Genomic DNA, 57,671 nt, shown 5'->3' on the forward strand with positions numbered 1-57,671 from the left:
GCAGCGCCAATCCCTCCGGGTCGAGTCGCCAGTAGGTATGGCGGAACTGCTTGTGGCCGAGCATCCCGCCCAGTCCGCCGCCGATCAACAGACCCAGCGCCGCGCCGACCAGGACCATGGGCAAGCCGCCCGCCCCGTCGGCGTCGAGCAGGACTGCCCCGAGTTTGGCAAGCAGTGAGCCCCCCAGCGCGCAAGCGAATGCCAGCGGGGGCGCATTGGCGAGCAGGAACAGCAGTCGCGCGCGCGCCGGCAGCGCTTGCCAGTCGAGAAATTGATCCGCGGCAGGGCCGGTCGCGGGAGTGCCAGGCGGATCAGGCGGTGACTGGGTCATGCAACGGGCTCACTGAAGGAATCCTTGCTTCACGGTCGGGGTCTGCTCAGTAGCACTGGGGCCAATAGGGGTTGTCCTCGCCGCTGCCGGGCGGGCGCAGCGAGTAACGCTTGTAGGTCCACTGGTACTGCGACGGATCGCGCCGGGCGATGCGCCCCACCGCCGCGTTGAGCGCCGTCACCGCGACGGTCGGGTCCGGATCGGCCACGTCGTCGGGCGCCGCCTCGATGTGCACGGCAAACCCGGGCCCGGCCGGGTGGCTGTCGATGCGCTCGCAGTACGCCATCAGCACGGTGGCGCCGCTGCGCGCGGCCAACCGGCCGAGCAGGCTCATGGTGAGCGCCGGGGTGCCGAAGAACTCCCCGAACGCGCCGTCGCCCTGCTTGGGTTGCTGGTCGGGCAGGATGCCGAGCACCCCGCCCGTGGCCAGCTGCTTGAACAACTGGCGCACCCCCGCGGCTTCGGCGCGGATCTGGGTGACGCGCGGCGGCTGGTCGACATCGCCGCTGTCATCGGCGCGTACCCGTTTGAGGAATTCCTCGCCGACCTGGGAGTCGGGCGGCGCGTACAGGATGGCCACCGGGGTGCGCAGCGCCAGCCACTGGTTCAGCAGCTCCCAGTTGCCGTAGTGCGGTGCGGCGATGATCACTCCGCGGCCGGCGGTGATCGCCGCGTCCAGGAGATCGGTGCCGTGCTCCTCGCGGATCAGGGCCATGTTCTCCGCATGCGGCCGGGTCCACAGACGCAGCGTCTCCATCAGCTGGCGCGCGGTGGTGCGCAGCACTTCCTGGCGCAGCTCCTCGCGCTGCGCGGGGTGCATGTCCGGGTAGGCGATTGCCAGGTTGCACGCGGTGACCCGGCTCTCGCGGCTGGACGGGCGCAGCACCACTTTCGCCAGCACGTCCGCGATCCCGTACAGGCCGCGCCATGGCAGGCGCGCCACCAGCGCGGCAAAGATATACAGGGCGTGGGCGAGGAAGCGGCTCATCGCTGGCAGTGTAGCCGCCGGATCGCGCCGATTCCGCGCGGAGGCGGAGCATCGCGCACGACCGTGGCGCCGCGCGCGACGCTCGGCTACTGTGCGCCGATGCTTGCCCTTATCCAACGTGTCAGCCACGCCAGCGTGCGCGTCGACGACGAGCTGCTGGGCGGCATCGGCCCGGGCCTGCTGGCGCTGGTCGGTGTCGAGCCGGAGGACGGCGAGGCGCAGGTCGAGCGCATGGCGCAGCGTTTGCTCGGCTACCGGGTGTTTGCCGATGCGCAGGGGCGGATGAACCTGGGCCTGGCCGACAGCGGCGGGCAGTTGCTGCTGGTCAGCCAGTTCACCCTGGTCGCCGACACCGCCAGCGGCATGCGTCCGGGCTTCAGTACCGCCGCCGCACCTGAACAGGCTGAACCGTTATTCAACCAATTGCTCGACTCCTGCAGGCGATTGTTGCCGGCAGGGGTGGAAACCGGGCGCTTTGGTGCCCATATGGTAGTGAGCCTGGCCAATGATGGTCCGGTCACCTTCCTTCTGCGGGCCTGATGCCGCAGAGGCCATACCGCCGTATGCGCGCAGCAGAAGTGCGCAGCAGTGGTATAATACAAGGTTCCCCAGCCCCAAATAATATGGTAGCGCAGCCGCATGGCAAACGAGAGTCCGGCTCCCAAGTCCGATATCAAATCGCTGATCAGTAAGGGCCTGGAGCAAGGCTACCTGACGTATGCGGAAGTCAACGATCACCTGCCGGCCGACATGGTCGAGGCGGAGCAGATCGAGGACGTCATCGCCCTGATCAATGGCATGGGCATCGAAGTGCACGAAGTCGCGCCCGATGCCGACACCCTGTCGATCGGCGACACCAGCTCCAGCGGGCGTGAGGTTGATGAGACCACCGCCGAGGAAGCCGCTGCCGCCCTGACCGGCCTGGATGCCGAGGGTGGCCGCACGACCGACCCGGTGCGCATGTACATGCGCGAGATGGGCACGGTCGACCTGCTGACCCGCGAAGGCGAGATCGAGATCGCCAAGCGCATCGAGGACGGCCTCAACCAGGTCCAGGCATCCATCGCGCTGTTCCCCAGCACCATCCAGCTGATCCTGGAAGACTACGAACTGCACAAGGCCGGCAAGAAGCGCCTGGCTGAGCTGCTGGTCGGCTTCCTTGACCAGCTTGAAGACCCGACCGTGGCGCCGCCGCCGGCCGAGGCCATGTCGGCCGTGCCCGAGCCGGTCAAGGAAGAGGACGAAGTCGACGAGGACGCCGAGGAGGACGACGACGAGGAAGTCGTCGACGAGGGCCCGACCGGTCCCGATCCGGCCGAGGTGACCGCACGCTTCGAGCACCTCAGCGACCTCTACACGCAGTTCGAGAAGGCCTATGCCAAGCACGGCCCCAGCCACAAGTCGGTGGTCAAGCTGCGCGAGGAGATGGCCGAGGTGTTCGTCACCCTGAAGCTGCCGCTGCCGCTGACCGACGTGCTGGTGCAGAACATGCGCAGCACCCAGGCCGAACTGCGCCGCCAGGAGCGCCGCATCCTCGAGCTGGCGACCCGTGTGGCGAAAATGCCGCGCAAGGACTTCATCCGCTCGTGGGACGGCAACCAGACCAACCTGGAGTGGGTCGATGACCTGCTCAAGCGCAAGCAGAAGTGGGCCTCGGGCCTGCGCGAAGTGAAGGACCAGATCATCGCCGAGCAGGAGGCGACCATCGCCACCGAGACCGCGATGCGGATCACCCTGGCCGACCTGCGCGAGATCAGCCGCACCATGGCCTACGGCGAGACCCGCGCGCGCAAGGCCAAGCGCGAGATGATCGAGGCCAACCTGCGCCTGGTGATCTCGATCGCCAAGAAATACACCAACCGCGGCCTGCAGTTCCTGGACCTGATCCAGGAGGGCAACATCGGCCTGATGAAGGCGGTCGACAAGTTCGAGCACCGCCGCGGCTTCAAGTTCTCGACCTACGCCACGTGGTGGATCCGCCAGGCGATCACCCGCTCGATCGCCGACCAGGCGCGCACCATCCGCATCCCGGTGCACATGATCGAGACGATCAACAAGCTCAACCGCATCTCGCGCCAGATGCTGCAGCAGTACGGCCGTGAAGCCACGCCCGAAGAGCTGGCCAAGGAAATGGAGATGCCCGAGGACAAGGTCCGCAAGGTGATGAAGATCGCCAAGGAACCGATCTCCATGGAAACCCCGATCGGCGACGACGAGGACTCCCACCTGGGCGATTTCATCGAGGACACCAACGTGGAGTCCCCGGTGGATGCGACGGTCAACATCAACCTGATGGAAACCGTGCGCGACGTGCTGGCCGGACTGACTCCGCGCGAGGCCAAGGTGCTGCGCATGCGCTTCGGCATCGACATGAACACCGACCACACCCTTGAGGAAGTCGGCAAGCAGTTCGACGTCACCCGCGAGCGGATTCGCCAGATAGAGGCCAAGGCGCTGCGAAAGCTGCGTCACCCGAGCCGCTCGGAGCAACTGCGCAGCTTCCTCGAGATCGAGTAAGCCGCACGCGGCAACCTCGCACGTACCAACGCGCCACGGCGCACCGGAGCCCCGCCATGCGCGGGGCTTCGCCGTATCCGGCAGGCTATAATTGGCGGCCGCGACGCGGGCCTATAGCTCAATGGTTAGAGCAGCGAACTCATAATTCGTTGGTTCCAGGTTCGAGTCCTGGTGGGCCCACCACGGAGGTCGGTTGCGCGGATCATCGGAGTCGAGGTCTTATGGCGACGCACCTGCGCTGAAGGTTTTGCAAGCGCGATCTTCGCCGCTCTGCATCCGATAGAGTCGGCACATCACGCCAAGCGAAAGACCTTCATGTCGTCCGATAAAGCCACCACCTCCAGCCAGATCCTCGACCGCGTTATCGCGCAGGCGCGACGCGATGCCGAGCAGCGCGACAAGGGCTATCGCGAGCGGGCGTTGAAGATGTACCCGTGGATCTGCGGGCGCTGCGCACGTGAGTTCACCCGCGCCAACCTGCGCGAACTTACGGTGCACCACCGCAATCACGACCACGACTTCAATCCACCCGACGGCAGCAACTGGGAGTTGCTGTGCGTGTACTGCCACGACAACGAGCACTCGCGCTACGTGGACTACACCGGCGGCAGCGCGCTGGATGCCGAGGACCGGCCGGCCGCGGCAACGGGCAATCCGTTCGCCAATCTGAAATCGTTGCTGAAAAAGGACTGAGCGTGGCGGAGGCGGTGGACTTGTCCGCCTCCTGTACCGCTCGGCTGAATCACTCCGACGTCGCTGGCAGGGCGTAGGCGATGACCGAGTCGCCCGTTTTGGTGCCCAGCGAGCCGTGCCCGCCGGCGGCGACCACCACGTACTGGCGACCATCCTCACCGAGGTAGCTCATCGGCGTGGCCTGGCCGCCGGCAGGGAGCCGGCTCTGCCACAACAGCGCGCCGGTGGAGACGTCGTAGGCTCGCATGTAGTAATCCAGCGTGCTGGAAAGGAAGGCGACCCCGCCGGCCGTCATGATCGGACCGCCCAGGTTGGGCACGCCCATGCGGAACGGCAGCGGCAAGGGCGAGCTGTCGCGCACGGTGCCGTTCCGGTGCTGCCAGATGCGCTTGCCCGTGGTCAGGTCGGACACCGCCACGAAGCCCCACGGTGGCGCCTGGCACGGCAGCCCGAGCCTGGACACAAACGGTGCCAGCGATATCGCGAACGGGGCACCGAAGTTTTCGTTGAGCGCGGGCAAGGCCTCGCTGCCCGGCGGGGTTTTGCCGTCATTGACGTACAGCTCGGTGGCGTTTTCGCGCGGTATCAAGCGCGAGACGAACGCCAGCCGGGTGGGCGTGGTGAAGGTGATCTGGCGCTCCGGGTCCACCGCGACGCCGCCCCAGTTGAACACGCCGAAGTTGCCCGGATACACCAGCGTGCCCTGGGTGGATGGCGGGGTGTAGCGGCCTTCGTAGCGCAGCTTGCGCAGATCGATGCGGCAGGCCAGCTGGTCGAACAGCGTCGCGCCCCACATGTCGCGTCCGCGCAGCGGCGGCGGATCGTAGGACAGCGCGGACACCGGCTGGGTGGGCGCGGTGTGGTCGCCGGCGGCGGCGCCTTGCGGCACCGCCGTTTCGGTCACCGGCAGGATGGGCTCGCCGGTCCGCCGGTCGAGCACGAAGACCTCGCCCTGCTTGGTCGGCTGTACCAGGGCAGGAATGCGCTGGCCGCCGACGGTCAGGTCGATCAGGCTCGGCTGCGCGGGCACGTCGTAGTCCCACAGGTCGTGATGCACCGTCTGGAACACCCAGCGCTCGCGGCCGGTGGCCAGGTCGAGCGCCACCACCGCCGACGAGTAGCGCTCCACGTTCGCGCTGCGGTTGCCACCCCACTGGTCGGGCGGCTGGTTGCCCATGGGCACGTACACCATGCCCAGCGCTTCATCCACGCTGGACGGCGCCCAGCTGTTGGGCGAGTTGGGCGTGTAGAGCCCCTCCGCCGCGATCGGCGCGGTCTGCTCCGGCTTGGCCGAGTCCCAGTTCCAGACCAGCGCGCCGGTGTGCACGTCGAACGCGCGGATGACGCCGGACGCTTCGGTGGTGGAAACATTGTCCAGCACCGTTCCAGCCACGATGACCAGCGACGCGGTCACCACCACCGGCGAGGTGGAGTAGTAAGAGCCCGGATTGACGTAGGGCATGTTGGCCCACAGGTCGATCTGCCCGTCGCCGCCACCGAAGTCGGCGCAGACCTTGCCGTCGTCGGGGTTGATCGCGATCAGGCGGCCGTCGGCGGTCGGCATGAACAGACGTGACGGGCATTCGGCCGTGGTCGGCAGGTCGATCGCAGCGATGGGCGCGCCGGAGGCGGTTTGCTGCGCTGAGGGCGTTGTGGTCGAAACCGTCGATGTCGTGGCGTTGATCGTTCCGTCGTCGGCGACGGTTGCCGAGACAGCCGCCGATGCGCTCGCATCGTTGTGATACGACAGGCCGCGGCAGGTCAGATGCTGCAGTGCCAGCTCGCCTTGGATCTTCGGGTCCAGCCGCCAGATCTCCTCGCCGGTGGTGGCGTTCAGCGCGATGATCGACTGGTGTGGCGTGCAGAGAAACAGCCGGTTGCCGATCTTCAACGGCGTGACCTCGAAGGTGGTCTCCTCCGGATCGCCGGGCAGGCCGCGCACATCGCCGGTGTGGTAGGTCCAGGCCAGCTCGAGCTGGCCGGCGTTGGCCGGCGTGATCTGCGTCAGGGGTGAGTAGCGTTGGCCGTAGCCGGTGCGTCCGTACGCGTGCCATTCGCCCGGCGGCACGCCCGACGCATCCGCCCCCGTGCTGCCTGCGGTGATCGGCACGGTGCCCTTGATTGCGTGCGGGTCGCTGAACCACGAAGCGACCGAGACCATCGACACCAGCGCCATCGCGACCGTCAGCGCAAGGCTGCCGCGAGCGGAGATGGCTGGGCGACCAGCGGCATCGTGCCGGGCGCTTCCCGCAGGTTCGCCGGCAGCGTGCAGGCCGCGCCGCAGCCAGGGCGTCAGCAGCCAGATGCCGATCACGAATAACACCCCGAGGCGCGCCGCGAGCGGCCACCAGTCCAGTCCGGCTTCCCACAAAGACCACGCCAGCGAAGCCGCCAGCACCACCGCGTAGATCCAGAGTGCCCATCGGCGGCGGAGCACCAGCCCGACTCCCGATGCTGCCAGTCCCAGCGCTGCCAGGGCGTAGTACCAGGAACCACCCAGCGCGATGAGCTGCGCGCCGCCCACGCCCATCAGCAGGGCCATGACGAGCAGCACCGCACCCGTCAGCGGAGGGGCAATGCTGCGTCGACGGTGGGTCATGTGCAGGGTTTCCTGGCTGGATGCTTGATCTGGATAACGCGCGCGGCGTCGACGCGACGTGGAGGGTGTTGTGCGACCCGCTGCGGCACGGGGACATTCACTCCTCCGTGATCCGCCGCTGCGCACCGTAATGACTCCAGCGCGGCTGGCGTAACTTCGCTACCGCGCCTGACACGACTCTCAACGGAAGACCCCATGGATCTGAAAAGCGGCTACCCGTTCTGGGCGGTCAAGAACGGCCTGATGCATGCGTTCCCGCCGCTGCAGAACGACACCCGTTGCGATGTCGCCATCATCGGCGGTGGCATCAGCGGTGCATTGATTGCCGATACGCTTTCTGCCGCCGGCCACGAGGTGGTCGTGGTGGAGCAGCGCGACATCGGCTGGGGCAGCACTGCGGCGAGCACGGCGTTGCTGCAGTACGAGATCGACACCCATCTGGCCGAACTGGCAGAGAGCCTCGGCAAGGACAACGCGGTGCTGGCCTACCGCGCGTGCGTGGACGCGATCGGCATGCTGGAGGAGGTGGCGAACGGACTCGGCGACGTCGGGTTCGAGAAGCGCGACAGCCTGTACTGCGCGAGCCGCAGGCGCGACAAAGGCCCGCTGCAGGAGGAGTTCGAGCTGCGCCGGAAGCACGGCTTCGACGTGTCGTGGCTGGCGTCGGGTGAGGTCAAGGAACGCTTCGGCATCCCCGCGCCAGCGGCGATCCTCAACCGGCCGGCTGCCAGCGTGGATCCCTACCGGCTGACCTACCGATTGCTGACCCGACTGCAGGAGCGTGGCGTGGGTGTGCACGATCGAACCCGCGTCGCCAGGGTCGTCACGCGACCGCGCTCGGTGGATCTCGAGCTGGAAAATGGCGCACGCCTGATCGCCGGCCACGTGATCGTGGCGGCGGGCTACGAGGGCGAGAACTTCCTGCCCAAGAATGTCGCGAGCAACCGCAGCAGCTACGCATTCGTCACCGACCCGATCAGCCGGGACGACCTGGGCGTGCTCGCGACCACGATGATGTGGGAGACCGCGCGGCCCTACCTCTACCTGCGCACCACCTCGGACAACCGGTTGCTCGTGGGCGGCGAGGACGACCGTCTGGACATCCCCAGGCGCCGCGATGCGATGGTCGACCGCAAGGCGCGCTCACTGGCAAAGAAGGCGCAGAAGCTGTTTCCGCATCTCGACATCACGCCGACATTCTCATGGGCCGGGACGTTCGCCGAGACCAGCGACGGCCTGCCGTATTTCGGGCCGCATCCGGCGACCGGCCCGCGGATGCTGTTCGCCATGGCCTACGGCGGCAACGGCATCACCTACTCGATGCTGGGCGCGGGGCTGTTGCAGGCGATGGTGGAGGGCAAACCGCACCGCCTGGCACCGCTGTTCACCTTCGAGCGTTTGAACACCTGACCGATCGCGCCCGTCCAAAAAACGTCGGCGGCGCAAACGGCTCAGCTGTCCAGCAACGCCCGGATCGCCGCCAAGCCCGCCGCCGCGCGCTCCTGCTTGTGCGCCGCGTCGGCAACCGGGTCGGCGCCGTCGCGCTGGATCTCGGCGATGGGCAACTCATCGAGGAAGCGGCTCGGCTTGAGGCGGATCGTGTCGCCCCACTTCTGCGCCTTCTTCGAGTACGACAGCCACAGCCGTTCCTTGGCCCGGGTGATGCCGACGTAGAGCAGCCGGCGTTCCTCCTCCAGACTGCCTTCATCGAGGGCAGCATCGTGCGGCAGGGTGCCGTCCTCGACGCCGACGATGAACACGTAGCGGAATTCCAGGCCCTTCGCGCCGTGCAGGCTCATCAGGCGCACCTGGTTGCCAGCCTCGCCCTTGTCGGCGTGCGAGAGCAGCGCAAGTTGCGCGGCCAGCTCGCCCGGGCCGGCCCCCTTGCCGCCGTCAAACCAGTCGGCGAGTTCCTCCAGGTTGGCCTTGCGGCGCTGGAAGGACGCCTCGTCCTTGCACTGGGCGCGGATCGCCAGCAGCAGGCCGGACCTCTCCGCCAGCACGCGCACCAGCTCGGACGGCGGCAGCTTTCGCGCGTCCTCGCGCAGGCCGCGGACGATGCCGACAAAGGTGTTCAGCGCGTTGCCGGCACGCGGCGGCAGCTGCTGCAGCGCGCCGACCGACTCGGCGGCGCGTGACATCGGCATGCCCGCACGCTGGGCCAGTTCGGCCAGTCGCGCCAACGTGGTCGCGCCGACCTCGCGCTTGGGTGAGGTCACCGCACGGAGAAAGGCCGCATCGTCGTCGGGGTTGGCGATCAGGCGCAGCCAGGACATCGCGTCCTTGACCTCGCCGCGCTCCAGGAAGGCCGTGCCGCCGGTCAGGTGGTAGGGCACGCCGACCTGCTGCAGCGCCTTCTCCAGCGCGCGCGACTGGAAATTGCCGCGGAACAGGATGCAGAAATCGCTCCACGGCGCCTGCCGGGCGGTCGCGGTGAACTGGATCTCGGCGGCGACCTTTTCCGCCTCGTGGGCGCTGTCGCGGCATTCCCAGATGCGGATGCGCTCGCCGTCGGCCTGCTCGCTCCACAGCGTCTTGAGGTGGGTGTGCGGGTTGTTGGCGATCAGCGCGTTGGCGGCCCGCAGCACGCGGTTGGAGCAGCGGTAGTTCTGCTCCAGCTTGATCACCCGCAGGCTCGGGTAGTCGGTCTCCAGCGACAGCAGGTTGTCGGGATTCGCGCCGCGCCAGGCGTAGATGGACTGGTCGTCGTCACCCACCACGGTGAACAGCCCGGTCGGCCCGGCCAGCGACTTGAGCAGCCGGTACTGGGCGTCGTTGGTGTCCTGGCACTCGTCCACCAGCAGGTAGCCGATGCGCTCGCGCCAGGCCAGCGCGCACTCCTCGTCGGACTCCAGCAACTGCACCGGCAGGCGGATCAGGTCATCAAAGTCGACCGCATTGAAGGTGGTCAGGCGCGCCTGGTAGAGCGCGTAGACGGTGGCCGCCTCCACTTCGCGCGCGCTGCGGGCCTCGGCCATCGCCTGCTCGGGCGACAGGCCGGCGTTCTTGGCCCGCGAGATCAGGTTGCGCATGCCGTCCAGTACGTCCGGCTTGGTGCCCACGCCCAGCAGGTCCTTGATCTGCGCGGCGCTGTCGTCGCTGTCGAAGATCGAAAAGCCGCGGCGCAGGCCGAGCTTGGCGTGCTCGATCTGCAAAAAGCGCAAACCCAGCGCGTGGAAGGTCGAGATCGTCAGTCCTTCGGCGCCGTCGCCACGGATGCGCTTGGCGACGCGTTCGCGCATCTCCTTGGCCGACTTGTTGGTGAAGGTGATCGCCGCGATGCGCCGGGCCGGCATGCGGCCGGAGGCGATCAGGTGGGCGATCTTCTCCACGATCACGCGGGTCTTGCCGCTGCCGGCACCGGCGAGCACCAGCAGGGGGCCTTCGACGTGTTCGACGGCGGCGCGTTGGGGAGGGTTGAGGCCGTGCATGGGGACTGCAGTCACGCGATGGAGCGGCCGGGCAGTTTACCCCGGCTCCGCCGACGACTACCTTTGTCGGCTCTCTCACCGGCTGTCATGGCTCAAGGATCACGGATGCTCCCTCGGCTGCTGTTGCGCGCACTGCTGGCATCGACACTGTTCGCACTTGCTTTCACCGCCGTTGCGGCGCCGCCGGCGGAGGATCCGCTGGACGATCCGGTGATGCTTTCCGCGGGCTTCCTGGCCGGCCACCCCGACCTGAACTACCGCATCGAGGGCCAGAAGGCGCTCGATGACGGCCGTCTGCAGGACGCGCTGGCGTACTTCCGTCGCGCCAGCCTGTACGCCGACAAGGCCTCGCAGGCGATGGTCGGCGAGATGCTCTGGCAGGGCCGCGGCACCGAGGTGGACCGCCCACTGGCCTACACGTGGATGGACCTGGCCGCCGAGCGCGGCTACCGCGGCTTCCTGCGTTTCCGCGAGCAGTATTGGGAGCAGCTGGACGCGGCCGAGCGCGAGCGCGCGGTGGTCGAGGGCCAGGCTATCTACGCGCGCTACGGCGATGCGGTGGCCCAGCCGCGGATGGCAGCGGTTCTCAGGCGAGCGCGCAGTCGCGTCACCGGCAGCCGCACGGGGTTTGTCGGCTCGCTGAAGATCGTCACCACGGGCCCGGCCGGGGAGTCGATCACCATCGACGGATCCAAGTTCCACGACGAGCGCTACTGGGACCCCAGGCAGTACGCCGCGTGGCAGGACAGCATCTGGATGAACCCGCGCGTGGGCACCGTCAACGTGGGTGAGACCGAGGTCCTGCCCACACGGGAACCCGGGTCGTGATCGCCTAAAATGCCGGCATGGCGAAGCTCTATTTCTACTATTCGGCGATGAACGCCGGCAAGACCACCAACCTGCTGCAGTCGGCGCACAACTACCGCGAGCGCGGCATGCGGGTGTTGATCCTGGCGCCGCAGCTGGACAGCCGCGCCGGCAGCGGCACGGTGGCCTCGCGCATCGGCCTGAGCGCTGCGGCGACCACGTTCACTCCCGCGCAGGACCTGCAGTCGCTGGTCGCGGCCGATGTCGCCGCGAACGGCGAGCTGCACTGCGTGCTGGTGGACGAGGCACAGTTCCTGCACAAGCCGCAGGTCTGGCAGCTGAGCGAGGTGGTGGACGCCTTCGGTATCCCGGTGCTGTGCTACGGCCTGCGCACGGACTTCCGTGGCGAGCTGTTCGAGGGCAGCCAGTACCTGCTGGGCTGGGCCGATGAGATCAGCGAGATCAAGACGATCTGCCACAGTGGCAGCAAGGCGACGATGACCGTGCGCGTGGATACGCAGGGCCGCGCGGTGCGCGACGGCCCCCAGGTCGAGATCGGCGGCAACGAGCGCTACCTGTCGGTATCGCGCGCCGAATACAAGAAGGTGGTCCGCGGCGAGGGTTCGATTGACCCGTTGCAGCCCTCGCTGTCCTTGCCGCCGGGCAAGGACTGACACCGAGGGTCCTGCTGCGCGCCCTGCAGGATCGCCGTCAGCCGTTCCAGGCGTTCGTCGGGCACGCTTGGGGACGCAGCGCCGCCGTCGAGCGACGCGACGCGCTGGAAAAGCGGCTCGGACCGCTGGGTCCGCGCGAGGGCGATCCGGCAACGCGACAGTTGGGCACGGAAGGCCGCGGTGGGCAGCGGGAACGCCAGCGGATGATCGGCGATGCGTGCAAGGGCAGGTTGCATGACTTCGATGCAACCGGAGGGATCGCCGAGCAGTTCGGCCACCCTTCCGCGTTGGGTGATCGCGTCCAGTCCGAGTTGCTCCGGGATCGGGTGCATCGCGCCCAGCAGGAGCGCCTGGCGGTCCAGCAGCTCCTGTGCCTGCAGCGGTTCGTCCAGGCTGATGTGCAGGCCGGCGACTACCCCAAGGACCTCGGCGAGCGCGCCCGGCTGGTCCGCCAGCTCACGTTCGCCCCGCTCCACCGCGGTCGCCAGCAGCGCGCGCATGTCCATTGGCTCACCCTCGCGGGTCCCGCCGGCACTTTCCAGCACGCCGATCATGAACGCCTGGATGGCCTGCGCGCGCGCCGCCTCGGCGACCGCCTGGCGGGATTGCCACAGTCCCATTACCAGCGCGATCACTACGACGGCCGTGGTGAGCGTGCCGGTGGCGAGCTGCCAGCGGTGGCGACCGACGAACTTGCCCATCCGGTAGCGCCAGCTCTGCGCGCGTGCGCGCACCGGCCGACCGCTGGCGTAGCGAAGCAGGTCCTGCGCCAGCGCCTCCACCGACGGGTAGCGCCGCTCGGGCGGTTTGGAAAGAGCCTTCAGGACGATGTTGTCCAAATCCCCCGCGAGAGTCCGTGCGCGCCGGCGCAAGGCATGCGGGTCGTGCGCTTCCCCCCGGGGGGATGCACCACTGGGGTGCAGAACCGCCTGCGAGGGCCGCACCGGATCGTGCAGCAGGATCGACTCCTCCCAGGCGGCATCGCTCCCGCGGTTCGGGCGGTAGGGCTTGGCGTCCACGAGCAGTTCGTACAGCACCACGCCGAGTGAATAGACGTCGGTCATCGTGGTGACCGGTTCGCCGCGGATCTGCTCGGGGGCGGCGTAGTGCAGGGTGAACGCGCGGGTACCGGTACGGGTGCGCTCCGGACCGCTGTCGCTGTCGAGCAGCTTGGCGATGCCGAAATCGAGCAGGCGCACATCGCCCGCCGGGGTCACCAGGATATTGGAGGGTTTCAGGTCGCGATGGACGATCAGGTTGGCGTGGGCATGGCTGACTGCGGCGCAGACCTGCTCGAACATCTGCAGCCGCGTCGCCAGTGGCGTGTCGTGCTCGCGGCAGTAGTCGGTGATGGGAATGCCGTCGATGTATTCCAGGGCGAGGTAGGGCAGGCCCTCGCTGCTGATGCCGGCATCCAGCAGGCGGGCGATGTGCGGGTGGGCGAGTCGGGCGAGGATCTGGCGCTCGCGGGTGAAGCGCAGGCGCAAATTGGTGTCCACCAGGCCCGGCCGCAGCAGCTTCAGACCGACCCGGCGCTGGTAGAGCCCGTCCGCGCGCGAGGCCAGCCAGACCTGTCCCATGCCGCCTTCTCCCAGCAGGTGTTCCAGCCGGTAGGGGCCGACCTGGCGCCCGGGCATGACCAGCTGGCTGGGCTTCAGTGCCGGCTCGGAGAGGAAGCCCTCGTCCTCATCCAGCGCGATCAGCGCGGCCAGCTCCTCGGCCAGCTCCGGGTCCTCCGCACGCACCGCGCGCAGGCGCCGCTCGCGATCGACCGCGTCCAGCCCGAACAACTCGTCGAGCAGGGGGGAGATCCGTTGCCAGCGTGCAGGGTCCATGAGGCTTCCCCAATGCGGTCCGGGCGTGTTGCGCGAGCAGTACCCCGGACGTCAGTCTTGTGGTGCGTCGCGCAGCGAAGCCAGCAGGAACACGCGTGCCTTCTGCCAGTCGCGCCGGATGCTGCGCTCGGAGCGGTCCATCACCGCGGAGATTTCCGGTTCCGAGAGCCCGCCGAAGTAACGCAGTTCCACCAGCTGCGCGAGCTTGGGATCGACCTGGGTGAGGCGGGTCAGGGCGATGTCCAACGCCAGCATCTCGTCGTCCAGCCGGATGCCGCCTTCCAGGTCCTCAGGCAGGTCGGTGACGCGGTGAAGGTCGCCGCCGCGCTTCTGCGCCAGGCGCTGACGCGCGTAGTCCACCACCACCGATCGCATCGCGGTGGCGGCATACGCGAAGAAGTGTGCGCGGTCGTCGAACTGCGCTTCGCGCTTGCCCCACAGCTTCAGATAGGCCTCGTGCACGAGCGCGGTCGCATCGAGGGTCTGGCCGCGCTGCTCGGCCAACTGGCGCCGGGCCATGCCGTGCAGCTCGTGATAAAGGGCCGAGAGCACCTCATCGAGTGCGCCGCGGCCCCCGCCACGGGCTTCCTGCAGGAGCTGGGTAATATCGCCGCTGTCGGCCATGTCCACGTCCCTTCCTTGTAACGTCCAATATAGCGCTTTGTGATGGATGTCACGAAAGGGTGGGGGAAACCCCTACAAGCAGCACCGCGTCAGCGCTGGCAGTGGCTGCACCAGACACTGGTTCTTTGCCCGATCGCCGCCTGCTTGAGCGGCCTGCTGCAGTTTCGGCAGGGCTTGCCGCCGCGGCCGTAGACGGCCAGTTGCTGCACGAAATAGCCGCTGTTACCGTCCGGGCTGACATAGTCGCGCAGCGTCGTTCCGCCCTGCGTGATTGCCGATTCCAGTACCCGGCGGATTTCCGTCACCAGCAGGCGGTAGCGCTCCCTGGAAATCCGCCCCGCGGACCGCAGCGGTGATATCGCGGCCGCGAACAGAGCCTCGGCGGCGTAGATGTTGCCGACTCCGACCACCACGGACTGGTCCATCAGGAAAGCTTTCACGGGTGCGCGGCGTCCGCGGCTCAGCGCATACAGGTAGTCCCCGGTGAACGCATCCGACAGCGGCTCCGGGCCGAGCGCCGCCAACAGGGGATGGACGCTGCCGGGCGCCTGCCAGAGCACGCTGCCAAAACGACGCGGGTCGTGCATCCGCAGCACGCGTTCGTTGTCCAGGAGCAGGTCGACGTGGTCGTGCGGGCGTGCCGGTACGTGCGCCGGGATCACCCGCAGACTGCCCGACATCCCCAGATGCAGCAGCGCGCTGCCCACGCTCGTGTCCAGTAACAGGTATTTGGCACGCCGGCGCACCTCCAGGATGCGCTGGCCCGGCAGCAGGCTGGTGATCTCCGGTGCGATCGGCCAACGCAGCTCGGTTCGGCGCAGGGTTGCGGCAGTGACCGTTCGCCCGGTCAGGTGCGGCGCGAGGGCAGCGCGGGTGGTCTCGACTTCGGGCAGCTCTGGCATGCGCACAGTCTACGGCGCAGCGACCCATGCGCAGTCCAAACCGTCGCGGCGCTGAACGGTTCACGTCGCCGCCTTGCCTGCGCGCTCCGCGTCCGCATTCACATGAATGGTGTCAATGCACAGTTGTGCATTGGCATGTCATCATCGTTGATTCCGCTGGGGCTCTGCCTCGCCGGATGATCCGGGCAAGCGCCCGGTGCCCCCTCCCGGAGTCATGAAATGCCCGCTTCCCTGCTCGACTTTTTCGCCGGTGGCCTGCTGCAGCCCAGTTGGGGCGCGCTCGCCGTCTACCTGTTGGTCGCCACCCAGCTGACCATCTTTGCCGTCACCCTCTACCTGCACCGCTCGATGACCCATCGCGGCGTCGAATTCCACCCGGTGATCAACCACTTCTTCCGTTTCTGGACCTGGCTGACCACGTCCATGATCACCCGTGAGTGGGTGGCGATCCATCGCAAGCACCACGCCACCTGTGAGACCGAGGAAGATCCGCACAGCCCGCTGACCAAGGGCATCGGCAACGTGTTCTGGCGCGGCGTGGAGCTCTACCGCGAGGCTCGCAGCGACCGCGCGTCGATCGAGAAGTACGGCAAGGGCTGCCCGGACGACTGGATCGAGCGCCACCTGTATACCCCGCACGCGACTCTCGGCCCGACCCTGCTGCTGTTCATCAACTTCGGGTTGTTCGGGTTTGCCGGCGTGGCGGTCTGGGCGATCCAGATGCTGTGGATCCCGTTCTGGGCCGCGGGCGTGGTCAACGGCATCGGACACTGGTGGGGCTACCGTAACTTCGAGACCACCGACAAGGCGACCAACATCACCCCTTGGGCGTTCTGGATCGGCGGTGAGGAGCTGCACAACAACCACCACGCCTTTCCGAGCTCGGCGAAGTTCGCGCTGCGCAAGTTCGAGTTCGATATCGGCTGGACGGTGATCCGGGCGCTGCAGAGCGTCGGCCTGGCCAAGGTGCTCCGGGTCGCGCCGACCCTGGACGTGCGTCCCAACATCAGCATCCCCGACCGCGAGACGCTGAAGGCACTGCTGGCGATCCGCTTCCAGGCAATGACCGACTACTACCGCAAGGTCACCTTGCCGACCCTGCGTGCCAACGACGAGAAGCTGCCGCGCAAGTTGCGCAAGGGGCTGGCCGATGGCGGTCGCTGGCTGGATGACGAGAAACGCGCCCGCCTGCAGGCCTGGCTGGCGGACCGTCCGCACATGGCGACGCTGGCCGAGTATCGCCAGCGCCTGCAGCAAGTCCTGGACGAGCGCTCGCACGATGCGCAGGTCACGCTGCAGAAACTGCACGACTGGTGCGTGGAGGCCGAGGCCACCGGCAACCAGGCGCTGCAGCAGTTCTCTGCGCGCCTGAAGGGCTACACCCTGGTGCCGGCGCAGGCGTGAGCGTCGCGGGCCGTCACCGGCTGCGCGCTTTGGCGGTCCCGTTGCTGGCGACGGGACTGGCCGCGATGGCGTGGCTATCGAGCCCGGCGTCCGCGCAAGCCAGGGTCGAGACCACCGGCGATTACCTGCAACGCATGGACGCCAACGGTGACGGCCGGGTCTCGCTGGAGGAGTACCTGGCCTGGATGAGCTACGCCTTCGATGCCATGGATGCCAACGGCGATGGCGTGCTCGACCCGGCCGAGCAGCCGGGCGGGAAGGGCAAAGCGATCACCCGCAGCGAGCACCTCGCGCGCCTGACCGCGCGTTTCCGCCGGCAGGACGCCAACCGCGACGGTTTCCTCAGCGCCAGAGAGCTGGCCGCACCGCCGCAATAGGCACCGCGACGCCGCGCCCGCAGGCGCCTACTACCAAAGTCGTCTGTCCGCCCCCGCGGGCACCTCCTACATTTTGATGGCAACCGTCCCGACCGGCCTCGCAGCGTCCAATCGCCCGGGTCGATCCGGGGCGCGGCCATTCACTTGGGAGGACGTGCGATGCAGGCGAACAACGTGGTCGAACGGGTGCTCGCTCACCCCAAGTTCCAGGAACTGACGCGCAGGCGCGGCCGCACCAGCCTCTGGTTCTTCCTGCTCATGCTGGTGGTGTATGCCGGCTTCATCCTGACCCTCGCCTACTGGCCGGAAGTGTTCGCCCGGCCCATCGGACCGGGCTACACCATGAGCGTGGGGGTGTTGACGGCGATCATTGTTGCGGTCAGCGCGGTGGTGATGATTTCCGCTTTCGTGCACCTGTCCAACAAGCACTACGACCCGCTGATCGACGCCATCGTGAGGGACGTGAAATGAGGGGCGCCATGGCAGTCCTCGCGGCGGCCCTCGCTGCCCTGCTTCCCCTGCCGGCTTTCGCTGCCACCAAGGGGCAGGCCAACACCTCGGCCATCGTCATGTTCCTGGTGTTCATCGTCGGCACGATGTTCATTACCTGGTGGGCGGCCAAGCGCACCAAGACCACCTCGGATTTCTACACCGCCGGCGGCGGCATCACCGGCTTCCAGAACGGCCTGGCGATCGCGGGCGATTACCTGTCGGCGGCGTCGTTCCTGGGCATCGCCGGCATGGTCTACGTCAGCGGCTTTGACGGCATGATCTACGCGATCGGCTTCCTGTTCGGCTGGCCGGTGGTGATGTTCCTGATCGCCGAGCGGCTGCGCAACCTGGGTCGCTACAACTTCGCCGACGTGACCTCCTACCGGCTGTCGGAAACGCCGCTGCGCGTGCTGGCAGCGAGCGCGTCATTGCTGGTGATCGCGCTCTACCTGATCGCGCAGATGGTTGGCGCCGGCAAGCTCATCGTGCTGCTGTTCGGCATCCGCTACGAGCTGGCGGTGTCCATCGTCGGCGTGCTGATGATCATGTACGTGGCGTTCGGCGGCATGACCGCGACCACCTGGGTGCAGATCATCAAGGCGGTGCTGATGCTGATCGGCGCCACGCTGATGGCGTTCCTGGTGCTGAAGGCCTTCAGCTTCAATCCCGACGCGATGCTGGCCGAGGCGGTGCGCATCCACCCCAACGGCCTGGCAATCATGGCCCCGGGCTCGCAGGTCAGCGCCAACCCGCTCAACGCGCTGTCGCTGGGACTCGCGCTGGCCTTCGGCACCGCCGGGCTGCCGCACATCCTGATGCGCTTCTTCACCGTGCCCAACGCGAAGGAAGCGCGCCGCTCGGTGATCTACGCCAGCTCGTTCATCGGCTACTTCTACCTGCTGACCTTCATCATCGGTTTCGGCGGCATTGCCCTGCTGTACCAGCACCCGGAGTACTTCACCGCCAATCCCGACGGCAGCATCGACATCATCAACGGGCTGGTCGGCGGGACCAACATGGTGGCGGTGCACCTGGCCAACGCGGTCGGAGGCAGCCTGTTGCTGGGCTTCCTGGCGGCGGTAACCTTCGCCACCATCGTGGCGGTGGTGGCCGGGCTGACCCTGGCCGGTGCGGCGGCGATCTCGCATGACCTGTACGCCAACGTGTTTGCCCGCGGCCGGGCGACGGAGAAGCAGCAGATGAAGATCTCGCGCATCTCCACCGTGACCCTGGGCGTGATCGCGATCCTGCTGGGCATCGTGTTCGAGAACCAGAACGTGGCCTTCATGGTTGGCCTGGCCTTCGCGATCGCGGCCAGTGCCAACTTCCCGGTGCTGGTGCTGTCGATCGCCTGGCGCGGCTGTACGACGATGGGTGCGACGATCGGCGGCTTCATCGGGCTGGTGGTGGCGACGGCGTGGGTGACCCTGAGCAAGACCGTGTGGGTGGACGTGTTCCACTTCGCCGAGCCGATCGTGCCGTTTCCCAATCCGGGCATCCTGTCGATCCCGCTGGCGTTCATCGCGATCTGGCTGTTCTCGGTGCTGGACCGCAGCCCGCGGGCCGATCGCGAGCGCGCCGCCTTCGATGCGCTGCGCGTGCGCAGCGAGACCGGTATCGGTGCCTCGTCGGCAAGCGATCACTGACCCGGGGAGCTACCCTCGGTCTACAGACACAGGAGCGATGACGACATGTACAAGCACATATTGATTGCGACCGACGGCTCGGAGCTGGCCGGCAAGGGACTGGAGCAGGGCCTGGAGTTGGCGGCGGCGGTGGGCGCGCAGGTGACCATCGTCACTGCATCCGAGCGCTGGACACCGGCCGACGCCGGCGTGGTGTGGGGGGGCTCGGCGAGCATGCTGGAGGAATACCGGACCCACGTCACCGACCAGGCCAACGAGGTGCTGGCCGCCGCGGGGGCGCGCGCCGACCAGCTTGGGGTACGCCATGAATCGGTGTACGTCGCCGAGCGCTACCCGGCCGACGCCATCCTGGAGACCGCCGCCGGGCGCGGGGCGGACCTGATCGTCATGGCGAGCCACGGCCGCCGCGGCCTGAACCGGCTGCTGATCGGCAGCCAGACCAACGCAGTGATCGCGCACAGCACCATTCCGGTGTTGGTGGTGCGCTGAGGGTCTCGATTTGTTCGATGCGAGTTGGGGGGCCCGCCGCGGCCGGGAGGTCTTCGCCGCTCATGTCCCCCGGCCTCCGCCTGCCGGCGAAGGCCTCCTCCTTTACTTCGCTGCGAAGACCTCCCGACCACGACGAGCGTGTGGGGCCCCGTCGTCCCGCCCGCCGCGGCCGGCAGGTCTTCGCCGCTCATGTCCCCCGGCCTCCGCCTGCCGGCGAAGGCCTCCTCCTTTACTTCGCTACGAAGACCTCCCGGCCACGACGGGGCTCGGTGGGCCGGGTGGGGCGTCTATCCGCTGAAAGTCGGGCTTTCACAAGGGGCCCCCGCGTACCCCCGCAAGACGGGTGGGCTTGCCGTTGAGGGCGAAATAAAGGAGGAGGCGACGGCCGAAGGCTGTCGCCGGGGGACATTCGCCCTCAACGGCAGGCCCACCCGTCCCCGGCATCGCCGCAGTCCGTCGCGACGTTCCGGCTCACTGAAAAACCAGAGCACCAAAAACCGGACCCACGCGTGTGGGCCCGGGGCCGCTCGTGTACTCCAGCAGCTCAGCCGGCAGATTCAGAAGGTGTAGCGGGCCAGAGTGTGCAGGCGCACCAGCTCGCCGTCCGTACCGGATTCCAGCGTGCGCTCCCCCCAGATCGCCTCGATGCCCAGATCGAGCTTGGGCACCGGCGACCAGATCAGGTTGGCGTGCGCCGAATGCACCCGCCGGGTGACCCCCAGGCCGGTCAGGTCGGTCCGGTTGTCCCACTGCGAGCGCGCGTAGTAGAGGTTGCCGCGAAGCTGCGGGCTGAACGCATGGCGCAGACCGGCGTACGCGGCCCAGCCGCCGAGCGCGTCGAGGCTGCCGCTGGCGTCGACCATCGCATCCTGCTGCACGGTGGCCAGGCCGATGTAACGCCCGAAACCTTCGCCGCCGGTCGCCTGGTAACGCAAGTCGGTGCTGTCGCCGAGCTTGACCAGCCCGCTGACGGAGGCGGCGAAGCCGGTGGTGCTCTCGGCGCTGCCGGCGACGGGCTCGTGCTTGAGCTGCCGCGCCATGCCGGCCACGCTGAAGTGGCCCCAGTCGCCCTTGCCGGTGTAGCGGGCGATCAGGTCGGGCACGCTGTTGTCGCCGCTGATCACGCGCGGACCGCCGCCAAAGGGCTGCACCGTGGTTTCCGGGTTTTCCAGCGACACGCTGAAGGGACCGCTGGTGTAGCGGATCTGCGGCTGGCGCACGAACACCACCGCATCGGTGGGGCCGACGAAGTCGACCGAGTCGAGCAGGGCCGCGGTGTCCATGAAGTTGGACCAGGTCTGGCCGACCAGCAGCCGGTTCCAGGTCAGGTAGGCATGGCGGATGGTCGCGCCATAGGTGTTGGTCGCCGCCGTGTTGCCCAGCGAGCCGCCGAAGAAGTCCAGCTCGAAACGCGCGCCCAACGTGTCGCCCGAATCCAGCTCGGTGCTGGCGTCGAACCACAGGCGCGAGAATTTGACGTGGCTGTCGAGGTAGGCGTCGCCGCCATCGCCGCCGACCGGGATCGCGCCAGGCACGTAGAAATCGCGTCCGGCGGTGCTCTTGGCGATCTCGCCGTCGCTGGTGCTGGTCGACATCGCGTCGACGCGGATCATGCCGCCGACGGTGAAGCGGGTGCCGGGGTTGGCCTGCGGGGTGATCGTGCTGGTCTGGATGGGAGCGGTCTGGGCTGGCTTGGCCGGCAGCGCGGCGGCAACCGGTTGGGTCGCCGGTACGGGCGCCGTTCGGAGCCCGGTGGTGCCGGCATCGGCGAGTGGCTGCTGCGCCAGCATCTGCTCGACCAGCCGCTCCAGCTCGGCCACGCGGGCCTCCAGTGCCTGCTCGCGGTCGGTCTGAGCGAGCGCCACGCCGGGCGCGAGCAGCGCAACCAGCAGCGCGGCCGCCAGTGGCCGGCGACGCCATTGCGTCGATGCGCCGGTGGTGCCGGCGCGGTTGGATCGGGGCATGTTTCCCTCCACGGCTTCCGCCAGGTGACGGGTTGCCGACGGGCTGCCGGCCACCTGTTTTGGAGGGTATGCGTAAAACGCGTGCATTCACCCGTGCCTAGACCAAGGTCTAAACCGCGCCGTGACTGGATGCGGCACACTCGACAGGGACGAACCGCTCAGGAGGCCACGCCCATGAACATGCCCCGGGACATCTACCCAGTGCCGGCCGATTTCGCTGCCGACACGCGCGTCAATCGGGAGCAGTACCAGACCCTGTACAAGCAGTCGCTGGACGATCCGGACGGGTTCTGGGCCGGCGTGGCCGAGCGCCTGGAGTGGATGAAGACGCCCACGAAGATCAAGAACACCAGCTTCGACCTGGCCGACTTCCGCATCCGCTGGTACGAGGACGGCGAGCTCAACGTCAGCGTGAACTGCCTGGACCGGCACCTCGAGACCCGCGGCGATAAGACCGCGCTCATCTTCGAGCCCGACAGCCCGGACACGCCGGCCGAGCGCATCAGCTACCGCGAGCTGCACCAGCGCGTGTGCAAGCTGGCCAATGCATTGCGCGCGCTGGGTATCGGCAAGGGCGACCGGGTCACCATCTACCTGCCGATGATCCCCGAGGCGGCGATCGCGATGCTCGCCTGCGCCCGCATCGGCGCGGTGCACATGGTGGTGTTTGGCGGTTTTGCGGCCAACTCGATCGCCGACCGGGTCTCCGACAGCGGCAGCAAGCTGATCATCACCGCCGACGAGGGCCTGCGCGGCGGCCGCAAGGTGAAGCTGAAGGTCAACGTCGATGCGGCGCTCAAGCTGCCAGGCACCAATACCGTGGAGACCGTCCTGGTGGTGCGCCACACCGGCGCTGCGGTCGACATGCAGATGCCGCGCGACCGCTGGTACGACGCGGTGGTTGACGGGCAGCCCGAGTCCTGCGAGCCGGAACGCATGAACGCGGAGGACCCGCTGTTCATCCTCTACACCTCCGGCAGCACCGGCAAGCCCAAGGGCGTGCTGCACACGACCGGCGGCTATCTGGTCTATGTCAGCTACACCCACGAGACCATCTTCGACCTGCGCGAGGACGACGTGTACTGGTGCACCGCCGACGTCGGCTGGGTCACCGGCCACAGCTACATCGTCTACGGCCCGCTGGCCAATGGCGCGACCTCGCTGATCTTCGAGGGCGTGCCCAACTACCCCGACATGTCGCGCTTCTGGCAGGTGGTCGACAAGCACGAGGTGACCACGTTCTACACCGCGCCGACCGCGATCCGCGCGCTGATGCGCGAAGGCGAGGGGCCGGTGAAGGCGACCTCGCGCAAGTCCCTGCGCCTGCTGGGCAGCGTCGGCGAGCCGATCAACCCCGAGGCCTGGCGCTGGTACCACGACGTGGTCGGCGAGGGCCGTTGCCCGATCGTCGATACCTGGTGGCAGACCGAGAACGGCGGCATCCTGATCTCGCCGCTGCCCGGCGCGACCGACCTCAAGCCCGGCTGCGCGACCAACCCGTTCTTTGGCGTCAAGCCCGCGATCGTCGACACCAACGGCAACTTCATCGAAGGCGAGGGCTCGGGCAACCTGGTGATTACCGACTCGTGGCCGAGCCAGTCGCGCAGCATCTACGGCGATCACCAGCGCTTCATCGACACCTATTTCAAGACCTACCCGGGCACCTACTTCACCGGTGACGGCTGCCGGCGCGATGCCGACGGCGACTACTGGATCACCGGCCGCGTGGACGACGTGATCAACGTCAGCGGCCACCGCATCGGCACCGCCGAGGTGGAGAGCGCGCTGGTCTCGCACGACAAGGTTGCCGAGGCCGCGGTGGTCGGTTTCCCGCATGACCTGAAGGGCCAGGGCATCTACGTCTACGTGACCCTGATCGCCGGCGAGGTGGCCAGCGACGAGCTGCGGGTCGAGCTGATCCGCCACGTGCGCGCCGAGATCGGTCCCATCGCCTCCATCGACCACCTGCAGTGGGCGCCCGGCCTGCCCAAGACCCGCTCGGGCAAGATCATGCGGCGGATCCTGCGCAAGATCGCCGAGAACGCGCCCGACCAGCTGGGCGACACCAGCACCCTGGCCGATCCTTCGGTGGTGGATTCGCTGGTCAAGGAGCGTTATATCCCCGAGTGACCCACGGCCATCCGCCTGCCGTCACGACATCCTTTCCCGGCCAGGCCTTTGCGGGCCGGCCGGGAAAGGCGGAGTCCGCCGATGCCCACGCTGCTGATCGCCGATGACCACCCGCTGTTCCGCGAGGCCCTGCGCGGGGTGGTCGCGCGGGTGATGCCGGGCGCGAGCCTGCACGAGGCGGACAGTGTCGACGCGCTCTACACCCTGGTCGATTCGGAACCCGATGCCGACCTGCTGCTGCTGGATCTCAACATGCCCGGCGCGCAGGGTTTCAGCGCACTGGTGCACCTGCGCTCGATCCATCCGCAGCTGCCGGTCGTGGTGGTCTCCGCGCGCGAGGAACCTGCGGTGATGCGCCGTGCGCTGGACCACGGGGCGGTCGGCTTCATCCCCAAGTCCGCCGATGCCGCGACGCTGGCCGAAGCGATCACGGCGGTGCTCGACGGCGATCGCTGGGCGCCGGCGGCCGCGTTCAATGCGCCGGCGGCCAACCCGGAGGAGCGCGATGCCGCCCGCCGCCTGCGCGATCTCACCCCGCAGCAGTTCCGGGTGCTGCAGATGATCGGCTCGGGCCTGCTCAACAAGCAGGTCGGCTACGAGCTGGGCGTCTCGGAGGCGACGATCAAGGCGCACGTCACCGCGATCCTGCGCAAGCTGGGCGCCAACAACCGCACCCAGGCCGTATTGATCGCCGGTCGGCTGGCGCTGGACCCGGGCAGCATCGCGTTGCCGCCCGACGAGGATTAGCGGCCGCGCTTACGGATTGGCGAGGATGCGCGGCTGCGCGGCGAGGAACGCGCGCAAAGAGGCGGGTTTGATCGGCTTGGTCAGCACCAGGCAGCGGTGCGCCCGGGCGGCATGCTTGAGCGCGTCGCTGCCGTCCCCGGTCAGCAGCGCGGCCGGCAGCCCGTCGCCCAGGCGCGCGCGCAGCAGGTCGATGATGCCCAGCCCGTCAAGGCGGTCGTGCAGGTGGTAGTCGACCAGGGCCACGTCCGGGGTGTCGGCAAGGGGCAGCGCATCGAGCAGCGCGATCGCCCCGTCCGCGGATGCGGCGGTCAGGGTGATGACGTTCCAGCGGCTCAGCAGCGCGCGCATGCCGTCGAGGATTTCGCGGTCGTTGTCGATGCACAGCACGCGCAACCCGGCCAGCGAGTCAGCCGCGTCCGCGATCCGCTCGGTGGGCGCATCACTGTTGGCCGTATGGGGCTGGCCCAGCGGCACGGTGATGGAGAACACGCTGCCGCCGCCGACCCGCGCGCGAACGCGCAAGGGATGATCCAGCGTGCGCGCGATGCGCTGGCAGATCGACAGGCCCAGGCCGAGGCCGCGCTCACCGCGGCCGGGATGATCGAAGCGGCGGAACTCGTCGAAGATCTGCTCCAGGTGGTGCGGCGAGATGCCCGGCCCGGTGTCCCAGACTTGCAGCTCCACCGCCCCGTCGCGCATGCGCGCGGCGATCAGCACGCCGCCGGTGCGGGTGTAGCGCAACGCGTTGGCGAGGAAATTCTGCAATGCCCGACGCAGCAGGCGGCGGTCGGTGTGGACCATCAACGGCGCTGCGGGAGCGCGCACCCGCAATTGCAGCCCACGGCTCGCGGCGATGGCCGAGTGCTGGTGGGAGAGTTCGCGCAACAGCTCGTTGACGTCGAAGTCCGCGATCTCCGGGCGCAGCACGCCGGCGTCCAGGCGCGAGATGTCCAGCAAGCCGTCCAGCAGGTCTTCGGCCGCGCGCAGCGAGACATCCACCCGCTCGGCCAGACGCGCCTGCTCGGCCGGCTCCTCGCTTTCGCGCAAGGCCGAGGTGAACAGCCGCGCGGCATTCAGCGGTTGCAGCAGGTCGTGGCTGACCGCGGCCAGGAACCGGGTCCGCGACTGCTGGGCGTCCTCGGCCTCACGCGTGCGCAGCTCGACGCGCTGCTCCAGGGTCTCGTTGGATTCGCGCAGCGCCTGCTCCACGCGTTTGTACTCGGTGATGTCGCTGTAGCTGGTCACGTAACCGCCGCCATCCAGCGGCCGTCCGTGCAGCTCGATCACCTGGCCACTGTCGCGCACGCGCTCGAACACGTGCGGCGCGCCCGCGTTGAGGTGGTCCAGCCGCCGCTGCACCTGCTCGTCCACGTCGCCCGGACCCATCTCGCCGCGCTCGGCGTTCCAGCGCAGCAGGTCGGCGACCGGCCGGCCGACATAGAGCATGCCGTCGGGGTATTCGAACAGCTCCTGGTAGCGCCGGTTCCAGGCCACCAAGCGCATCCGCGCGTCAACCACGCTGACGCCCTGGCTGATGTTCTCCAGGGTCGTGGCGAGTATCTGGCGGTTGAAGCGCAGTTCCTGGTTGGCCTCGTCCAGCAAGGCGACCACCTCGCCCAGCTCCATGCCCGAGCCGCGCAGGGCCGTGGTCAGGGTCAACCGCGCCGACGCCGAGCCGATCGCCGCGGCGAGCAGGCGCTCGGTGAACTGGGCCAATGCCCGGTCCGCGGGTCGATCGGCCTTCCACGGCTGGCCCTGCTGGCGGGCATAGTTCTCGAACGCGCGCCGGGCACGACGCTCGCCGACGATGCGTTCGGCCAGCGCCAGCAGGTCGCCGCCGCGCACGCTGCCGGCCCAGCCGCCGGGGCTGAGCGGCGGCCGCTGCGCGTATGGGTCCAGGAACGGCGCCGCCCGCAACTGCTCGTTCAGGCGCGGCCGGCTGCGCACCGACAGGTAGACGAACGCGCTGACGTTGAACAGCAATGACCAGAACACGCCGTGGGTCAGCGGATCCCAGCCGACCAGGCCGAACAACTGCTCGGGCTGCAGCCAGGCGATCCCGAACGGCCCCACGTCCACCCAGTGCGCATTGATCCAACCGCCGTGGGCGAGGCTGGGCAGCATCAGTGTGTAGATCCACAGCGCCCCGCCCGCACCGATGCCGGCCAGCGCGCCCGCCCGGCTGGCCCCGCGCCAGTACAGGCCGCCGATCAGCGCCGGCGCGAACTGGGCGACCGCGGCAAAGGCGAGCAGGCCGTGTTGCGCCAGCCCGCTGCCGCCGGAACCGCGTGCGTAGGCGTAGGCCATCAGCGCCAAGGCGAGGATCGTCGCCCGACGCACCCACAGCACGCGCTGCTCGATGCCCGGCCCGGTCCGGCGTAGCGCCCCGGTGCGCAGCAATGCCGGGACGATCAGGTCGTTGCTGACCATCGTCGCCAGGGCGACGCTGGTGACGATGACCATCCCGGTCGCCGCCGAGAAGCCGCCGATGTAGACCACCAGCGCCAGCGCACTCTGGTCCAGCGCCAGCGGCAGGGCGAGCACGTAGGTGTCCGGGGAGATCCCGCTGCCACCCAGTACGGCCTGTCCGGCCAGGGTGATGGGCACCACCATCGCGCTGATGATCACCAGGTAGCCGCCGAAGAACCAGCGCGCCATGCGCAGGTCCCCGACGTTCTGGCACTCCACCACGGCGACGTGGAACTGCCGCGGCAGACAGACCAGCGCGGTGAACGCGAGCAGCGTCTGGGCGACGAAGCCGACCGGCAGGCCGGGCCGGGTCACCTGATCTGCGGCCTGGACGATGCGGTCGCCGAAGCCGCCGATGCCGGGCAGGTGCATCAGCGCAAACACACCGATGGCGACGAAAGCGACCAGCTTGACCAGCGATTCCAGCGCGATCGCCAGCACCATCCCGCGGTGGTGCTCGGTGGCGTCGATCTGGCGCGTGCCGAACAGGATCGAGAACACCGCCAGCAACAGCGCGGTGTACAGCGCCGGGTCGGCCAGCAGGTTCGCGTTGGCCGGGACGCCGGCCAACACCTGGATGCTGTCGGCGACCGCCTTGAATTGCAGCGCCACATAAGGAACCGCGGCGATCAGCGCCAGCAGCGAGACCATGGCCGCCAGTCCCGGCGCGCGGCCGTAGCGCGAGGAGAGGAAGTCGGCGATCGAGGTGATCCGTTGCTCGTCGGAGATCAGCACCAGCCGTTCCAGCAGGCGCCAGCCGAACATCAGCAGCAGCAACGGCCCCAGGTAGATCGGCAGGAATCCCAGGCCGGTGCGCGCCGCCGTTCCGACCGCGCCGTAGAACGTCCACGACGAGCAGTAGACCGCCAGCGCGAGGGCATAAACGGCCGGGCGCAGCCACGCCCGGGTCGGCGCGTGCTGCCTGCGGTCGCCGTAGTAGGCGACCAGGAACAGCATGCCCACGTAGGACACCGACACCAGTAACAGGATCCAGCCAGGAATCACCCGAGCGCGCCTCCAGGCCGTTGAACCAGGGCCGTCGAACGCCGAGTGTAGGACGGTGCGCTCGCGCGCGGGTGCAGGTGCAGGTTGGCGATGCGGAGGATGTCTGTCGGGGGACCGACTACCAGCCGGCCATCGCCACGCGCTTGTCCGGCAGCGGCAGGTCGCGCAGCATCCAGTCCAGGTTGGCGCCGCGCATGCCCGTGCCGGCGAGCAATGCATTGCGCGCCGCAGGATCACAGCCGCGGGTATCGGGGCGCAGATAGGGTGCGAGCGTGTCCATCAGGCTGTGCAACTCCAGCTGGGCCTTGATGTCGCCGACCTCGTGGGCGCGCGCGTCGCTTGCGACCAGCCGTGACTGTGCTTCTTCGTTCCTGCCTTCTGCGAATGCCAGCACGACGCTCAGCCGATCGAGCCGGTGGTATTGCTGCCACGCGGCGCTGGGAAGGCGCTCTCGTGCTGATTCCGTCAATCGGCTTGCTTCGCTGAACTGCCCGCGGGCGACGGCAATTTCGGCCAGGCCGATCTGCGCATCGGCGATCAGCCACTCGTAACCCGTGTCCTGCAGCGCCGCAAGGGTCTGGGTAAACAGCGTGTGCGCGGTATCCAGATCTTCGGCCCGCGCCAGCAGGTACGCGGTCCACAGTGCGGCGGTCCACCGCTCCGGCGCTGGCGGCATCGCCTGGATGTCCCTGACCCGCTGCTGCAGGGCGGGCATCGCGTTGCCTGCATCACCGGCCAGCAGGTCGATCATCGCGCCGACGGTCAACGCGTAGCTGCCCAGATACGCCTGCCGGGTGTCGGCACACTGATCGCGCCGCGCCCGGGCGTCCTGCAGACGTCCCAGGGTCAGCAACAGCTCGGCGCGCGCGCAGGCCAGGCGGGCCAGGGCATCGGCCGGCAGCGGTGGCTCGCCCTCTCGTGCGAGGCGGTCCACGGTCTGGTCAAGCGCGTGGCTGGCGGCCGGATAGTCACCGCGGATGCCGAGCACGAATCCTTCGAACTGGTCCAGCCACGTCGCCGTATCGCCGGTGAGCGGACCGGCGCGGATCTGGCGGATGCGCTCGGTGGCCCGCGCGAAGCGTCCCAGCAGCAGGTCTTCGCTGAGCAGATCCACCTGCAGCTCCTGCTGGGCGGAGACGTCGCCCACGCTCTCTGCGATGGCGAGCGCGTCCTTCAGCCGCCGCCGGTATTCGCCCAGGTTGCCCGCGCTGCGCTGCTGGAAGGCGACGCGGCGCAGCAGCTGGATCTCCAGATTGCGGTAGCCGCCGGCGCGCGCGTGCGCCAGAAGGGTGTCCAGCTCCTGGGAGCGTCCCGTGGTGGGCAGCATCAACTCACCGGAGACGCGCGCGTGCATCGCGTCGATTTCCGCGCCGACCGAAGCGAACAGGCGTGCGGCTTCGGCGAAGCCTTCCTGGCCGGCCTCGGGGCCGCGCTGGAAGGAGTGGACACGCGCCTGCAACAGGGTCGCGGCTGCGAGTTCGCGTTCCCAACCCTTGCCCGCGTCGCGCGCCAGCTCGGCTGCGTGCGTGGCGTGTTCGAGTACCGCATCGCTGTCCAGGCGGACCCCTTCGATTTCCGCCAGGGTGAGACGCCACTGCACCTGCACGCCCAGCGGTCGTCGTTGCCATTGCGTTCCCTCCAGCGCCAGCAGCGCCGCTTCGGGGTTTCCGCCGCGCATTTCATGCCATGCCTGCTCAAGGCGGAACGAGATCCGTTGCGGATAGCGGGCGGCGAGTTCGGCGTAAGCGGCGGCTGTTTCGGTGGAGCGTTGCGGGTCCACCGACAGCGCCGCAGCGGCCAGCACGCTTGCCACTTCCGCGGAGACCGGCGTCAGCAGCGAGGCGGCGTGGCCCATATGCTCCATCGCGAATCGCGCCTGGCCAAGGCGGTACTGGGCCATCGCCATCTGCAGGTGGGCCAGGCCAAAATTCGGCGCCTGCTGGAGGACGGCCGCCAGGCCGGAGGCGGCGCCGGCCATGTCGCGCTCACCGTAGGCCCTGTACGCGGCGGCGTAGCTGCGCATCGCCGGCTCACCCATCTCCAGGTCGGGCCAGGGATCGTCACGCCGCGCCGGGATCAGCTCTTCCAGCACCCGACGCGATAGCGTATCGATGAGCTCGGGCATCTGCGCGGCACTGCCACGCAACTCCAGTTGGCGACTCCCGCCGGGAGCGTCGAACCGGGCGCGGATAAAGCGCTCGTCAGGATGGTCTGCGGATCTCCCTGCGCTCAGCAGCACCACCTGCGGGGCGTTCTGGGTCGCATCGGCCGCCAGGTGGGACTCGGTCAGCAGCATGACCTCGGGGATCGCGTTCAACTTCCACTCCAGCCAGGCGTGCAGCACCGTCGCCGGCCAGCGGGCATCGCTGTCTTCGCTGTTACCCACTTCGATCAGGGCAACCGCGACCGGCTGCAGCGTCGGAAGTTGTGGTGGCTGGCCTCCCAGCCGGCCCAGGCCGAGCAGCCCCGCCAGGAGGATCAGCCCGCCCGCGCCGGCTGCGACCAGCCAGGCCAGCTGGATGCGGGGGCGAGGCGGCGCACCGTTGACTGCACTGGTCACAGCAGGGGTCGGATGCACGTCGGGCAGGACGCAGGGCGCCGCGACGGGTGGCGGAGTCATCGAGGATGGGATCGACGCGCCGCCCCGGGCGTGGTCGGCGTGGCCGCCGTGGGGTGGCGGAGAGTGCACACGGCTATCGGTCCCGACAATTTCGATGGCGACGGCGTGCACCGCTCCGGGCGGATCGAACACGTACCCACCCTTCGCGACCGTGCGGATCCACTGTTTCCGCGAGTGACCCAACGCCTTGCGCAGCGTCCATATGCTCTGCGACAGGTTGGCGTCCTCCACGACCACGCCCGACCAGACCTGCTCCAGTAACGCGCTGCGGGAGTGCAGCACGTGCGGCTGGGACAGCAGGATCAACAGCACGTCGAAGACCCGCTGGGGCAGGTCGACCGTTTGTTCCGGCGTGATGACCTGGCGATAGCGCAGGTCAAGCTGCAGGTCGGCGACCTGGAGCATTCCCGTATCGCTGGGCCAAGGCAGGTTGTCCGCCGTGGTCATTGATTCACCCGTCCCGAGATTTGCGTCCCATCAATGCCAAGTAGAGCGTTGGCGACTCCGCATCCGTATCCCCATCCGGATGTCAGGAGCCAAGTTATACACAGCAACATTGGTCAGTTTCTGACCTAAAGTGCGACTTGTTGCCCGTTTTTCGTCTCTGTTGAGAACAAATTGAGATTTACACGCATGTTCGACCGGGTCAAATGACCTACACCTGTCGTGTGCTTTGCCGCATGAGGTGCCAGAAAATCTGGTGCAACACGCAATCCGCGGCGAGCTACGCAGGGCATCGCTGACCTGGAAGCCGCTTCCGCTCGACGCCCGCCGGTCATGACCGCGATGAACAACCGGACACGACCGGATCAGTGGACTTTCCACAACTGCTTGCGACACAACCACCGGGGTAAAAAATCCATGTCCAGAACCACCGATAAGCGCCTGCGCCAAAGCCTCCTCGCAGCCGCAACCGCCGTCGCCCTTTCTTCCGCTGCATTTGCCGCGCCCGCCATTGCAGCCGATGCGGGGGTTGCCAACCTGGCGACCATCCAGGACGGGCAGCCGACCGACCGCTTCATCGTCAAGTATCGCGAGGGCAGTGCGCCGCAGGCAAACATCGCCAAGGTCCAGTCGTCCCTGGACCGCGTCGCCCGCACCGCCCGGAGCGGCAACGCCCTGGGACTTCATCAGGTGCGCCGAATCGCCACCGGCGCGGACGTGATCCGTACCGACCGCAAGCTTGACCGTGTCGAAGCCGCCGCGTTGATGCGCCAGATCGCCGCCGATCCGAACGTCGAGTACGTGGAAGTCGACCAGTTGTTGCAGCCCGCCTTCACGCCCAATGACTCCTATTACGCCAGCAACCAGTGGCACTACTTCGAGGCCGCAGGCGGCATCCGCGCGGACAAGGCCTGGGACGTCAGCACCGGCTCGGGCATCGTGGTCGCCGTACTGGATACCGGCATCACCAACCACAGTGACCTGAACGCGAACGTGGTCGCCGGCTACGACATGGTGTCCGACGCGAGCATGTCCGGCGATGGCGACGGCCGTGACAGCGATCCCACCGATCCGGGCGATTACACCGGCGGCGGCAGCTCCAGCTGGCATGGCACCCACGTCGCCGGCACGATCGCGGCGGTCACCAACAACAACAAGGGCGTGGCCGGCGTCGCCTACAACGCCAGGATCCAGCCGGTACGCGTGCTCGGCCGTGGCGGCGGTTATACCTCCGACATCGCCGACGGCATCATCTGGGCGTCGGGCGGCAGCGTCAGTGGCGTGCCTTCCAACAACAACCCGGCCGAAGTGATCAACATGAGCCTGGGCGGGAGCGGCTCGTGCAGCAGCACGACCCAGAGCGCGATCAGCGGCGCGGTGTCCCGCGGCACCACGGTGGTGGTGGCGGCCGGCAACAGCAACGCCAACACCTCCGGCTCCAACCCGGCCAACTGCAACAACGTCATCGCGGTGGCGTCCACCACCCGCACCGGCGCACGCTCCAGCTTCTCCAACTACGGCCCCCTGATCGACGTGGCGGCACCCGGCAGCGATATCGCCTCCACCGTCAACACCGGCAGCACCACGCCGTCGACCGAGGGTTACTCGCTGATGTCGGGAACCTCGATGGCCGCGCCACACGTGGCCGGCGTGGTTGCACTGATGCAGTCAGCAGCGGCCGCCAACGGCGGAGTCAAGACACCGGCGCAGATCGAGTCGGCATTGAAGTCCACCCTGCGCCCGTTCCCGGTCAGCATCGACAAGGCGATCGGCAACGGCATCGTGGACGCCAAAGCCGCGGTCGACGCGATGGGCGGCGGCGGTGGCAATCCGCCCGATCCGGATCCGGTCGGCGGCACCTTGACCAAGGGCACGCCGGTAACAGGCCTGTCGGCGGCCACCGGGGCGACGGTGAACTACACCTTCCAGGTGCCGGCGGGCGCGACCAACCTGAGCTTCAAGATGTCTGGCGGCAGCGGTGATGCGGATATGTACGTCAAGCGCGGCACGGCCCCGACCGACAGCTCCTACGACTGCCGTCCATGGCTGAGTGGCAACACCGAGACCTGCACCTTCGCCAGCCCCACCGCCGGCACCTACCATGTCCGGCTCAAGGCCTACCAGGCGTTCAGCGGCGTCAGCCTGGTCGCCAACTACGACACCGGCAGCGGCGGCGGCAACGACAATCCACAGACCTACAGCAATACCAACCGGTACAACATCCCCAGCCCGGGCACGATCGACAGCCCGATCACAGTCAGCGGCCGCAGCGGCAATGGCCTTGCAGCGACCAAGGTGACGGTCGACATCCGCCACACCTACCGCGGCGAACTGCAGATCGATCTGGTGGCCCCGGACAACTCCACCTACCGCATCAAGAACTTCAGCGGCAGCGACAGTGCCGACAACGTGATCGGCTACGCCAACGTCAACCTGACCAGCGAAGCCAAGAACGGCACCTGGAAGCTGCGCGTGCGTGATATGTGGTTCGGCGATACCGGTTACATCAGCTCGTGGAGCATCGATTTCTGATCCGCGCCTGTTGAACGCCTGAAAAAAGAAACCCGCCGGAAGGCGGGTTTCTTTTTGCAGCGAACCGACCCACCGGTCGGAACCGCGCCGGAAGGCTTACTTGATCTTGCCTTCCTTGTACATCACATGCTTGCGAACGACGGGATCGTACTTCTTCATCTCCATCTTGTTCGGCGTGTTCTTCTTGTTCTTGTCGGTCGTGTAGAAATGACCGGTATTGGCCGAAGAGATCATGCGGATTTTGTCGCGCTTGGAAGCCATGGTTCAGTCCTCCTCAGATCTTTTCGCCGCGTGCGCGGAGATCGGCCAGAACGGAATCGATCCCGTTCTTGTCGATGGTACGCATCGCGTTGGCGGAAACACGCAGCTTGACCCAGCGGTTCTCACTGGCGACCCAGAAACGGCGCTCGTGAAGGTTGGGCATGAAGCGGCGACGGGTCTTGTTCATGGCATGCGAGACGTTGTTGCCAGTCGTCGTTCGCTTGCCGGTTACTTGGCATACACGGGACATACGCACCTCGAAAGGATGTTGATGCTTCCCTTGGCCAGGGAGGCGGCGGCCCCGCCGGATCCACGGATGTGGTCGGCATGCGATACGGGAAGAAGGCCGCCCGAAGGCGGACGCTGGAACCGGCAGACCGGAATCGCGCTTCCGGATGCTGCCTTGCAAGCCTCACGGGCTGGCCGGACACAGCGAGCCGGGCATTATGCGGCAATCAATGGCTGCCAGCAAGCTGCCGGGACCGGCGATCCCAGCTCTCCACGTCGCGTTGACGCTCTCGCTCGCCGGGAGCCACACCGACGGGCGGTTTTTCTACCAGCCGCCGGAACCCGGGCAAAGGCGCCTGCCGGGTGTCCCGCTCACCAAGCGAATTCAGCCCTTCGCGTCAGCCGCCGCCTTCGACTCCGCGATGAATGCCCGCACCTGGCTCTCCAGCACCGGCAGCGGCACCGAACCCAGCGCCAGCACCATGTCGTGGAACGACTTGATGTCGAACTTCCCGCCCAACTCCCGCTCCGCCTCACCGCGCAGACGCACGATCGCCAACTCGCCCAGCTTGTAGCTCAGCGCCTGGCCCGGCCAGGATATGTACCGATCCACCTCGGTGGTGACCTCGTGCTCGCTCAAGGCCGTGCGATCACGCAGGTACGCCAAGGCCTGATCCCGGGTCCACCCCTGCGCGTGCAAGCCGGTGTCGATCACCAGTCGCGCCGCCCGCCACATCTCGTAGGTCAACCGGCCGAAGTGCTCGTAGGGCGTCTCGTAGATGCCCATCTCCTCGCCGAGCTTTTCCACGTACAGGCCCCAGCCCTCACCGAAGGCCGAGATGTAGGTCTTGCGTCGGAAATCGGGCAGCGTGTCCTGCTCGGCCGCCAGCGCGCCCTGCATCGCGTGGCCGGGAGCGGCTTCGTGCAGGGTCAGGGCCGGCAGGTTGTACAGCGCGCGCGAGGGCAGGTCGTAGGTGTTGACCCAGTAGGTGCCATTGCCGCCACGGCCGCTGGTCCAGTAGGGGGCGATGTCGTCGGGCACCGGAACGATGGTGAAGCGCCCGCGCGGCAGCGTGCCGATGAAGTTGCCGAGCTGCGCGTCGATGCGCTTGGCGATCCAGGCTGCCCGCCACAGAAGCTCCTCCGGGGTTTTGGCGTAGAACTGCTCGTCGGTGCGCAGGAACTGCAGGAATTCGGCGAAGCTGCCCTTGAACCCGACCTGCTGGATGATCGCGTCCATCTCGCCCTGGATGCGCTCCACCTCGTCCAGGCCGATCCGGTGGATCTGCGCGGGAGTGAGGTCCAGGGTCGTGTATTCACGGATCTGCTGGCGATAGAACGCATCGCCGCCGGGCATCTCCGACGCGCCCAGGGTGGTGCGCGCCCCGGGCACGTACTCGTCGTGGAAGAACGTCAGCAGGGTCCTGTAGGCGGGAATCACCTGCTGGCTGATCGCTTCCCGGGCCGCCGCGCGGAGCTTGGCCTGCTCTTCGGCCGGGATGGACGCGGGCAGTTTGCGCAGCGGGTCGTAGAACGTCGACTTCTCTGGATCGGTGAGATCGGCGACCGCGGCGATCGACACATCTCGCCCGTCCAGTACCGCCCGCGGCACGGTGAAGCCGCGCTCCAGGCCGGCGCGCATGTTGGTGATCTGCTGGTCGAAATGGCGCGGGACATCGGCCAGACGCTGGATGTAGCGGCGGTAGTCGGCGGCCGAGTGCATCGGCCGGCGGGTCATGAAGCCCAGGTTGGACCAGAACGATGAGTCGGAATTGAACGGCATCTCGTAGGTGCGGAAGCGGACCTGGGCGGCGAGGGTTTCCACCTGCGGCCGGTAGATCGCCAGGTTGATCCGGTTCTCCGCCGACAGCGCGGCCGGGTCGATGGTGTCCAGTTCGGCCAGCACATCTTCCCAGTAGGCCAAGCGAGTGGCCTGGCTCGCCGCGTCGACAGACGGCAGGCGGCCGGGCGCGGACCCGCTGTCGCCATCCTCGTCGGAGCCACCGCCGGTCTGCTCCTGGCGCCAGGTCCACTCGCGCTCATAGATCGCCTCGAAGCGCTTGTCGGCGGTCGATTCGGTTGCGGCAGCGGTCCTGGCAGCCGCGGTGTCGGCAGCGGCGGTATCGGCCGTGGCCGCGACGGCTGGTGTGCCGGCCAGGGCGAGATGCGCGGCGAACAGCGCGGGCAGCAGACTCAGGGAAAGGGGCTTCACGGCATCCACAGGCAGAAGGATCAAGCCCGATCTTCGCACCGTGGCGCCGGCGATCCTACCGGCCGAAAGTACCGGTCGCCGGACGCCAGCGACGCAACGATTGCCGTCTCAGGTCACGACTGCGGCGAGCGCAGCTTCTCCAGCACGCCGTCCAGCGAATCCAGGTCGCTGTAGTGGATCACCAGCTTGCCCTTGCCGCCGCGCCCGTGGAGGACGTTGACGCGGGTGTTAAGCGACTCTGACAGCTCGCGCTCCAGGCTGACGATGTCGGCCTGCGGGCGCGGCTTTGCCGGGCGTGCACGCTTACCGGCCGGAACCCGGCCCAGCGCGAACTGCTGCGCGCGGTGCTCGACCTCGCGCACCGACCAGCCGTGCTCGGCGGCATCGCTCGCCAGCTTGCTGGCCAGATCCGGCGCCAGGGTCAGCAGCGCGCGCGCATGGCCCATCTCCAGCCGGCGCGCCTCCACCAGCGCGCGGATCGCCGGGGGCAGCTCCAGCAGGCGCAGCAGGTTGGACACCGCCGCCCGGGATCGCCCGACCGCGCCCGCTGCCTGAGCGTGGGTGAGGTCGAACTCGTCGATCAGCCGCTGCAGCGCGGACGCCTCTTCCAGCGGGTTGAGGTCTTCGCGCTGGATGTTCTCGATCAGCGCCATCGCGATGACGGTGCGGTCGTCGACGGATCGCACGACCACGGGGATCTCGGTCAGACCCGCGCGCTGGGACGCACGCCATCGGCGCTCGCCGGCGATGATTTCCCAGGTCTTGCCGCCGTGTTCGCGCGATTCACGCACGACAATGGGCTGGATCACGCCCTGCGCGCGGATCGACTCGGCCAGCTCGTCGAGCTTCTCGTCATCCCAGTGCTTGCGCGGCTGGTACTTGCCCGGGGCAAGCGAATCCACCGGCAGGTGGCGCAGGGTGTCGCTGCTGGTGGCTTCCAGCTCGGGGACATCCGCCTTGGGGCCCAGCAGCGCTTCCAGGCCGCGGCCCAGCCCACGCTTCTTGGCGGCCGCCCTGGTGGCCGGCGGGCTGGCGGTGTCACCCTTTGCAGCACTCATGTGGTCGTCTCCGGATTGGGGGGCTTCGCGGCGGTCTGCGCGCGGCTGGCGGCCTGATCGCGTTCGCGCTGGCGGCGCAGGACCTCGCCCGCCAGGCCCAGGTAGGCGATTCCGCCGCGGCTGTTGCGGTCGTAGCCGACGATACTCTGGCCGTGGCTGGGCGCCTCGGCCAGGCGTACGTTGCGCGGGACGATGGTACGGAACACGCGGTCGCCGAAGTGCTCGATCAGCTCGGCCGACACCGCGTTCGCCAGGTTGTTGCGCACATCGAACATGGTCCGCAGCACGCCCTCGATCTCCAGGCGCGGATTGAGGTTCGCGCGGATCGCCTCGATCGTGTCCATCAGCGCGCTGATGCCTTCCAGCGCGTAGTACTCGCACTGCATCGGCACGATCACCGAGTCGGCCGCGGTCAGCGCATTCAGGGTCAGCAGCGACAGCGCCGGCGGGCAGTCGATGAGGATGAAGTCGTAGTTGGCCGCGATCGGCGCCAGCACCAGCTTGAGCTGCTGTTCGCGCGCCTCGGCCGACATCAAACGCAGCTCCGCAGCGGTCAGGTCGATGTTGCCGGGCACCAGGTCGTAGTCCTCCTGGGTGCGCACGATCACATCGGCAACGTCGTCCTCGCCCAGCAGGACCTCGCAGATCGAACTGTCCAGCTCGCGCTTGTTGACGCCGCTGCCGGTGGTCGCGTTGCCCTGCGGGTCCAGGTCGACCAGCAGGATTTTTTTCGGCGTGCGGGCGAGCGCGGCGGCCAGATTGACGGCCGTGGTGGTCTTGCCAACCCCGCCTTTCTGGTTGGCGACGGCGATGATGCGGGCGATGCGGCTCGTCCCCTGGGTCACGGTTGCGGATTTCCCGGTTGCGAAGGTTGCGGCGAAGGTGGCGGCCATGCGTGCTGCGATGGGTGCTGCGAAAAGACCGCGCGCGGCGCCGCCCGACAGACGATTATGCCCGCCATGGCCGGCGCCTGCCGAACCGCGCGGCTGTGACGGGCGTCGCGATTGTGGCGCTGAACGCCGGCGCTGGCTGCGCGCTCTGGATGCAGCGGCGTTGAGCCGCGAGCGTTACGGATCGGCGCTTTGCCCAGGAGCCTCGCGCTGGATAACTACGAGGTGCCGCTCCGCATCGAGCCCTGGCACCCGCAGCACGTGCGCCTGCGCGACCGTCCACTGAGGCGGCAGTGCCGCGATTTCGGCGTCTGGATGGACCCCCTTCATCGCCAGGAGCTGGCCGCCGGGTTTGAGCAGGTGTCCGCCCAGTTGGAGGATCAGCGGCAGCGTCGCCAGCGCGCGCGCGGTGATCGCATCAAACGCGCCGGGATGGTCGAACGCCTCGATCCGCGACTCCACCACCTCCACGTCGGCCAAGGCCAGCTTGCGCACCACTTCGCGCAGGAACCGGATCTTCTTGCCGTTGCTCTCCACCAGTGTCACCCGCAGGCCCGGCTTGGCGATGGCCAGTGGAATGCCCGGCAGCCCGGCGCCCGTGCCCAGGTCGGCGAGCGTGCCGCCGGCGCTGGCGATCGCATCCACGTGCGGATGCATCGCCAGCGAATCGAGCAGGTGCTTGTCGACCATGTCCAGCGGCTCGCGCACCGCGGTCAGGTTGTAGGCCCGGTTCCAGCGCAGCAGCAGCGCCAGATACTCCAGCAGCGGCGCGGCGATCGCCGGGTCCAGGCCAAGGCTGGCCAGGCCGGCGTCGAGTCGTTCGCGGGCAGCGGTGGGAATGGGGATCGTCATGGGCGGGGATTATGACGGCTGCGTTGCAGCGGGGCACTCGGGTGAGCGGATCGCGGTACGCGCGCGCTCACTCCGGACGCCAGGCCATTGCGCCGACATAGCCCGGCTGCGGCCCCAGTTCGCGCAAGGACCACTGCGCCGGATCACCCAGCGCGGCGTCACAGCGAACCAGGCAGATACCCGTGTCGCTGATCTCGAACTCGAATTTGTCCAGGCCGAACGCCAGTCCGCGGCCGTGCGCCTTGAGCACGGCTTCCTTGGCGCACCACAGTCGCAGGAAGGCCGGTTCCCGTTGTGCGGGCGGCAGGTTGGCAATCGCATCGGCTTCGGACGCGGTGAAGAAGCGCCGCGCCAGCTCCATCGCCCGCGGTCGTGGCCGGACCCATTCCAGATCAATGCCGAGGCGCACGTCGCGGCCCAGCGCGACCAGCAGACCTGCGCCGCTGTGGCTCCAGTTGCCGTCCCAGCGGGCGAACCGGCCTCCCAGCTGCGGCCGGCCATGGTCGTCGCGCGGCAGCGACAGCTCCTCGGGCGGACAGCCCAGCCGCTCGCCCAGCCAGCGGCGGGCAAGCGGTTCGGCGACCTCGCCGCGCGGCAACGGCAGCCAGGTCCAGCAGGGCGGATAGGGCTCGGGCACAGGCATCGCGATGTTGGTGGCAATGGCGTTGCTCAGCGTAAGCTAAGCATTGGGGAGCGGCAGTGCCGCAGTATTGAGCTTATGTCAGCCGTCTTTGATAACACTGCCAGGAACGTCGCTGCCGGCGACCCATCGCCGCTTGCCATTGGCCCGCCGGGAAGAGCGATCGTCTTCGATGCGCACGGTGCCGTTCCGCTGTCCCGGTTCCTGGACGAGGTGCGCGGTGTCGCGGCCGGTTTGCCGACCGCCGCGTACGTGCTCAACCTGTGCGAGGACCGGTACCGCTTCCTGGTGGCGTTCTGTGCCGCCGCCATGCGGGGCCAGACGACGCTGCTGCCGGCCTCGAGGGCCGAGGCCACCGTGGCCCAGGTGCGCGGCCAGTATCCGGACAGCTACTGCATCGTCGAGATGGACGCCACGAAAGACCCTGGCGCCGACTACCACGTGCTTCCTCATGAACTTCCACGACGCACCGGTGACATCCCCCTGATTGACGCGGATGCACTGGTCGCGATCGGATTCACGTCCGGCAGTACCGGTCAGCCAACCGCCACGCCCAAGCGCTGGCGCGCGTTCCGCGCGGGGACCTGCCAGAACCTGGCCGCCCTGACCGGATTGCTGGGCACCGGCGACGCCGGGTTCACCACGCCCGTGCTGGCAACGGTGCCCTCGCAGCACATGTACGGGATGGAGATGTCCGTCCTGTTGCCGTTGCTGGGCCCCGTGGCCGTGCATGGCAGCCGCCCGTTCTTTCCCGCCGATATTGCGCTCGCGGCGCACGATGCCGCGACGCCGCCCCTGCTGGTGACCAGCCCGGTGCACCTGCGTGCGCTGTTGCACTCCGGCGTGGCGATGCCGCCGCTGGCCGGTATCGTCTGCTCCACCGCGCCGTTGCCTCCCGAACTGGCCGCCGAGGCCGAACAGCGTTTCCACTGCCACGTCCGCGAGCTCTTCGGATCCACGGAAACCTGTGTCATCGCCCGGCGACGCACAGCGGTGGAATCGGCGTGGACTCCGTTGCCCGGCGTCTGCTTGACGCCACAGCCCGACGGTACCCGGGTGTCGGCAGCCCATCTCGAACATCCGGTGGTGCTGGCCGATGTGGTGGAGCTGCAAGCCGACGGCCGGTTTCTCCTGCGTGGTCGACACGCCGACCTGTTGGAGATCGCCGGTAAACGCGCATCGCTGGGGGACCTGACCCGCGTGCTGCTGGGGGTGCCAGGGGTCGAGGATGGGGTGATCGTGCAACTCGAAGCGGAGAAAGGCGGCGTGCGCCGGATTGCCGCAGTCGTGGTGGCACCGGGCATGGATGAGCCGTCATTGATGCAACTCCTGCGCGGTCGCTGTGACCCGGTATTCCTGCCGCGCCGGATCCGTTTTGTTGCCCGTCTGCCGCGCAACGCCACCGGCAAGATCCCCCGCCAGAGCCTGCTGGACATTTTTTCCGCGTAGGAAAACCGCTACGTCGTCGTCACGCTCCCCTGTACAGACTGCAAGCGCCCCCACTCAGGGGAGCACTTACAAACCTCTGATGGAACTAAGGAGAAATACGTATGGGCATTATTATCTGGTTGATTATGGGCGGCATCATTGGCTGGATCGCCAGCATGATCATGAAGACCGACGGCCAGCAGGGCATCATCCTGAACGTCGTGGTCGGCATTATCGGTGCGTTTATCGGCGGCTGGCTTGCTGGCATGCTGGGCATTGCCGGCGGCAGCATCAACGATGCCGGCATCAGTATCCCGAGCATCCTGGTTTCGCTGGTTGGCGCGATCGTGCTGCTGGCAATCGTCAATCTGTTCCGTCGCGGTCGTCCGCGCTGAGTCCAGGTTGAAGTGACATTGGCGCATTGATGCGTCGAGATGGAAATGGCCCGGCATTGCCGGGCCATTTTTTTGCCTGCCCGATTACCCGTGCGGCGCTGGCTCAGCGCAACTGCACCCAGGCAGGCGTGTGGTCACTCGGGCGCTCCCACGTGCGCGGCTCGCGGTCGATGCCCGCATCGACGCACCGCGTCTTGAGCGCATCGGATATCAGGGTCAGATCGATGCGCAGTCCCATGTCGCGCCGGAACGCCGCCTGGCGGTAGTCCCACCAGCTGAAGATGCCGCCATCCTCGTGGTGCAAGCGGAAAGCATCGTGCAGGCCGAGGTCGAGCAGACCCTGTAATGCCGCGCGCTCGGCGGTGGAAGTCAGGATGTGCTGGTCGTTCCACACCTCGGGGTCGTGGACGTCGCGATCGTCGGGAGCGATGTTGAAATCGCCCATGACGACCAGATCCGGATGCGCCTGCAGTTCCGATGCGATCCAGCCGTGCACCGCTTCCAGCCAGCGCAGTTTGTAGGCGTATTTGTCGGTGCCGACGTCCTGGCCGTTGACCACGTAGAGATTGATGATGCGCACGCCCTCGACCGTCGCGGCGATCACTCGCTGCTGCTCGTCGGCGAATCCGGGAATGCCGATCTGGACGTCGGTGGCGGGTGACCGGGAAACGATGGCCACGCCGTTGTACGTTTTCTGGCCACTGAAGACGCTGCGATAACCCAACTCGGCGAGCGCCGTATCGGGGAAGCGGTCGTCTTCGAGCTTGGTTTCCTGCAGGCCGACCACGGCGGGCGCGAACGACTCCAGCCACTGTTGCAGGTGCGGGAGGCGGACATTCAGCGAATTGACGTTCCAGCTGGCGATTTTCATGGGCCCAGTCTAGCCGGGAGCAGGCGCTGACTCATCCATGGGCCTGGCGTTTCCGCTCAGTCCGAATCCACCGGATCGGCGACGTCGAGCATCTCTTCCATCCTCGCCAGCGTGTCATCGTCCTTGATCACCCGCTTCAGCCACACGTGCAGTGGCATCTCGCCCCAGCGCGCGGCCTTGTCGGCCAGGTAGGCAACCGGGCTGTGCGGCTCGGTACGGCGGAAGAACTCGGCGACCCGGCGCAACTGCGCGATCGCCTCCTTACGGGAAGCGACGGCCTCGTTGCCGATCGCCGACGCGCGCGGCGCGGGATTTCCGGGCGCCGGAACGGTCGTGTCGACTTCCTCCAGTTCTGGATCATCGCCCGCGACCAGCACGCCGGCGTCGCGGGCAAAGCGCTGCGTGGTGGCTTGCAGGTGCTCAAGCTGGTCGCGCAGGGCGGTGAAGCTGGGGCCGTCATGGCCAAGGCACTCGTCGATCGCGCGCTCCAGTTCGGCCAGCGCGGTCAGGCAGTCAGGGGCGAGTTCGGCGAGGCGGACGTAGAACTCGTGCGGCGTGTTGCGACGCGCGGATTCCAGCGTCTCCGGCGACGGCCGGTCGTCGTCATCGCTGCGCGGCAGGCGTGCGGATTCAAAGTCGGCCAGGCAGAAGCGGCCCTGCGGTGCGTGGGTCAGTGGCAGGCCGCGCAGCCATTGGCCGGAGTGGGTGATCAGCCAGCCCAGGTTGCCGATGCGCTGCTCCAGGTCGTCGTCCTCTACCTGCGGGTGGACGTCATCCCAGTAGCGATCGCACAGTCCGGCGACCAGCCGGTAGCCGCGGGCGAGGCCGGCAAACCCGTGGTTGCGGGTCTGCGCCTCCGACCACCAGACCGCCAGGCGGAGGTCCTTGCTGCGCTCGCGCAACAACCTGGCGCACATGCGCTCCACTGCCGCCCAGTCGGCGACCTTCAGATCGGTGATCCACTCGCCTTGTTCCAGCGAGGGATCATCCGCCCGGCGGGCTTCCTGGATGGCGTCGTATTCCAGCGAGAACGAGAGGTCCTCGCCGACGGGATCCGCGCCGGGAATGGGCGCGAGCAGCTCTTCCTGGTCAAACATGTGCAATCCATTGCGTGGCCGTGACGCGGTGATGGTACCCCGATCGCGTCCGTGCGCGCCGGCCCGGTCGGCGGCGGCGCGCACGTTTCTCAGCGTACGGCGGACGGGTCTTTCAGCGTGTCCTCGAACAGTTCCAGGATCCGCCGGTACTCGTCGTACCAGCTGTCGGCGTGGACGAAGCCGTGGCGCTCCAGCGGGTAGGACGCCAGCTCCCACTTGTCCTTGCGCAGTTCGATCAGGCGCTGGGCGAGCATCACCGAGTCCTTGTAGAAGACGTTGTTGTCCATCATCCCGTGGGCAATCAGCAGGTGGTCCTGGAGGCCATCGGCAAACTCGATCGGGGACGACGCGAGATACGCCTCGGGATCCAGCTCCGGGGTGTTGAGGATGTTGGAGGTGTACTCGTGGTTGTACTGCGACCAGTCGGTAACCGGGCGCAGGGCGGCGCCGGCCTTGAAGACGCCGGGCTGCTTGAACAGCGCCATGAAGGTCATGAAGCCGCCGTAGCTGCCGCCGTAGATGCCGGCGCGGTCGACATCGGCCTGCTTGTTGGCGCCCAGCCAGGCCAGGCCGTCCAGGTAATCCTGCAGCTCCGGGGTGCCCATGCGGCGGTAGATGGCGGTGCGCCAGTCGCGGCCGTAGCCCTCCGACCCGCGGTAGTCCAGATCCAGGACGACGTAGCCGCGCTGCACCAGCAGGTTGTGGAACATCTGCTCGCGGAAGTAGACCGGGTAGCGGTCATGCACGTTCTGCAGGTAGCCGGCGCCGTGGACGAACATCACCACGGGATACTTGCGGCCGGGCTCCATCGTGACCGGGCCGTAGAACTTGCCCCAGATCGGGCCGGCGCCGTCGCTGGACGGGATCTGCACCATCTCGGGCTGGATCCATTGGCGCGCCTTGAACTCCGGCGTGCGGGTGTCGGTCAGCGCAGTCCCCTCGCCGCCGCCGGCATCCACCACGGCAAGCTGCGGCGGCAGGTAGCTGGCGGAATAGCGCACCAGCACTTTCCCGCCGTCCGGCGAGAGGGCGAAGTTCTCCACGCCGTCCAGAGCGGTGATCTCGCGCACGTTGCCGCTGCGGTCAACCGCGCAGACCTCGTAGTCGCCCGGGCGCTGGCGGTTGCAGGTGAAATAGAACGTGGTGCCGTCCGCGCCCAGCACCGGCGAGGACACTTCCCATCTACCGGAGGTCAGCGCGCGCGGCGCGGCGTTGCCGTCGGCCAGATACAGGTGCGAATAGCCGCTCTGCTCCGACAGCAGCCAGAGTGCGCCGTCGGGGGTCCAGCCGAAATCGTTGAAGCCCCAGTTGATCCACGCGTCGTCATGCAGGTGGTGGCGCACGCTCAGCGCGGCCGACTCGACCCGGCCGCGGGTCGGGGTGACCGTGGCGATCCAGCGGTCCTTGTTGTCCACCGCGCGCAGCAGCACCGCCGCGGTGCTGCCGTCATCGCGCCAGTGGATGGCCGGCCGCCGGCCGCCCTCCGACTCCACCCGCACATCGCGGTTGCCGTCCAGCGCCTTCAGTTTGGCTTTCGCGCGCAGGTCCGCCAGTGGGTCCTTGCCGATTCCGGGCAACGCGTTCAACGAGAGCTCCGAACGGGTCCCGCCGGCGACATCCACCAGCCACAGCCGCTGGCCCTGCGGCGCCTTGCGGCCGACGCGGGTGCGGGCTTCCTCGAACTCCTCGTAGCCCGATTCGGTCACATACTTGGGCATCTTGCCGGCCTGGCCGTTCTCGGCGCTCTTGGGCTCGGTGACCACCAGCAGCCAGCGCGCGTCGGGCGACAGCGCGGTATCGACGATGCGCAGGTCATCGCCCATATAGGTGGCGATGGGCGCGCGGGTCGGATCGGCAGCCTGCCAGGCGAGGTTCTGCTCGCGCGCTGCCTCACGCTTGGCGCGGTCGTCGGCGAGGGTCTGGATCAGGCGCAACTGGCGATCGCGCAGGTCATCATCCTTGGGCTGGGCGGCGGGATCCTTCTCGGCCTTGAGTACTGCAGCCTGGCTGGTGCCCTGGCCGGCGCGCCACTGGTACCAGTCATTGCCGGCGCGGAACACCAGGTTGCCGTCGAGGCTCCACTGCGGACGCGATTCGGCCTCCTCGCTGCGGGTGACCTGGGTCAGCGCACCGCTGCGCAGATCGCGCACGAAGATGTCGCCGTTGCGGACAAAGGCGGCGCGCGTGCGGCGGGCGTCGAATACCGGATCGGCGGCATCGAGCTGGGCGCGACTGCTTTCGTCCACCAAGGTCGGGCTACCACCGCTGATGGCAACTTGCCACGTGTCGCGGATCAGTTCGCCGTCGCGCTTGAGGTTGTACTGCACGTTGCGCCCGTCCCAGGCCCACCACGCCTGTTCCACCGGCGGACCGATCCAGTCCGGGTCGGCCATCGCCTGGTCCAGGGTGATCGGGGTTCCGTTGCCGGCCGCCGGCTGGGCCGCGGCGTGGGAGGTCAGGAACCCGAGGGCAAGTGCAAGGGCAAAGGAGGAAAGTCTCATGGGCGGGACCGGCAGGGTGAGGTGTGGGGATCAGCCGGGCCAGCGTACCGGCGGTGCAGGGCGCTCGCACGGGTCTTCGGTCATGCCCGCAGCGCTCATAGGCGCTCGCGCGCGCGCATGGTGTGTACGTTGCGGGGCGGGTTGTCGGTATGCTTGAACCATCGCCCGCCCCGGTGCGTTTTCTGTCGCCGCCCATGCACGCCTACGTCTACAAGAGCCTCCGCAAGGAGGGCGCCTACGTTTTTCTCGCCACCCGCGACGACTTCGAGTGCCTGTCCGAATCCGTGCACAAGGCGCTGCAGCCGTTTGCCCTGGTGCTGGAAGTGACGCTGGACGGCAAGCGCCAATTGGCCCGCGGGAACGCCGATGAGGTGCAAAACGACCTGGCAACGCGCGGGTTCCACGTTCAGATGCCGCCGCCGGTCAGTCAGGATCCGCTGACCTCGGATTGGGGAACCGATGCCTGAGCCCCGGTCTTCGCGTGCGTGGATCGTCCCGGCTGCGGTCGGGCTTGTCCTGATCGGTGTCGCCGGCTTGGGTGGTTGGCTGCCTGCCCTGTGCGGCCTGCTCGCGCAACCGGTACTGGCCCTGGCTGCGCGCCGGCAACGCAGTCCAGCGCCGCTGGTCCCCGCTCACATGCGGGTTGAGCTGTGGCCGCTGCTGGCACTCTGGGCGCTCGCGGTTGGCGGGGTCGGGTTGCTGGCGGCTTGGCCGCTGTCGGCACTGCTGGCCAGCGGCTCCCTGCCGGCGGCGCTGGCCCTGAGTGCGGTGTCCGGTGGCGCGCTGATCGTGCTGTGGCGGTTCTGGCCGGTCTGGCAGGGCCTGGAACGTGACGGCGGCGCACTGGGGGATCACCAGCGCGCGCTGGAGGGCCTGGAACCGGGGGCGTGGCGCGGTCTCGGGATCGCGCTGGGCGTCGGCGCAGTCGCGGGCTTGATCGTGACATTGGCCTGGCCAGGCTGGCTTGCCAGTGGCCAGCGCTGGATCGTCGCGGTCGTGCTGGCGGTGGCGTCGGCGGCGTTGCACGGCTGGCTGCAGCGGGTGGCGCCCGCCAAGGCACTGCAATACCTGGACGACAGCGACGAGCCGTCGCTAAGCCACGAAGCCTCCGCACAAGTGAGCGGTGAGGACAATCGACCGGCAGACGTCGTGGGCGGGCTGGAGCAGGCTGTCGCGAACGTAACGCTCGAGCCGACGCCGGTGCGCGGCGGATCAGAGCCGGCAGAAGTCGCCCTCGCCAACGTGGCACCGGCGAACGTCATCAATCCCCAACTGGTGCCGCAGCTGTACGAGGCGGCGCGCAGTGGCCGGGTCGAGCGCGCACTTGAACTGATTGCCCAGGGCGCCGATCCGCACGCACTGCCGCCCGCGGATGATCGTGACCAGCGCAGTTTGGCGGTGCTGGCGGCCGTGTTGCCGGACCTGCGACTGCTGCGGGCGCTGATCGCCGCCGGTGTCGCGCTGAACCACATGCACGCCGGTTTGACGCCGCTGCTGGCGGCGACCCGCGACAGCTGGCACGGCCGACCCGACGCGGTCACCACGCTGCTGGCGAACGGGGCGGATCCACGCATCCGTGACGCGGAGGGCAACACGCCGCTGCACTTCGCCGCGCGCAGCTCCGACCCCGGCGTGGCGGCGCTTCTGCGTGATGCGGCGGCCGAGCTGGATGCGCTCAATGACGACGGCTTCTCGCCGCTGGGCGTCGCGTGCATCGCTGGCAACTGGCGGCTGGCCCGCTTCCTGCTCGAGCGCGGCGCCAATCCGGATCGCGACGGCGGCCAGCCCGCGCTGCTCGCGGCCGCCGGAGGCGAGGAAGACGATCCCGCCGGCGTGGAACTGTTGCTCAAGCTCAAGGCCCGGGTGCATGCGGTGAACGCGGATGGGCGTACCGCCCTGCACGAGGGCGCACGCGCGGGCCATGCCAGCATCGTCGCAGCGCTGATCAAGGCCGGTGCGAATCCCGCGGCAACCGACAGCCTCGGGAGCAATGCGCTGCACGAAGCCGCTCGCGGCGGCCACGCCGCGGTGCTGGAACAATTGCTCGACGCGGCGGACCCCGCTGCCGCAACGGCCGCGGACGGGCAGGGCTGCAACGTATTGATGATTGCCTGCATGGCCCCGCAGACGCCGCCGGAGCTGGTGCAGCGCTTGCTGGATCTGGGGATCGACCCGGCGGTGCGGGATGAAGACGGGCGACGGGCGATCGATCGTGCCGCGGAAACCGGCCGCTGGTCGCTGGTGGCCGTGTTTGATCCTGCCTACGCAGTGCCATCGCAAGTGGCGGGCGCCGATGATGCGGGCCCTGCCGACCGCGCGCCCATTACCCTGCTGCGCGAAGGACTGGACGAAGGACGCGAGCATGCCCTGGATACGGTCGCCGCGCTGCTTGGCCCGCGTCAGTTGGGCGCGCTTTTCCACGACGGCGATGGCGCCCTGCCGCCGCGCCAGATCGAGTGGTTGCTGGCGCGCGGGGCGGATCCGGAAGTCCGGGACGGCACCGGTACGACGCCGATGTTCAACCTGCTCGGCAGTGGCCCGTCCGCGCAGGAATCGCTGACGGTGATGCTGCAGCGCGGAGTGTCGCCTGCCGGTGCGGGCGGACTTGCCCGCTTCCTCGCCGCCTGCATGACCCGCGGTCAGCCCGATGGTTCCCTGGAGCACCTTGCGCTGGAGCTGCTGGAACGCGGCGCCGATCCGTTTGCTCCCTCTCCCGGCGGCGACCCGGCGCTGGCCCTCGCGGTGCGGCTGGGCTGGTCGCAGCTGTTCACCCGCCTGCTGCAATCGGGCGTGGGGCTGGATGACCGCGACAGCCGCGGAATGAGTGCCCTCCACCTGGCGGCCGCCCTGGGGCGGGAAGCGATGCTCAAGCAACTGGTCGCGCACGGTGCCGCGCCGGGCCTGCTTGCCGCTGACGGTCAGACCCCGCTGGGCGTCGCGCTGGCCTCTGGCCGTCGTGACCTCGCCGACTGGCTGGACTGGCGCGGCTGGCCGTTGCCGCGACGCCGGTTGCTGGCGTCCGATCTACCGTCTGCGGCCATGGCCGGTGACGCCGACGCAGTCCGCCGGCTGCTTGACCTGGGCTTGCCGGTGGACGCTGTCGACAGCCAGGGCTGCAGTGCGTTGCTGCGTGCGGCGGGCGGCGGCCATCGCGCCGTCGTCGACCTGCTGCTGGCACGCGGCGCCAGCGTTGGTCTCGCCGCCGGCTCCGGAGCCACCCCCTTGTCGGCCGCCGCGAGCATGCGCCATATGGACATCGTGGATCGCCTGATCGAGGCGGGTGCCGACGTCGAGCAACGCCTGCCGGGCGGCCTCACCGTTTTGATGATTGCCTGTGCGCTAGGCTTCCCGGAGCTGGCGGCGCGGCTGCTGTCGGCCGGGGCCGACCCGGATGCTGTCGATGACTCCGGAAGGACCGGACTGCACTGCGCGGCGATGTTCGGCTTCGGCACGCGCGATCGGACCCGCCTGGTCACCCTGCTGGACACGCTGATGCTGGCAAGCGACGAGAACGCGCTGGAAGCGAAGTCCGACAGCCCGTCACCGCTGCTGTTGTTGCTGGGCGCGGCGGCGGATCAGGGCGCGCAGGCTGATGAGCAGGTGCTGATCGCCGGACTGGAGCACCTGATGGACAACGGCGCCAGTCTGGAGTCCCAGGACGCGCGGGGATTCGGCCCCCTGCACCTGGCGGCTCTGCACGGACTGCTGGGCGTGGTGAAGTGGCTGCTGCGCGCCGGCGCGGATCCCGACCAGCGCGACTCCCTGAATCGCAGCCCGCGCGAGATCGCGGTGATGCGCGGGTTCGTGGATATCGCCGCGCAGTTCACGTCAGCCCATCCCGTGGGCGACGTCTCCATGGCCCGGTTTCTGCGCGAGAAACAGTAAGAGGCGTTCTCGTTTGTGCGTAATCGTGCGTTCTGGCGCGCGCCTCAGTGGGTCTCCTGCGAGCGTCGGGACGCGGCGATGCCTCCCAGCACGCCTTCGCCCAGGTCGGCATCAAACAGCTGCTCCAACTCCCGTCGTGCCAGCGTGGATGCCTCCAGCACCGCGTCCGGATCGTCGTGGACGCGGTACTGGGCTTCCAGCAGTCGTTCGTCGTGGGCGAGAAACCGTTGCGCGTGATCCCGGGCGACGGCAGGCGGTAGCCCGAGAGCGACCAGCACCTCCTCGCCCAGCTTGAGGCTGGAGTGCAGCATCTCGCGCAGGCTGAATGCGCCCAGGTCGCGCAGTTGCCAGGCGTGGCGGCGGTCGCGGGCACGCGCATACACCTTCGCCTCCGGGTACAGGCGGCGGATCACCCGCACCGTCTGCAGGCTGCCTTCCGGATCGTCGATGGCGATGACGAACACCTTGACGTGAGCCGCACCGGCCGAGCGCAGCAACTCCGGCTTGGCCGGGTCCCCGTAAAACAGCGGATTGCCGAACCGGCGCATGAAGTCGACCTGGTCGGCACTGTGCTCGATGGCGATGAAGGGCACTTTCTGCGCGACCAGCATGCGCGCCACGATCTGGCCAAAGCGGCCGAACCCGGCGATCAACACCTGTGGGTGGCCGTCGGGGGGCGGCCTCTCCTTGGGCGGCTCCGGCCGCGCCACCGGCCGGCCGCGCAGGATCCGCGCAACGGCGATCATCAGCACTGGCGTCAGCGCCATGGACACGCCCACCGCGGCCACCAGCCGATCGCGCATGACCGCCTCCAGCAGGCCCGCCTTGACCGCCTCGGCGAATACGACGAACGCAAATTCTCCTCCGACCGCGAGCACGCCGGCCAACTGCAGCGCGTCGCGCCGCGACAGCTTGCCCGGCTTGATGCCAACCATCACCAAGATCGCGAACTTAACCACCATCAGGGCCAGTACCAACAGCTCGATCAACACCGGCTCCGCAACGACCAGCTTGAGGTCGACGCTCATGCCCACCGCCATGAAGAACAGCCCGAGCAGCAGACCCTTGAAGGGTTCGATCTGCGCTTCCAGCTCGTGACGGAACTCCGAGTCGGCCAGCAACACGCCGGCCAGGAACGCGCCCAGGCCGGCCGACAGACCCGCGCTCTGCATCAGCAGCGCCGATCCAAGCACGACCAACAAGGCCGCGCCGGTAAACACCTCGGGCATCAGCGAGCGCGCCACGAAGCGGAACAGGTGGCGCAGCAGGAACCGCCCGCCCAGCACCAGTGCCGCCATCGCGAACGCGGCCTTGGCGATCGCGTCCCAGCCCAGCCCGCCTTCGGCGACCAGGTTGGCTTTCCCCAGCAGCGGAATCGCCGCCAGCAGCGGGATCGCGGTGAGATCCTGGAACAGCAGTATCGCGAACGCCAGCCGCCCGTGCTCGCTGCCCAGCGCCTTGCGCTCGGACAGCAGCTGCAAGCCGACCGCCGTGGAGGAGAGTGCCAGGCCCAGGCCGACCACCAGCGCGGTTTTCCAGCCAAACCCGGCGAAGGTGGCCAGCACGCCCATCACCACGCCGGTGATCAGCATCTGCGCCCCGCCGACCCCGAACACCGGACGGCGCATCACCTGCAGCCGTGACGGCGAGAGCTCCAACCCGATCACGAACAGCATCATCACCACGCCGATCTCGGACGCCGCCAGAACCGGCTCCGCATCGCGGATGACCCGCAGACCGAACGGCCCCAGCACAACGCCCGCAGCGAGATACCCCAGCACCGCGCCCAGCCCGAACCGGCGGAACACCGGCACCGCGATCACCGCTGCCAGCAGGAACACCACCGCAAGTTCAAGACCGCCGCCGCTCATCGCGTACCTCTTCAGGGGAGCGGTTGATTATGCGGCAGGGGTGGGAGGAGTGTTCGAGTGGAGTCGGGCGCGAGCGAGTGCGCAGGACTTCTCTGGACGACGAATCACATACCTATCGTCGTCGTAGCGATTAGATTCCGGAACCTCTGGCATGCACTTGGGAGATAACCGTATCGAACTCGGTCGCCACCAAGTTGGAACCGCGGCATCAGCCCGGCTACTGCCATGCGTCCCTTACTCAAATGCGCCCCACATGAATTCGACGAGCCAGACGACGCCGGTGAGAACCACAAGGGAACCGACCACGAGGCAGATGGCTGGCCAGACTAGCTCCCAGCGGCCATACCTGCCATTGCTCCGCCAGTCCTTTCGGTACGGGTCATCCGGATCGGGCTGGCAGGCGGCCTCAATTTCCGCGGGCCAGACAGGAACCTTGCAGGTGGCCATCGCGATCCACCTGCCCCAGGTGGTCAGTGCCCATAGAGGCGAAGCCAGCAGTTGCAGCGCCGGCCACTTCACCATCAAGGCGAACGTGCGCACCAGGCCGAAGACCACGCCTTCCTTGCGACCGTTGATGGGCATGCAGATCTCTGTCGTGTTGTAGCTCTGCTGCGGACCGTCCGGTGCCTCCATGTAACGCCTGATGTATTCCCACAGACACATCAATCCGGCCCGCTCACCCAGATACGCATAAGCCAGCGTAAACGTATCGACGACGGTCTCGCCGTCGTCGGCCAAGACGTGGGCGCGCACGTCGTAGCTGGTCTGACCCATCGTCAGCTCGTTCTCGACCACGCATAAGAAAAGATCATCCCAATTGGCGCTGATGATAGAGCGGTCGGGGCGATAGGCGTAAACTCGTCGCGTCTTTCGGTTTAATCGGATGGGGTAATGGGTTTGGCGGAAGCAGTCGAACCGGACGACCCACCAACCTGCATAGGCAAAGGAACCGAATATTGCGGCAATTGCTAAGACCGACGCCAACATCACTGGGTCTCTTTCGCCGATAGCTGAAAAAGAAAATGCGAATGCAAAAACGGCGATCGGCACTCCGATTAATAATCCCATCCACGTTGCGTAGCCTTTCGAGGAGTACCACCGATCGATAACTTCCAGATATGTGCTGTCGAGTTTGATTACCGACAGCCAGTCCAGCGGCTCAGCGCTCGCAGTCACGTGCCGCTGCAACTGGTTAGCTTTCTCTTCGCACGTCAGGGGACGATTGAGCTTGTAGGCAGTGAAGCGGTTTAGTCCGGTGAAGTCCACGTATCAATGCTCCGGTACAGCTGTAGCTGGTGCTGTTTCGTCATCGCTTTTAAAGCCGAGCGCCTTCATCGCGAGTCCGAACTGCTTCATTTCCTCATTGAGGTCTTGATAGCGGCGACCTGCATCAAGAGCGCCGAACAAGCAGCGTTCCAGCCAGTCCTGAAGTTCATCGGTCTTGAAAAATTCGACCAGCAGTGCGATGGCGATGCCGATCACCACCAAAATCAGGCCAACACCGGTGGCTGACACGCCAAATATTAGTGCGCCGAATGCCCCCCCGAAAAGCAAGGCTGCCCCGAGGCCAGTCGCAGCCGACAGTGCATATAGCCAAACCATGCCGGCATTGCCCCTTTGGTATTCTCGCCATGCGCTCCTTGCATCTATCACCGCCACAATTCCTGCCGCCACAACACCAATTCCCCGACTGACAACACCCAGTACCTTCACCCAGTACGTCGACGCTGCTTTCGCCAATCGGATATTCCCCGCCTTGCCCCCTGCTACAACGCCATCATGGATCAGGTTGCCCACTCCGCCGACGATCGCGGCCACGCTGCTGCGAAACCGCCAATTGTTCTCCGAACGCTTGTGGGACATACTGGTGTCGAGTTTTGTCGCCATCGAATTGGCACCCACTATCTGGAGGACCAGCCCGATCACCGCCAGCCGTGAATTGGTGCCGAACATCGCGCGGAACCGTGCCATGTCATTCTTCGGCCACTCATTCATCCGCAGTGCCGCGCCCGCGGCTTCTGCGGCCGCCTGCGCCGGTGTCAGGCCCGCCTTGATCTGTGTCACCGCGAACCGGTCAACGCGCAGGGCGACTTTAGATGCACCGAAGCGACCGCTCTCTCCCCGGGTCTGAATCGTTTGTCGGCGACCGCGCGACTGGATTTCCAGCCTGCGCTTTAGCAGCTCAGTATCTACGTTCTCCAGCGCCTCCGGGTTGATCTCTTTCATCAGTCTCACCATCACATCCAGCGCCTCATCCACAGTGCCGACGTGCGTTACCATCGTAATCGGTGCTTCGCCAATGATACCCAGCGCGATTACCAACCGGCCAACAGTATTGTCGATCATTCCGTTCAACACTCGGATGACCGGCCCACCCACGGCGGTGAGCAACTGCGCGACGATATTCTGGCCACCAGCGTCGAGATGCTTAAGCGATTTGCCGTACAACGCTATAAGCGTCTTCCACTGCACGTCGGGTAGTTCGCCTTTCGGCAGTCCTTTTCCCGGTACTGCTTTGTCCAGTGCTTCGATCACCTCTTGCTGGTTGTACAGAAGCGCACGCTGTAGCAGATTACGCGGATCGGCGGTATTGGCAGTCAGCCAGTCCTGATAGGTGTCGAAACAGATCTGATTCTGCTGGGTGTCCTGGATGCAAAGTAACAGTGCTTGCACATAGCCCGCGCCGGATTCGGCGTCGGTATCATCGTGGTTGCAGATGAAGCTGCCTGTCGTCGCATCGCTTGTCAGCCACGCACAGTGCGCTTTAGCCAATGGCACCATCTGCTCGCGATCGAATTTCTCCAGTCGCGGCTGATACACCCGCTTGCGCCATGCATCGGGTTCACCGGATCGCAGCTGATTGCGGTACTTCTTCCACGCCTTGTCGGCGATATCGTCCAGGTCGGACTGCGTGAGGGCGTCAGCTGCCGACTGCTTCGCGGTCTCGATCTTGGCCTCCCACTGCTTGCGGTAGACCGGATCGCTCATTCGTTCCAAGTGCTCTGTTTGCATTCGGTCGCGTACGGGATCGCGGATGCCGTCCATCGACATCACCGGTATTTTTTTCCAGTAATAAAGATCGGAAACCGCTTTTTGTTGTCGCGTGTGGATCTCGTCAAGTTCAGCCTGATTGCGGATTGCTTCCTCGAGCGAATCCACCAACGCTGAGATCGCTAATGGCCGCTCCAAATCCTCTTGACCCAAAAAGTCCTGAAGCCGATTGCCCATCAGAGCCGCGATCTCCATGGTGATCCCCACTGGATCGTCAACCGCCACCAGCATGGGCTCATGCGGTTGAGCTGCGGCTGCGGCCCAGTCCATCAGGCCGGGCGCTTCATGTTTGCAAGCCTCAAACCGATGAGGCGAGAAATTGAGCGGCGGGAATGACGTGATCTTCACGGTCTCGAGGGTTATCGCCAGCATCGGCTGTCCGGTTTCCGGGTCGATCTCGGGTTCACCGGTCTCGCTATCCATCACCACGCTGTATTCAGGCTGCTTTTCCTCTCCTCCGCGCTCCGTTCCGGCAATGGCGAACTCGTTCACGATCTTCGGCAGCTGGTTGAACGGTGCGGTATGAGGCTGTGACGTGCTTCCTGCCAGCCATTGTTTGATGTCAACCACGCGCATGTGCTTTTCGCGGTACACCTGCTTCCTGTGGCGGTCCAGCACTAATGGTGTCCACGCGGTATCGGAAAAACCCAGCCAGACTTTTCCGGCTTGCTGTGCATCGGGGATCGTTATACAGCGAGCCACGAATTCCTCTCCGGTACGGAAGCAGGAGAACTCGATCTTGTCGGCATCGGGTGGCGTAGTGTCTGTTATGTCGAACTCATAAAGGTAGCCGAGTCCCGTAACCAGATACGCCTTCCATTCCCCCCGCGCTTCATTGAAGACGTAAAGATAGCCGGGCCGCAGCAGGCGACCGGTGTACTTGGCCGATTGGGCGGGGAGTGCGATGTCCGTAATGCCAGCACTCATGTTGGCAGGCAGGTCGAGCGCCTTCCACGTTGAGCGTACATCTTCGTAGTCTGTACGGGCAATGGCGGCGCGGAGCGGCAGAATGGGCAGTCCCTTCTTCTCGCAGAACGGGCATGAAGCGCTAGGCTCAGTCACGAAGACATCCCTGATGTTGAAGTTGGTGGAACATTGGAAGCGAGTTGCCCGGCGAAGCGAGACAGCGCGTCATCGCTCAAATCGGCACAGGCACCGACATAACTGATGTCGCCTTTTTGCACCTTGCACAGGCGGATCCGAATTTCCGGGTGCTCGCCAATTCGAGGATGAAAACGGGCGGCTTGCAGCGCATATAAAGAACGGTCATCGCCATCGCGAAGGCCATACTCCGTATATGCGAGGTGCAAAAGAGCATCGACATGCTGGGCGATGGCGTCATCATTGAGGGTCTTCGGCACGTGTATGGCCATTTGCTCCAGGCAGCGGTGAAGCAGACGCAGCCGCTGGAGGGCCTCCCATTGTTTATCTGTCAAACGCAGACGTGAGGGCGACGCTGCGTTGGCACACTGATGCTGCGTCCAATTTCCATCCGGGGTAAGCCACGTCCAGACGGCGACGCTTCGCAGCAGGCTGTCCATCTGCGTTTTGTTCAAAATCCAACGCAAATGCCGAAATACCCGAGGATCAAAGTAACGCAGAATCGCATTACGTCGATCTCGCACTCGAACGATCATGCGCTCGGCGAGCTGGGCCGACAGCTCCCTAGTGGTACGACTCGAAACAATCAGCGCGGAGAAGTACGGGTATTTGTTTCTGCGCGCCTGCTCGTGCACGCGCTGCAGCAGCTGCAGGCAATCGTGTTCAGTCATCTCGCGTAGTGCCAGTAGTCGTGGCATAGAGACTGGTTTCGCTGCCAATTCTTTCGGAGACAAAGGCACGAGCGGAAGATCGTGCCATAGCGAGGAATCCACCTGCAGTGGATTGATCAGTGCGTAGTCCTGCGCCAGCAGCAGGCGGTGATCGAGAACTGTCATGTCAACGTTGCAGCGGAATGAGTCCGTCACCAGCCGCATCCGCGCCACGGGATTTGAATTCGCAGAGTTTTAGCTCTCCGCTAGGCAGTTTGACTTGCATACTTGCCGCCTCCGGCGAAGTCCATTCCTTCTTCGCCGCCTTGAACTCGATCGTCCCCGGCGCACCCAGTTCGATGTCGCCGCCTTCCAGTTTCAGATAGGCGCCGGCAGCGGTGGCCAGGACATGTTTGTTCGGCGATGCGATCTCCACATCGGCCTGGGTGCTGGCGAGTGTCACGCTGATCTTCGCTGCGGCGGTGGCCACGTTCTTGTGCGCCCGTGCACTCACATCGCCCTGGGCGGCATGCAGCGCGATGCCGGTGCTGGTCTGCGGTTTACCGCCCGGGGCGGGGGTGCCATGGCTGTAGAGGCTGATGCCTTCTGCGACCGCGATGACCGTCTCGCCCTGGCTCAACCAGTTCAGGTCGTTGCCGGCGGTCAGGGTGGTTTGGGTGCCGGACACCCAGATCTGGTCGGCCGGAGTGGTAGCGATGATTCCGTCGGGACTGCTGGCAGCCAGCAGCGGGGCGCTCCAGCCGGGGGCTTCGCCGTCGCCACCGCTGACGCCGTCACCGGAAGCGGCGCCGGTGAAGGTGCCGCTCAAGGTGTCCTGTACCTGCTTCAGTGCCTCCTGTGCGGGGAGGGCATCGGCTTCGTCCGGCAGGTCGGCAGTCTGTGCCCTGGCGGTATCGGACAGGCTCTGCATCAGTTCGGCGCCGCTGGCCAGTTGGCTGC

General features: G+C 67.2%; 42 protein-coding genes, 1 tRNA gene and 2 pseudogenes (2 of these 45 only partly in view). 20 read left to right on the plus strand and 25 right to left on the minus strand.

All coding sequences use genetic code 11. The annotated features are described in order from the left end of the window. Positions 1 to 331 carry the 5' portion of a PH domain-containing protein gene (locus tag INQ43_RS01245; protein ID WP_194036859.1) on the minus strand. The gene continues 227 nt to the left of window position 1, outside the view, so 331 of the gene's 558 nt are visible here — the first part of the coding sequence; it begins with the start codon at positions 329 to 331; the stop codon falls past the left edge of the window. A 46-nt stretch (positions 332 to 377) separates the two neighbouring features. Then, entirely contained in the window at positions 378 to 1,319 is a 942-nt protein-coding gene (locus INQ43_RS01250; RefSeq protein WP_194036860.1) for a lauroyl acyltransferase, read from the minus strand. 99 nt (positions 1,320 to 1,418) lie between these two features. On the opposite strand from INQ43_RS01250, the gene dtd reads away from it, so the two are divergent. From dtd to INQ43_RS01270, 4 genes are all read left to right on the plus strand, one after another. Beyond that, complete coding sequence (gene dtd / locus INQ43_RS01255) at positions 1,419 to 1,859, plus strand: D-aminoacyl-tRNA deacylase (RefSeq protein ID WP_194036861.1); 441 nt, start codon at positions 1,419 to 1,421, stop codon at positions 1,857 to 1,859. A 99-nt stretch (positions 1,860 to 1,958) separates the two neighbouring features. After that, positions 1,959 to 3,836, plus strand: a complete 1,878-nt coding sequence (gene rpoD, locus INQ43_RS01260) for an RNA polymerase sigma factor RpoD (protein WP_194036862.1) — start codon at positions 1,959 to 1,961, stop codon at positions 3,834 to 3,836. A gap of 107 nt (positions 3,837 to 3,943) precedes the next feature. Further along, positions 3,944 to 4,019: transfer RNA gene (locus INQ43_RS01265), tRNA-Ile, on the plus strand. A 132-nt stretch (positions 4,020 to 4,151) separates the two neighbouring features. Further along, a complete protein-coding gene (locus INQ43_RS01270) occupies positions 4,152 to 4,529 on the plus strand; it encodes a YajD family HNH nuclease (protein ID WP_194036863.1) in 378 nt (125 codons plus the stop codon). A gap of 49 nt (positions 4,530 to 4,578) precedes the next feature. Here INQ43_RS01270 and INQ43_RS01275 read toward each other — a convergent pair whose 3' ends face one another. Next, entirely contained in the window at positions 4,579 to 7,128 is a 2,550-nt protein-coding gene (locus tag INQ43_RS01275; protein WP_194034795.1) for a glucose/quinate/shikimate family membrane-bound PQQ-dependent dehydrogenase, read from the minus strand. Between the two features lie 195 nt (positions 7,129 to 7,323). Here INQ43_RS01275 and INQ43_RS01280 point away from each other — a divergent pair, with 195 nt between their 5' ends. Further along, positions 7,324 to 8,538 (plus strand): FAD-dependent oxidoreductase, encoded by a 1,215-nt coding sequence (locus tag INQ43_RS01280; protein ID WP_194036864.1) that lies wholly within the window; start codon positions 7,324 to 7,326, stop codon positions 8,536 to 8,538. A 41-nt stretch (positions 8,539 to 8,579) separates the two neighbouring features. On the opposite strand, the gene INQ43_RS01285 is transcribed toward INQ43_RS01280, so the two are convergent. Continuing rightward, positions 8,580 to 10,559 (minus strand): UvrD-helicase domain-containing protein, encoded by a 1,980-nt coding sequence (locus tag INQ43_RS01285; RefSeq protein WP_194037510.1) that lies wholly within the window; start codon positions 10,557 to 10,559, stop codon positions 8,580 to 8,582. Between the two features lie 105 nt (positions 10,560 to 10,664). Here INQ43_RS01285 and INQ43_RS01290 point away from each other — a divergent pair, with 105 nt between their 5' ends. Further along, positions 10,665 to 11,387 carry a sel1 repeat family protein gene (locus INQ43_RS01290; RefSeq protein WP_194036865.1) on the plus strand — a complete coding sequence of 241 codons (723 nt, stop codon included), beginning with the start codon at positions 10,665 to 10,667 and terminating at the stop codon, positions 11,385 to 11,387. 17 nt (positions 11,388 to 11,404) lie between these two features. Then, positions 11,405 to 12,040, plus strand: coding sequence for a thymidine kinase (locus INQ43_RS01295; protein ID WP_194036866.1), 636 nt, complete (start codon positions 11,405 to 11,407; stop codon positions 12,038 to 12,040). Here INQ43_RS01295 and INQ43_RS01300 read toward each other — a convergent pair. The 3 genes from INQ43_RS01300 to mutM form a co-directional block, all read right to left on the minus strand. Next, entirely contained in the window at positions 11,938 to 13,875 is a 1,938-nt protein-coding gene (locus INQ43_RS01300) for a serine/threonine-protein kinase (RefSeq protein WP_194036867.1), read from the minus strand. The two genes, INQ43_RS01295 and INQ43_RS01300, sit on opposite strands and share 103 nt — an antisense overlap. Positions 13,876 to 13,926: 51 nt before the next feature. Next, the gene (locus INQ43_RS01305) at positions 13,927 to 14,499 is read right to left on the minus strand and encodes an ECF-type sigma factor (protein ID WP_043958322.1); all 573 of its coding nucleotides are present in this window, start codon (positions 14,497 to 14,499) and stop codon (positions 13,927 to 13,929) included. Between the two features lie 89 nt (positions 14,500 to 14,588). Next, complete coding sequence (mutM, locus tag INQ43_RS01310) at positions 14,589 to 15,401, minus strand: bifunctional DNA-formamidopyrimidine glycosylase/DNA-(apurinic or apyrimidinic site) lyase (protein ID WP_194036868.1); 813 nt, start codon at positions 15,399 to 15,401, stop codon at positions 14,589 to 14,591. Positions 15,402 to 15,620: 219 nt separating this feature from the next. On the opposite strand from mutM, the gene INQ43_RS01315 reads away from it, so the two are divergent. The 5 genes from INQ43_RS01315 (at position 15,621) to INQ43_RS01335 (ending at position 19,809) form a co-directional block, all read left to right on the plus strand. Continuing rightward, positions 15,621 to 16,805: a fatty acid desaturase gene (locus INQ43_RS01315; RefSeq protein WP_194036869.1), complete on the plus strand. Its 1,185-nt coding sequence runs from the start codon at positions 15,621 to 15,623 to the stop codon at positions 16,803 to 16,805. Between the two features lie 65 nt (positions 16,806 to 16,870). Beyond that, positions 16,871 to 17,182 carry a hypothetical protein gene (locus tag INQ43_RS01320; protein WP_194037511.1) on the plus strand — a complete coding sequence of 104 codons (312 nt, stop codon included), beginning with the start codon at positions 16,871 to 16,873 and terminating at the stop codon, positions 17,180 to 17,182. Between the two features lie 159 nt (positions 17,183 to 17,341). Next, the gene (locus tag INQ43_RS01325; protein WP_194036870.1) at positions 17,342 to 17,653 is read left to right on the plus strand and encodes a DUF485 domain-containing protein; all 312 of its coding nucleotides are present in this window, start codon (positions 17,342 to 17,344) and stop codon (positions 17,651 to 17,653) included. An 8-nt stretch (positions 17,654 to 17,661) separates the two neighbouring features. Further along, positions 17,662 to 19,320, plus strand: coding sequence for a cation acetate symporter (locus INQ43_RS01330; RefSeq protein ID WP_194034803.1), 1,659 nt, complete (start codon positions 17,662 to 17,664; stop codon positions 19,318 to 19,320). Positions 19,321 to 19,365: 45 nt separating this feature from the next. Further along, positions 19,366 to 19,809: a universal stress protein gene (locus INQ43_RS01335; RefSeq protein WP_194036871.1), complete on the plus strand. Its 444-nt coding sequence runs from the start codon at positions 19,366 to 19,368 to the stop codon at positions 19,807 to 19,809. Between the two features lie 557 nt (positions 19,810 to 20,366). Here INQ43_RS01335 and INQ43_RS01340 read toward each other — a convergent pair. Next, the gene (locus INQ43_RS01340) at positions 20,367 to 21,773 is read right to left on the minus strand and encodes a DcaP family trimeric outer membrane transporter (protein ID WP_194036872.1); all 1,407 of its coding nucleotides are present in this window, start codon (positions 21,771 to 21,773) and stop codon (positions 20,367 to 20,369) included. Between the two features lie 180 nt (positions 21,774 to 21,953). On the opposite strand from INQ43_RS01340, the gene acs reads away from it, so the two are divergent. Continuing rightward, entirely contained in the window at positions 21,954 to 23,903 is a 1,950-nt protein-coding gene (acs, locus tag INQ43_RS01345) for an acetate--CoA ligase (RefSeq protein WP_194037512.1), read from the plus strand. Between the two features lie 81 nt (positions 23,904 to 23,984). Beyond that, positions 23,985 to 24,650, plus strand: a complete 666-nt coding sequence (locus tag INQ43_RS01350) for a response regulator transcription factor (protein ID WP_194036873.1) — start codon at positions 23,985 to 23,987, stop codon at positions 24,648 to 24,650. Between the two features lie 9 nt (positions 24,651 to 24,659). Here the strand turns inward: INQ43_RS01350 and INQ43_RS01355 are convergent, their stop codons facing one another. Then, complete coding sequence (locus INQ43_RS01355; protein WP_228062573.1) at positions 24,660 to 28,124, minus strand: PAS domain-containing hybrid sensor histidine kinase/response regulator; 3,465 nt, start codon at positions 28,122 to 28,124, stop codon at positions 24,660 to 24,662. A gap of 118 nt (positions 28,125 to 28,242) precedes the next feature. Then, entirely contained in the window at positions 28,243 to 31,191 is a 2,949-nt protein-coding gene (locus tag INQ43_RS01360) for a winged helix-turn-helix domain-containing protein (protein ID WP_194036875.1), read from the minus strand. Positions 31,192 to 31,605: 414 nt separating this feature from the next. Here INQ43_RS01360 and INQ43_RS01365 point away from each other — a divergent pair. Both INQ43_RS01365 and INQ43_RS12840 read left to right on the plus strand, forming a co-directional pair. Continuing rightward, positions 31,606 to 33,345: pseudogene (locus INQ43_RS01365) on the plus strand (S8 family peptidase); the annotation flags it as partial. A gap of 192 nt (positions 33,346 to 33,537) precedes the next feature. Next, a pseudogene (locus tag INQ43_RS12840) lies at positions 33,538 to 33,720 on the plus strand (proprotein convertase P-domain-containing protein); the annotation flags it as partial. 96 nt (positions 33,721 to 33,816) lie between these two features. On the opposite strand, the gene rpmG reads toward INQ43_RS12840, so the two are convergent. From rpmG to INQ43_RS01400, 7 genes are all read right to left on the minus strand, one after another. Then, the gene (gene rpmG / locus INQ43_RS01370) at positions 33,817 to 33,981 is read right to left on the minus strand and encodes a 50S ribosomal protein L33 (RefSeq protein ID WP_193985536.1); all 165 of its coding nucleotides are present in this window, start codon (positions 33,979 to 33,981) and stop codon (positions 33,817 to 33,819) included. 13 nt (positions 33,982 to 33,994) lie between these two features. Further along, a complete protein-coding gene (gene rpmB / locus INQ43_RS01375; protein ID WP_036191474.1) occupies positions 33,995 to 34,231 on the minus strand; it encodes a 50S ribosomal protein L28 in 237 nt (78 codons plus the stop codon). Positions 34,232 to 34,594: 363 nt separating this feature from the next. Further along, positions 34,595 to 36,421, minus strand: a complete 1,827-nt coding sequence (locus INQ43_RS01380; RefSeq protein ID WP_228062574.1) for a DUF885 family protein — start codon at positions 36,419 to 36,421, stop codon at positions 34,595 to 34,597. 113 nt (positions 36,422 to 36,534) lie between these two features. Continuing rightward, complete coding sequence (locus tag INQ43_RS01385; RefSeq protein ID WP_194036877.1) at positions 36,535 to 37,479, minus strand: ParB/RepB/Spo0J family partition protein; 945 nt, start codon at positions 37,477 to 37,479, stop codon at positions 36,535 to 36,537. Next, entirely contained in the window at positions 37,476 to 38,303 is an 828-nt protein-coding gene (locus tag INQ43_RS01390) for a ParA family protein (RefSeq protein ID WP_194037514.1), read from the minus strand. Before INQ43_RS01390 ends, INQ43_RS01385 begins: the two co-directional genes overlap by 4 nt. Before the next feature lie 243 nt (positions 38,304 to 38,546). Then, a complete protein-coding gene (rsmG, locus tag INQ43_RS01395; protein WP_194036878.1) occupies positions 38,547 to 39,221 on the minus strand; it encodes a 16S rRNA (guanine(527)-N(7))-methyltransferase RsmG in 675 nt (224 codons plus the stop codon). 67 nt (positions 39,222 to 39,288) lie between these two features. Beyond that, complete coding sequence (locus INQ43_RS01400; RefSeq protein ID WP_194036879.1) at positions 39,289 to 39,864, minus strand: 4'-phosphopantetheinyl transferase superfamily protein; 576 nt, start codon at positions 39,862 to 39,864, stop codon at positions 39,289 to 39,291. 75 nt (positions 39,865 to 39,939) lie between these two features. On the opposite strand from INQ43_RS01400, the gene INQ43_RS01405 reads away from it, so the two are divergent. Further along, complete coding sequence (locus INQ43_RS01405) at positions 39,940 to 41,310, plus strand: AMP-binding protein (protein WP_194036880.1); 1,371 nt, start codon at positions 39,940 to 39,942, stop codon at positions 41,308 to 41,310. Between the two features lie 101 nt (positions 41,311 to 41,411). Then, positions 41,412 to 41,684, plus strand: coding sequence for a GlsB/YeaQ/YmgE family stress response membrane protein (locus INQ43_RS01410; RefSeq protein WP_194034815.1), 273 nt, complete (start codon positions 41,412 to 41,414; stop codon positions 41,682 to 41,684). A 103-nt stretch (positions 41,685 to 41,787) separates the two neighbouring features. Here INQ43_RS01410 and xth read toward each other — a convergent pair whose 3' ends face one another. The 3 genes from xth to INQ43_RS01425 form a co-directional block, all read right to left on the minus strand. Then, positions 41,788 to 42,555, minus strand: a complete 768-nt coding sequence (xth, locus tag INQ43_RS01415; protein WP_194036881.1) for an exodeoxyribonuclease III — start codon at positions 42,553 to 42,555, stop codon at positions 41,788 to 41,790. 56 nt (positions 42,556 to 42,611) lie between these two features. Then, positions 42,612 to 43,652: a type VI secretion system protein TssA gene (gene tssA, locus INQ43_RS01420; RefSeq protein WP_194036882.1), complete on the minus strand. Its 1,041-nt coding sequence runs from the start codon at positions 43,650 to 43,652 to the stop codon at positions 42,612 to 42,614. An 89-nt stretch (positions 43,653 to 43,741) separates the two neighbouring features. Continuing rightward, positions 43,742 to 46,153 (minus strand): S9 family peptidase, encoded by a 2,412-nt coding sequence (locus INQ43_RS01425; protein ID WP_194036883.1) that lies wholly within the window; start codon positions 46,151 to 46,153, stop codon positions 43,742 to 43,744. 149 nt (positions 46,154 to 46,302) lie between these two features. Here INQ43_RS01425 and INQ43_RS01430 point away from each other — a divergent pair, with 149 nt between their 5' ends. After that, positions 46,303 to 46,620 carry a YcgL domain-containing protein gene (locus INQ43_RS01430; RefSeq protein WP_228062575.1) on the plus strand — a complete coding sequence of 106 codons (318 nt, stop codon included), beginning with the start codon at positions 46,303 to 46,305 and terminating at the stop codon, positions 46,618 to 46,620. Between the two features lie 169 nt (positions 46,621 to 46,789). Beyond that, positions 46,790 to 50,038, plus strand: a complete 3,249-nt coding sequence (locus INQ43_RS01435; RefSeq protein ID WP_228062652.1) for an ankyrin repeat domain-containing protein — start codon at positions 46,790 to 46,792, stop codon at positions 50,036 to 50,038. Positions 50,039 to 50,082: 44 nt separating this feature from the next. On the opposite strand, the gene INQ43_RS01440 is transcribed toward INQ43_RS01435, so the two are convergent. The 5 genes from INQ43_RS01440 to INQ43_RS01460 form a co-directional block, all read right to left on the minus strand. After that, a complete protein-coding gene (locus INQ43_RS01440; RefSeq protein ID WP_194036885.1) occupies positions 50,083 to 51,909 on the minus strand; it encodes a monovalent cation:proton antiporter-2 (CPA2) family protein in 1,827 nt (608 codons plus the stop codon). Between the two features lie 234 nt (positions 51,910 to 52,143). Continuing rightward, the gene (locus tag INQ43_RS01445) at positions 52,144 to 53,175 is read right to left on the minus strand and encodes a DUF6708 domain-containing protein (RefSeq protein ID WP_194036886.1); all 1,032 of its coding nucleotides are present in this window, start codon (positions 53,173 to 53,175) and stop codon (positions 52,144 to 52,146) included. A gap of 3 nt (positions 53,176 to 53,178) precedes the next feature. After that, complete coding sequence (locus INQ43_RS01450) at positions 53,179 to 56,022, minus strand: T6SS effector BTH_I2691 family protein (RefSeq protein ID WP_194036887.1); 2,844 nt, start codon at positions 56,020 to 56,022, stop codon at positions 53,179 to 53,181. After that, positions 56,019 to 56,897 carry a DUF4123 domain-containing protein gene (locus tag INQ43_RS01455; RefSeq protein ID WP_194036888.1) on the minus strand — a complete coding sequence of 293 codons (879 nt, stop codon included), beginning with the start codon at positions 56,895 to 56,897 and terminating at the stop codon, positions 56,019 to 56,021. Before INQ43_RS01455 ends, INQ43_RS01450 begins: the two co-directional genes overlap by 4 nt. 1 nt (position 56,898) lies before the next feature. After that, positions 56,899 to 57,671, minus strand: the 3' end of a protein-coding gene (locus tag INQ43_RS01460) for a type VI secretion system Vgr family protein (RefSeq protein ID WP_194036889.1). 1,996 nt of this gene lie beyond the right edge of the window; 773 of the gene's 2,769 nt are visible here — the last part of the coding sequence; the start codon falls outside the window, past its right edge — the gene reads right to left on this strand; its stop codon occupies positions 56,899 to 56,901.

Origin of the sequence: Lysobacter sp. H23M47, assembly GCF_015209765.1 — a bacterium.
In the GTDB taxonomy this organism is placed as follows: Bacteria; Pseudomonadota; Gammaproteobacteria; order Xanthomonadales; family Xanthomonadaceae; genus Novilysobacter; species Novilysobacter avium.

Coding starts and splice junctions, on each gene's coding strand:
- INQ43_RS01250 (WP_194036860.1), bottom strand. CDS start 1,319: ATGAGCCGCTTCCTCGCCCACGCCCTGTATATCTTTGCCGCGCTGGTG.
- dtd (WP_194036861.1), top strand. CDS start 1,419: ATGCTTGCCCTTATCCAACGTGTCAGCCACGCCAGCGTGCGCGTCGAC.
- rpoD (WP_194036862.1), top strand. CDS start 1,959: ATGGCAAACGAGAGTCCGGCTCCCAAGTCCGATATCAAATCGCTGATC.
- INQ43_RS01270 (WP_194036863.1), top strand. CDS start 4,152: ATGTCGTCCGATAAAGCCACCACCTCCAGCCAGATCCTCGACCGCGTT.
- INQ43_RS01275 (WP_194034795.1), bottom strand. CDS start 7,128: ATGACCCACCGTCGACGCAGCATTGCCCCTCCGCTGACGGGTGCGGTG.
- INQ43_RS01280 (WP_194036864.1), top strand. CDS start 7,324: ATGGATCTGAAAAGCGGCTACCCGTTCTGGGCGGTCAAGAACGGCCTG.
- INQ43_RS01285 (WP_194037510.1), bottom strand. CDS start 10,559: ATGCACGGCCTCAACCCTCCCCAACGCGCCGCCGTCGAACACGTCGAA.
- INQ43_RS01290 (WP_194036865.1), top strand. CDS start 10,665: ATGCTCCCTCGGCTGCTGTTGCGCGCACTGCTGGCATCGACACTGTTC.
- INQ43_RS01295 (WP_194036866.1), top strand. CDS start 11,405: ATGGCGAAGCTCTATTTCTACTATTCGGCGATGAACGCCGGCAAGACC.
- INQ43_RS01300 (WP_194036867.1), bottom strand. CDS start 13,875: ATGGACCCTGCACGCTGGCAACGGATCTCCCCCCTGCTCGACGAGTTG.
- INQ43_RS01305 (WP_043958322.1), bottom strand. CDS start 14,499: ATGGCCGACAGCGGCGATATTACCCAGCTCCTGCAGGAAGCCCGTGGC.
- mutM (WP_194036868.1), bottom strand. CDS start 15,401: ATGCCAGAGCTGCCCGAAGTCGAGACCACCCGCGCTGCCCTCGCGCCG.
- INQ43_RS01315 (WP_194036869.1), top strand. CDS start 15,621: ATGCCCGCTTCCCTGCTCGACTTTTTCGCCGGTGGCCTGCTGCAGCCC.
- INQ43_RS01320 (WP_194037511.1), top strand. CDS start 16,871: ATGGCGTGGCTATCGAGCCCGGCGTCCGCGCAAGCCAGGGTCGAGACC.
- INQ43_RS01325 (WP_194036870.1), top strand. CDS start 17,342: ATGCAGGCGAACAACGTGGTCGAACGGGTGCTCGCTCACCCCAAGTTC.
- INQ43_RS01330 (WP_194034803.1), top strand. CDS start 17,662: ATGGCAGTCCTCGCGGCGGCCCTCGCTGCCCTGCTTCCCCTGCCGGCT.
- INQ43_RS01335 (WP_194036871.1), top strand. CDS start 19,366: ATGTACAAGCACATATTGATTGCGACCGACGGCTCGGAGCTGGCCGGC.
- INQ43_RS01340 (WP_194036872.1), bottom strand. CDS start 21,773: ATGCCCCGATCCAACCGCGCCGGCACCACCGGCGCATCGACGCAATGG.
- acs (WP_194037512.1), top strand. CDS start 21,954: ATGCCCCGGGACATCTACCCAGTGCCGGCCGATTTCGCTGCCGACACG.
- INQ43_RS01350 (WP_194036873.1), top strand. CDS start 23,985: ATGCCCACGCTGCTGATCGCCGATGACCACCCGCTGTTCCGCGAGGCC.
- INQ43_RS01360 (WP_194036875.1), bottom strand. CDS start 31,191: ATGACCACGGCGGACAACCTGCCTTGGCCCAGCGATACGGGAATGCTC.
- rpmG (WP_193985536.1), bottom strand. CDS start 33,981: ATGGCTTCCAAGCGCGACAAAATCCGCATGATCTCTTCGGCCAATACC.
- rpmB (WP_036191474.1), bottom strand. CDS start 34,231: ATGTCCCGTGTATGCCAAGTAACCGGCAAGCGAACGACGACTGGCAAC.
- INQ43_RS01385 (WP_194036877.1), bottom strand. CDS start 37,479: ATGAGTGCTGCAAAGGGTGACACCGCCAGCCCGCCGGCCACCAGGGCG.
- rsmG (WP_194036878.1), bottom strand. CDS start 39,221: ATGACGATCCCCATTCCCACCGCTGCCCGCGAACGACTCGACGCCGGC.
- INQ43_RS01400 (WP_194036879.1), bottom strand. CDS start 39,864: ATGCCTGTGCCCGAGCCCTATCCGCCCTGCTGGACCTGGCTGCCGTTG.
- INQ43_RS01405 (WP_194036880.1), top strand. CDS start 39,940: ATGTCAGCCGTCTTTGATAACACTGCCAGGAACGTCGCTGCCGGCGAC.
- INQ43_RS01410 (WP_194034815.1), top strand. CDS start 41,412: ATGGGCATTATTATCTGGTTGATTATGGGCGGCATCATTGGCTGGATC.
- xth (WP_194036881.1), bottom strand. CDS start 42,555: ATGAAAATCGCCAGCTGGAACGTCAATTCGCTGAATGTCCGCCTCCCG.
- tssA (WP_194036882.1), bottom strand. CDS start 43,652: ATGTTTGACCAGGAAGAGCTGCTCGCGCCCATTCCCGGCGCGGATCCC.
- INQ43_RS01425 (WP_194036883.1), bottom strand. CDS start 46,153: ATGAGACTTTCCTCCTTTGCCCTTGCACTTGCCCTCGGGTTCCTGACC.
- INQ43_RS01430 (WP_228062575.1), top strand. CDS start 46,303: ATGCTTGAACCATCGCCCGCCCCGGTGCGTTTTCTGTCGCCGCCCATG.
- INQ43_RS01435 (WP_228062652.1), top strand. CDS start 46,790: ATGCGGGTTGAGCTGTGGCCGCTGCTGGCACTCTGGGCGCTCGCGGTT.
- INQ43_RS01440 (WP_194036885.1), bottom strand. CDS start 51,909: ATGAGCGGCGGCGGTCTTGAACTTGCGGTGGTGTTCCTGCTGGCAGCG.
- INQ43_RS01455 (WP_194036888.1), bottom strand. CDS start 56,897: ATGACAGTTCTCGATCACCGCCTGCTGCTGGCGCAGGACTACGCACTG.